The following is a 56,112-nucleotide window of genomic DNA, read 5'->3' as shown; positions in this document are numbered from 1 at the left end:
TCATTCATGTGTGCCGGTGCATGTCCCGCCGGTCGCCCGCGGTGACGCGGCGCGGGACAGACGCGCACCCAGGACGCCGAGGTGTTCCACGAGCTCGGGCGGACCGTGCGCCACGAACGCGCAGTCCACCAGGGCGAGCCGCAGCGCCACCCACTCCAGCGAGCTCTGGGACGTCGTACGCAGCCGGCAGCGTTGTTCGCCCCTCGGCTCCGGCGCGCCGAACTCCGCGGGCAGCCGGGCCGTCACGGCAGCGGCCGACGCCTCGAACGTCACATCGATGTGCAGCTCCGGCTGCGTACGCGCCATCGAACGCGCGAGGAACTCCGCCGCGTCGCCGTTCCCGGCGGGGAGCTCGCGCGGGGTGAACCGGGACCCGGTGGCCAAGGGGTCACTCACCCGGTCCACCCGGAAGGTGCGCCAGTCCTCGCGGTCCAGGTCGTACGCGACGAGGTACCAGCGGCTGCCCGTGCTCACCAGGCGGTACGGCTCGGCCTGCCGCTTCGACGCGGCGCCGTCCCTCGCCCGGTAGCCGAAGCGGAGCCGTTCGCGCGCGGTGACGGCAGAGGCGATCGCCGTGAGCGTCCGCGGATCGATGGTCGCGCCGTCGCCGCGGGTGAGGAGGACGGTGGCGTTCTGAAGGGAGGAGACCCGGTGCCGCAGCCGTGAGGGCAGCACCTGCTCCAGCTTGGCCAGGGCCCGCACGGACGCCTCGTCGACGCCTTCGATGGCGTGCCCGGCGCCGGCCCGCAGCCCCACCGCGATGGCCACCGCCTCCTCGTCGTCCAGCAGGAGCGGCGGCATGGCGGTCCCCGCGACCAGGCGGTAGCCGCCGACCGAGCCGCGTGACGCCTCGACCGGATAGCCGAGGTCGCGCAGCCGGTCGATGTCGCGCCGGATGGTGCGCGGGGTGACGCCGAGCCGCGTGGCCAGCTCGCTGCCCGGCCACTCACGAGGAGTCTGGAGGAGCGACAGCAGATTCAGCAGTCGTGCCGGGGTGTCGGTCATGGGGTACAGGATGCCCATCCATTAGGTCACTAACTGACCTGTTCGGCCTCTAGCTTCTGGCCATGCAATCTTCCGAATCCCTGCCGACCACGGCAGCCGTCGGCACGGCGCCGACCGGGCCGACCGCACCGCAGGACCTGACAGACCAGGCGGGTACCGCGGACCGACGCCGCTGGTTCGCGCTCGCGATCGTGATGACCGCGGCCTTCATGGACCTGGTCGACGTCACGATCGTCAACATCGCCATTCCGAGCATCACCCGGGACACGGGAGCCTCGTTCACGGCGATCCAGTGGATCACCGCCGGATACGCGCTGGCCTTCGCGGCCGGTCTGATCACCGGCGGCCGGCTCGGCGACATCTACGGCCGCAAGCGGCTCTTCCTCATAGGCATCGCCGGTTTCACGATCGCCTCCGCGCTCTGCGGGTTCGCCGTGAACCCCGAGATGCTGGTCGCCTCGCGCATCCTGCAAGGCGGCATGGCCGCACTGATGGTGCCGCAGGTGCTGTCGATCGTGCACGCCACCTTCCCGGCGCACGAGCGCGGCAAGGTCTTCGGGCTCTTCGGCGCGATCGTCGGGCTCGGCGCGGTGTCCGGGCCCCTGCTGGGCGCACTGCTCACCGAGTGGAACTTCTTCGGTCTCGAATGGCGGCCGATCTTCCTGATCAACCTGCCGGTCGGCATCGCAGGACTGCTGCTGGGGCGCGTGTTCATCACCGAGTCCAAGGCGCCCAAGGCACTCCGGCTCGACCTGGCCGGCGTGGCCCTCGTGACGCTCGGTCTCCTCATGCTTCTCTACCCGCTGACCCGGGGACGCGAGCTGGGCTGGCCGCTGTGGGGCCATGTGTCGATGGCCGCCAGCCTGCTGGTGTTCGCGGCTCTCGTGCTGTTCGAGCGCCGCAAGGGGGACAGGGACGACTCGCCCCTCATCGAACTGTCGCTGTTCCGGGTGAAGAGCTTCGCGGCGGGCACCGCGGTTCAGCTCACCTTCGGTGTCGCCCTGGGCATCTTCTTCCTGGTCTGGACGCTCTACCTGCAGATGGGCCTGGGCTGGAGCGCCCTGCGGGCCGGTTCGACCGGGATCCCGTTCTCGATCGCCGTCTCGTGCGCCGCCGGGGTCTCCGTGCAGAAGCTGGTGCCCCGCTTCGGCCGCAAGGTCCTGCAGGCCGGCGCGCTGCTGATGATCACCGGGCTGCTGCTCTACATCTGGGAGGCCGGGCGCTACGGACTGGACATCAGCCCGTGGCAGATGGTGCTCCCGCTGGTGGTCATGGGCGTGGGCATGGGGCTGATCGTGGCTCCGCTGACGGACGCGGTGCTCTCCGGGGTGCCGAAGGAGCACTCCGGGTCGGCGTCGGGGCTGATCAACACCGTGCAGCAGATGGGCACGGCGCTGGGTCTCGGCCTCGTCTCGGTCGTCTTCTTCGGCACGATCAGCGACCGGCTGCCGCCGGAAGCGATGGGCGCGGCGTTCGTGGACGCGTTCCAGCAGTCGCTGTGGTGGGTGGCCGGGGTACTCGCGGTGATCTTCCTCGTGATGTTCGCCCTGCCCGCCAGGCCCCGGTTGCACCTGGAGGGCGGCGGGGACGGGACGCCGGCCGCCCGGTCGCAGGGCGACGGCTTGCCGAAGGAGCCCGCACTGACGAGGTGAGGGGGCTGCGAGCCGAACGCCTGGGGCCGGTCGGTCAGCAGATCCGGGTGCGGTTCTCCATGGCCAGGCGTGCGGTCTGCTCGTCGTCGTAGACCTCGCACATGTGGCGGCCGTCGGGTGTGGCGGTGTGCTCCACCTCCCAGAGGCTCGTCTCGCTGCCGTCCAGGAGGAGGAAGGCGTGCTCGTAGAGCGTGAACCCGGCGTCGCGTCCGTCGACGCGGCACTGGCGGCCGAAGACCTGGGTGATGTGGTGGGCGAACGCCGCCCGGAGCAGCCCCGCAGCCCCGGCGCCAGGCCGGTCGCCGTTCTCCGCGCGGCGCAGGACGCGGCGGGCGTGGTCCGCCGAATTGTCCGGGGCGTACACGCGGGGCAGAGGGGTCGGAGGGACGCTCATGAGCAAGGTGAACGCCTCCAGGTCCTCCCTCTGGCTGTCGTCACCGAAGGCGGGGGTGTCCCAGAAGCCGCCGACGAGGCGCGCGGCGGCGATCTGTGCGTCGCCCTCGTCGTCGTACAGCTCGTGCCTGAGGGGCGCCGGGACGTCCCTGCCGCCTCCGTGCACCAGCTCCCACAGGGTGAGCGTGGTGCCGTCGGAGAGCAGATAGCTGTGCCGGTAGGTCTCGCGGTGCAGGACGGCACTGTGATGGGACGAGTGCAGGGCACTGCTGTGCGCCAGCGCCGTCCCGAGCCGGTCCACCGTGACATCGCACAGGTCGAAGGAGTTGAGGGCGCATCGCAGGAGTCGCTCGAGGTGCTGCTCGGTTGTCTCGTACGGATCGCTCAAGGTGCTGTCTCCAGGCCGTTGCCGCGTGTTACCTGATGCGTGCATAACGTAGTCCCTGGGTCTGACATCGTGACCGGGGTTCGCAAAAAACGTACCGCGCACGCAGAAAGTTCCCTCATTGTTCGAGACGGCGCGCCCAGTCGAGGGTGTGAAGTCCCGGAGCGAGCCGCCCCGGGTGTGCCCCTCAGGCCCCTCAGGGCCCCTCGGGGCGCCAGGTCTCAGGACGTGCCGTCCTGAGTGCGCCGTCTTGGGCGCACCGTCTCAGGAAGTGCCGTCTCAGGACGTGCCGTAGAGCTCGCCGTACGAGGGGAACGTGCCTCCCGGGCCGTCGACTCCTTCCGCCGCTCCGACGGCCTTCACGATGGCGCGGGTCAGCGCGTCGGCCCCCGCCGCCAGGATCTCGTTGAGCGTGGCGGTGGGCTCCGGAGGCAAGGACACCCGGTCGGTGGACAGTGCGAAGACGGTGTCCCCGTCGGTGAGCAGGTGGACCGGCCGGATGGCACGCGCCATCCCGTCGTGGGCCGTGCCCGCGAGCTTCTGTGCCTGGGGCCGGGTGAGCGCGGCATCCGTGGCGACGACGGCCAGCGTGGTGTTGAAGACGCCGCTCCCCTGTGCGTCGCCCTCCGGCCGTGCGCCGCCGCCGATGTCGGCCAGCCGTCGGCGCGCGGCCGCGTGCACCGGGGGAGCGGGGTGCGCGGGCGGCTCTCCCGCGCCGTACTCCCCGTACAGCACCCCGGTCCGCGGATCGACGACGGAACCCGCCGCGTTGACGACGGCGAGCGCGGCGACCGTGACCCCGGAGGGCAGGCGTACGCTCGCCGTGCCGACGCCGCCCTTGAGCTGTCCGGCCACCGCCCCCGTGCCGGCGCCCACCGTGCCCTCGGCGACCCGCGCGCCCGGTCCGGCGGCGGCGGCCGCCTCCACGGCGGCACGACCGGTCGACGCGTCGGGGCGGGCCCGCCAGTCACCGCCCCGGCCGAGGTCGAAGAGACAGGCCGCCGGCACCACCGGCACCACGTGTGAGGGATCGGGGCCGACCCGGACCCCACGCCCCTGCTCCTCCAGCCAGGCCATCACGCCTGACGCGGCGTCGAGGCCGTACGCGCTGCCGCCGGTGAGGACGACCGCGTCGATCCGCTGCACCAGATTGCGCGGATCGAGCGCGTCCGTCTCCCTGGTGCCGGGTCCGCCTCCGCGCACATCGACGGCCGCCACGGCTCCGCCCTCGGGGGACAGGACGACAGTGGTCCCGCTCAGAGCGTCCGGGCCCGGCACCCGGGCGTGCCCGACGCGGATCCCGGCCACATCCGTCAGCGCGTCCATCGGGCCGGGATGCGCGGCCACCGGGCCAGGTGCGGGCAGTTCCTCGGTCATGTCGAGCTCAGCTCCTCACGGGCGGGACGGCGCTGGTGCCGTGCAACGGTGAACGTACAGGTGACTGCCGGGAGCGTGGATACGCGCCGCAGCCCTCCGGTCCCAGCCCCGTGTGCGCGGGCCACTTGGGCGACACAGTCACACCATCAGTGGATATAACGGGACTTGGGGACTGCCCCGGCCCTACGGTGGCCGGGTGACCGAGCCACCAGAACCCGCCGCAGCCGAGCAGTCCGAGTCCGGGACCCCCACCGGCACGTCAGGCGGGGCGGCCGGGCGGCCGACCGGCCCAGGGTCCTCCGTCGCCGCGCGGGCAGCCCGGAACCTCCCACGATCCGTCTCCGGCCGCGCGACCCTGGCCGGCGCCGTGGTCTCCGGGCTGCTGATCCTCGCGATCGTCCTCGGCAGCCGCCTGCTGCACGACTTCGACTCGGCGCTGCTCCCGTACGCCGTCGCCACCGTCTTCCTCGCCTTCGGTGTCGCCTACCGCTACACGGCCTGGGTCTCGGCCCCCGGCGCCCGACGGCTCTTCAGGAACGGCTGGCGCAGCCTCTTCTCGTCCGAGAACTTCCGCAAGGCGCCCACCGCCCTGCCGAAGATGATCGCGACCTATCTCGGCTTCCAGAAGTTCCTCGGGGCCCGCTCCCACGCACGCTGGGCCGCCCACCAGCTGATCTTCTGGGGCTGCATCCTCGCAGCGCTGATCACCTTCCCGCTGACCTGGGGCTGGTTCACCTTCACCTCGGGCAGCGGCTCGGGACCCGGCTACGAGATGCGCATGTGGGGCATCAAGATCATCGGATTCGACTCGCTGAACTTCCTCGGCTGGCTGATGTTCCACGGCCTGGACATCGCCGCGGTGCTGGTCATCCCCGGCGCCGGATACTTCCTCTGGCGCCGCATGAAGGACCGCGGGGCCATCACCGGACAGCGGTTCGCCTACGACATGGTGCCGCTGCTCGCCCTGATCATCATCTCGGTGACCGGCCTGCTGCTCACCTTCTCCTCGATCTTCCTGCACGGCGGAGGATACGAGTTCCTGGCGATCCTCCACATGGTGTCGGTGGTCTTCACCCTCATCTACATCCCGTTCGGGAAGTTCTTCCACATCGTGCAGCGCCCGGCAGCCGTCGGCATGCAGCTCTTCAAGTACACCGGGCGCCAGGACGACAAGGTCTTCGCGTGCCGCCGCTGCGGGGAAGCCATCGACACCGGCCCGTACGTCGAGAATCTGCGCGGCACCATGCGTGACCTCGAACTCGGCTTCGACGCATGGGCCGAATACTGCCCCCGCTGCAAGCGGGTGCTGCGCGGTAGCGCCTATCTCACCCAGGTCAAGAAGGGCTTCAAGTGACCGCGTACCCACCCGCAGCCGACGGCCGCACGGTCCTCCCCATCGACCCCTCGCTCGCCCCACCGGGGACTCGGGGATTCCGGGACGCGGGCGGGATCCCGGCCGACCAGTGGCACGCCGACCAGAACGGCGAGACGCTCGTCCCCACTCATTGCTGCTTCTGCGGCGTCCAGTGCGGGATGTATCTCCGCGTGGACCGCGGGGGCAAGGTCTTCGGCGTGGAACCCCGCAACCACGACATCAACCGCATGCGGCTCTGCCCCAAGGGCATCAACGCCTACCAGCAGGTCAACCACCCGGACCGGCTCACGGCCCCCCTCATGCGCCGTTCCCGCGACGAGGACCTGCGGGAGGTCTCCTGGGACGAGGCGCTCGACTTCACGGTCTCCGAGATCAAGCGCATCCAGCAGGACCACGGACGGGACGCCTTCGGCGTACTCGGCGGGGCCAGCCTCTTCTCCGAGAAGACCTACCTGGTCGGCAAGTTCGCCCGGGTGGCGCTGAAGACCAAGCATGTCGACTACAACGGCCGGCTCTGTATGGTCAGCGCCGCCGGTGCCAACAAGCTCGCCTTCAACATCGACCGGGCCGGCAACCCCTTCTCCGACATCCTGCTCACCGACTGTCTCCTGCTCGCCGGGGCCAACGTGGGCGAGTGCTTCCCCGTGCTGACCCAGTACGTCTGGGGAGCCCGGGACCGCGGCGCCACCCTGATCGTGATCGACCCGCGCGAGACGGCGGTCGCGCGCACCGCGGACATTCATGTCGCGCTCAAGTCCGGCACCGACTCGGCCTTCTTCAACGCCGTGCTGAACGTCGTCATCGAGGAGGGTCTCACCGACGAGGCCTACCTCGCGGCTCACGCCACCGGCTGGGAGGAGGTCAAGGCCGACGTCGCCCAGTACCCCCCGTCCCGCGCCGCCGAGATCTGCGGGATCCCCGCCGAGCAGGTCGTCCAGGTCGCCCGCGCCTTCGCCCGCGCACCCAAGGCCATGGCCTTCCACGCCCGGGGCATCGAACACCACACGCAGGGCGTCGAGAACTGCCTCAGTGTGATCAACCTCTGCACCGCCACCGGCCACATCGGCAAGCCCGGCGCCGGCTACGGCACCCTCACCGGCCAGGGAAACGGACAAGGAGGCCGCGAGCACGGCCAGAAGGCCGACCTCCTCCCCGGCGGCCGCTCGATCCTCAACGAGGAGCACCGCCGGCAGATCTGTGAGATCTGGGGCATCGAGGAGTCCGAACTCCCGACCGCCGGTACGTCGATGATGGAAATGGTCTGGCAGATGCAGCGCCAGGAGATCCGCGGCCTGATCGGCATCTGCAACAACCCCTTCGTCTCGCTCCCCAACTACGCCGTGGTCAAGGAGGGGTACGACACCACCGAATTCCACGCCCAGTTCGACTTCTTCCTCTCCGAGACCGCCGCCAACGCGCACGTCGTCTTCCCTGTCACCATCTGGGCCGAGGACGAAGGCGTGATGGCCAATGCCGAGGCACGCGTCGTCAAGCACAACAAGGCCCAGGAACCACCCTCCGGGGTACGGACCGACACCTGGGTGATGTGCGAGATCGCCCGCCGGCTCGGACAGGGGGACAAATTCACCTACGGCGGCTCGCGTGACGTCTTCGACGAACTGCGCAGGGCATCCGCCGGCACCGTCATCGACTATTCCGGCATCACCTACGAACGGCTCGAGGAGACCGGCGGGATCGCCTGGCCCTGCCCGTCCACCGACCACCCCGGCACCCCCCGGCTGTTCGAGGACGGCACGACCTACCACGCCGACGGCAAGATCCATATGCAGGTCGTCGAATGGCACCCCCCGGCCGACCCGTACGACGACGAGCACCCGATGACGCTGACCACCGGACGCACCGTCGCCCACTTCCTCTCCGGAAACCAGACCCGCCGGCTGGGCGCCCTCGTCGAGCAGACTCCCCGGCCCTGGGCCGAGCTCCATCCGTCCCACGGATTCCGCAACGGCGAACCCGTCCGCGTCGTCACCCGGCGCGGCAGCGAGGTCTTCCCCGCCCTGGTCACCGAGGCGATCCGGCCCGACACGGTGTTCATCCCCTACCACTGGCCCGTCCCGACCGCGGCCAACGCACTCACCATCGACGCCCTCGACCCCCGCTCCAAGATCCCCGAGTACAAGGTCTGCGCCTGCCGTGTCGAGCACGCCGAAGCGATCGACGAGGTCCCCGCGCCACCCGTCGCCCCCGGCCACGTCGCCTACCCGGAGACCCAGGTCTCCCGCACCGACCCGTTGCCGCCCACAGCCCCGCAGGGCCGTGGAACCTCGGAAAGGAGCTGATGTCCGGATGATGGGCAGAACGATGTTCATCGACCCGGGGCGCTGCATCGGCTGTCAGGCCTGTGTCTCCGCCTGCCGGGAGTGCGACTCGCACCGCGGCAAGTCGATGATCCACCTCGACTACACCGACGAGGGCTCCTCCGTCGCCTCCCTTCCCACGGTCTGCATGCACTGCGAGGACCCGGTGGCCCCCTGCGCCGAGGTCTGCCCGGCCGACGCGATCCTGGTCACCGCCGACGGAGTCGTGCAGCAGGCCGACACCACCCGCTGCATCGGCTGTGCCAACTGCGTGAACGCCTGCCCCTTCGGTGTCCCGAAGATCGACCTCCAGGCGAAGCTGCAGATGAAGTGCAACCTCTGTTACGACCGCACCGCCTACGGGCTCGCCCCCATGTGCGCCACGGTCTGTCCGACCGGCGCCCTCTTCTACGGCACGGTCGAGGAGCTCCAGGCGGAACGCCCTGGTGTGCAGGTCGCCGACACCTTCGTCTTCGGTGAGAGCGAGGTCCGTACCGGCGTGGCCATGGTCGTGCCCGCGGAGCGGGTCCAGTGGCCGGTGCCCGGTGGTCTGCCCGTCGTCGAGATCAACGGGAAGGACGTCCGCCGATGAGCGTCACCGAACAGCAGCAGCCGGGTCCCGACCACAGCCCCGGGAGCGACTCTCGGGAAGCATTGCACGACAGGATCGCCGCCGACTCGCTGACCACTCGGCGTGACTACCTCCGGATCGTCGCCACCGTCTCCGGCGGCCTCGCTGTCGGCGGTCTGGCCGTGGCCGGCGGCATCCTCCACCGGCACGGTGAGACGGAGGACGGGAAGGCGCCCGCCCCGAAGCGCATCGCCGCGCAACTGCTCCCCGGCCAGTCCCTCGCCTTCCGCTACCCGGGCGACGAGGACCGGGCCGTCGCCGTGCGGATGGACGACGGCACCCTCGTCGGCTACTCCGCCGTCTGTACCCACCTGGCGTGCGCCGTGCTCTGGCGCAAGGACCGGGGGACGGAGGGCGAGCTCTACTGCCCCTGTCACGAGGGCGTCTTCGACGCCCGCACCGGTGAGGTCACGGCTGGTCCGCCGCCCCGCGGCCTCCCCAAGGTGGCGCTGACCGAGCTGGAGGACGGCAGTATCTGGGCCGTCGGCACCACCCGCTCGGGGGAGAGCGTCGAGGAGGGGCTGTGCCGCCAGCTCAGCGACGACCGTCCGGATCTCGCCGAACGGATCGGCTGCCCCGGTACCGGGGGCGGCGCGGAGGCGCCGCCCGCGCCCGCCCCGTCCGATGCCACGGGCACGGGGGTGCGGTCATGACCGAGCCCCTGGACCCGATCGAACCGCCGCGTCCCCCCAGACCCGCCGGTACGCGATATCCCGACTACCACCCCGGCAGCGCGCGCGCCGAGCTGAACCGACCCGTCCATGAGCGCTACCCCCAGATCCGGCCCACCAGCGGCTACGCCGATCCCCGCGTGCGCCACACCGGTCCGGGGCCCGGGGCCGGCTCGGAGCAGGAACCGGAGCGCTCCGCGAAGCTGACGGCCCGGCTGGTACTGGCGATGAGCGTCGTCATCGGTCAGCTGTGGGCCCTGACGGAGGTCGTCAACGTGTGGATGGAGGGCAACACCGGAACGGCCTGGTGGGGTGCCGGCTTCCTGTGCCTGTCGTTCCTCGTCGTGCTGGGGCTGTGGCTGCTCGACCCGAAGGATCGCTGAGCCCGGCCGTACCCTGGACGTATGAGTACCGCCCCCACCCCCGGACCGCGAGAATCGAAGCCGCAGTCGTCGCAGCCTGCGCAGGAGCCCAGGCCCAAGCCACCGGCTCTGGTCTTCGACGATCCGCTGGACCGGCAGTCCTCGGACGACACGGATCAGGGGTGGGGTGAGCGGGCTCCTGCCGGCGGTGGCGCGGCCGACCTGGCGCGCTTCCTCGACGAGAAGCCGCCCCACCACGTCTGACACCGGAAGCCGGCGGGAGTTCCGGCTGGGACGCGGCACCGATGACGACGGCCACCGCGAGTGTGCGTACGTCGGGTGAGTTGACGCGACGCCCGTCCTATTCGGCATGGGACACCGCCACCGCGAGCTGACCCGACGCACCGGCGCCCGCCAGCGCCGTCGCGGTGTCCCGCTCCACGGACAGGACCACCAGGGCGCCGCCTCCCGGGCCCGTGCCCACGTCTGCCCCCAGGGACGCGGTCCGCCCCACGCCCGTGCCGCGCGGAACCTTCGCCACCCGTACGTCGCGTGCCACCACCCTGGCCTCGGCGTCCCCGTCGACAGCGGCGATCACATCGACGCGGTCGCCGGGACGCAGCAGCCCGACCGCCTCCGCGTCGGCGATCCGCACCGGAGCGGACACCAGCCGCACGGCCCGCCGCTCAGGCCCCGGTGGCGCGCCCCCGGGAAGGGCGGCCGCCCCTCTTTCTCCACCCAGCCCCGACACCGCGAGCACGGCGGAGGTCAGCGCGAACCCCGCGGCGAGCGCCCGGCGCTGTCCGCGCAGCACACGCCGGAGTCGTTGACCACCGCCGCCCCGCACACGCAGCGGCCCGAAGGACGGGACCCCACAGGGTGCGGGAGGCGCGGGACGTGTATCGGGCACGGAGTAAGCCATGGCTGACACCACCTGTCGTGAAGGGGGAGTCCTGCGGATTTCCGCCGGACTCCCCTCACGATCCACCCACCGCACAGATCCCGCTCGGCCCTGTGGACAACCCGCACGATGTGGAAAACCCGGCCACCCGTACGGGGCCGGAGACGTACGAGGTCGGAGACGAACAGGGCCGCAGACGAACAGGCCGCAGACGTACGAGGCCGCTGGCGTAGGAGGCGTGAGACGTACGCGCCGAGGCCTACGGCAGCTTGATCCCCGTGTCGATCCCGTCCAACGCGTGCGCACAGACGCAGTGGCGCTCGTCGTTCGCGGGCAGGCCGGCCACCGCGTCGAAGAGCACCGACCGCAGCCGGTCCACGTTGGCGGCGAACACCTCCAGCACCTCCGTGTGGTTGACGCCCTCGCCCGCCTCGGCGCCCGCGTCGAGGTCCGTCACCAGCGTCAGCGTCGTGTAGCAGAGGTTCAGTTCACGGGCGAGCACCGCTTCCGGGTGTCCCGTCATCCCGACGACCGACCAGCCCATCGCCGCGTGCCAGCGCGACTCCGCGCGGGTCGAGAAGCGCGGGCCCTCGACCACGACGAGGGTTCCACCGTCCACGGGCTCCCAGCCGCGTCCGCGCGCGGCCGTCAGGGCGGCCTTGCGTCCTTCGGGGCAGTACGGGTCGGCGAAGCCGAGGTGCACGACGTTCGGTTCGGTCCCGTCGGCCCGGGGCTCACCGTCGTAAAAGGTCTGTGTCCGAGCCTTGGTGCGGTCGACCATCTGGTCCGGGACGAGCAGGGTCCCCGGCCCGTACTCCGGGCGAAGGCCGCCGACCGCGCAGGGGCCGAGCACCTGGCGTACGCCGACGGAACGCAGGGCCCAGAGGTTGGCACGGTAGTTGATCCGGTGGGGCGGGAGATGGTGGCCACGGCCGTGGCGGGGGAGGAAGGCCACCCGGCGGCCCGCGAGCTCACCCAGGAAGAGGGAGTCGCTCGGCGGCCCGTAGGGGGTGTCCACCTGGATCTCGGTCACGTCCTCCAGGAAGGAGTAGAAGCCCGATCCGCCGATGACACCGATTTCCGCTGTACCCGTTTCTGCGTTCACCATGCGGTCACACTAACCGGGCACGCACGACAGGGACCCCGCCGAGTCGATCAGCGGGGTCCCTGTGAAACGTGTGGTGTATGCGGGCGCTCTCAGGCGGCAGACGTGCCGCTCGACGACGTGGAAGAGCTCGAGGACGAAGACGCGGCGGCCGAAGCGGCGGGCTTCGACTCCGACTTCGACTCCGACTTCGATCCCGACGAGGACGACCCGGCGGACGAGTCGGACGCCTTGGAGGACGACGACGTGGCCGGCGTGCTGCTCGACGAGGAGCCGCGGCTGTCGTTCCGGTAGAAACCGGATCCCTTGAAGACGATGCCGACGGCCGAGAACACCTTCTTGAGGCGTCCTTCGCAGTTCGGGCACACGGTCAGGGCGTCATCGGTGAACTTCTGCACCGCTTCGAGGCCCTCGCCGCATTCGGTGCACTGGTACTGGTAAGTCGGCACTTGCTCCTCCTGGCACTCTCACTCAATGAGTGCTAACGACGCTCCATACTGACGTATTCCGCGCGATCAGTCCACCGTGACCGGCTCGCGGTGACCGATCCCACGTGCCACGGTCCGCCCCGCGGGCAGTGGCGTCAGCCGTGAACGCAGTGCCAGCAGGGTCGCCAGCGCCAGCACGGTACCGGCCATCGGGACCATGAAACCGGTGCTCGCGCCATGGGCGTCCGCGAGCTGTCCGGCGACCGTGACGGCGGCCGCCTGGCCGAGCGCCACGGCGCCCGTCAGCCAGGTGAAGGCCTCGGTCCTGGCGGAGGTGGGCACCAGTGCGTCGACCAGGGTGTAGCCGCTGATCAGCGCGGGAGCGATGCACAGCCCGACCAGCAGTCCGAGCCCCGCCAGCAGTGGCACGGAGTGCACCGCCCAGAGCCCGGAGGCGGTGAGTGCCAGGGCCACGTAACCGACGATCAGCCGGCGGCGCGGGCTGCTCTTCCAGGCGATGGCCCCGCAGGCGATTCCGGCCAGCATGTTGCCCGCCGCGAAGACTCCGTACAGCAGGCCGTTCACGCCGGGTCGGCCGATCTCCTCGGAGAACGCCGTCAGGGAGACCTGCATGCCGCCGAAGACGGTGCCGATGCCCAGGAAGGTGATCGCCAGGACGCGGACGCCCGGCACGGAGAGCGCCGAGCGGTGCGGCTCGGCGGCGGTCGCGGCGTTCCGTGTGGCGGGCTGGGTGGAGCGCTGGGCGGCGAACAGGAGGCCGCCGACGAGCGTCAGCACGGCCTCCGCGATCAGTCCGGCGGCCGGGTGTACGCCGGTGCACAGCGCAGTGGCGAGCACGGGGCCGACGACGAAGGTGAATTCGTCCGTCACGGACTCGAAGGCGGCGGCCGTGGTCATCAGCGGGGAGGCCGGCCGACCCGGCGCGGCACCGAGCCGGGCGGCCCAGCGCGCCCGCACCATGGGCCCGACCTGCGGGATGGAGGCTCCGGTGGGCACCGCGGCCAGGGCCAGCGCCCACAGGGGGACGTCCGCGAGGGCCAGCGCCGTGAGGGCACCGACCGAGGCGGCGTGGATCAGGACGCCGGGCAGCAGTACGGCACGCTGGCCGAACCGGTCGGCGAGCCTGCCGCTCTGGGGTGCGAACAGGGCCATCGAGACGCCGGAGACGGCGGCCACGGCGCCCGCGCTGCCGTACGAACCGGTGGTGTGCTGCACCAGCAGCACGATGCCGATGGTCAGCATCGCGAAGGGCTGCCGGGCGGCGAAGCCCGGCAGGAGGAAGGTCCACGCACCAGGGGTGCGCAGCAACTGCCCGTAACCGGGGCGGTCGGAGACCGTGGACGCCACGGTCCATGCCTTTCTGCCGCCTGGTGGCCGTGCTCCTGAGCCGGTCCGCACCGGGGTGCGGGGGCATGCGGGAGCTGCCGAGAGCTGTCCTCTTCGCGCGGAACTGCGGTAGATGCCGGGCGCTCGCTCCAGAGGCGAAAGACGCCACGACTGAGGCGAAAGGACGCCACGACCGCCATACGGTCGCGCCAGCTCTGCGTCAGGCAGAGTTGGTCGATCAGGTTCACATCGAGTGGATCAAGAGATCCAGTCCTTCATCTTACAGGCTCGGGCCCCGGCAGGCCTGCGAATGTGTGCGGTCGCTCACGCGACGCCTCCGGTCAATGGTGGGCCTGCCTGCCGCCCGCTCTGTCCCGGGGGCGGTCCTCGGAGTCCTTGCCCAGCCTCTTCGCCAGTCTCGCGACCGGGGGCAGACCCGCCTTGCCGCCGGTCCGGCGGTCCGCGCCGCCGGTGCCCAGCCAGCCGGCCAGCTTGCCGCCCTCGCCAACCGCCCGCAGCCGTGCCTCCGTGGCATCGCGCACCGGATCGGTAGCGACGACGAGCAGTTCGTCCCCGCGGCGCAGGACGGTCGCGGGCGCGGGGACGAAGCTCTTGCCGTCCCGCACGACGAGAGTGACCGCGGCCCCTGCGGGCAGCCGGAGTTCCGCCACCTCCACGCCGTGCATCTTGGAACTGCCGGGTACCGCGACGGACAGGAGATGGCCGCGCAGCCGCTCCAGAGGGGCCGACTCGATGCCGAGGTCCGACGTCTCCGAGGGGGCGTCGGAGATCTTCAGGGCCTTCGCGAGCCAGGGCAGTGTCGGTCCCTGGATCAGCGTGTAGACGATGACGAGTACGAACACGATGTTGAAGACCCGGGTGCTGCCCTCGATGCCGGACACCATGGGGATAGTCGCCAGGATGATGGGCACGGCACCGCGCAGCCCGGCCCAGGACATCAGGGCCATCTCGCGCTTGGGCAGACGGAACGGCGCGAGGCTGAGGAAGACCGACAACGGCCGGGCGACGGCGGTGAGGACCAGCCCCACGATCACGGCGGGCCAGAAGTCGTCGATCAGGTCGTGCGGGGTGACCAGCAGTCCGAGCAGGACGAACATGCCGATCTGCGCGAGCCAGCCGAGCCCGTCGGCGAAGCCCCGGGTGGCGGGCCAGTGGGGAAGCTTGGAGTTGCCGAGGACCATCGCCGCCAGGTAGACGGCCAGGAATCCGCTGCCGTGGGCCATGGCGCCCGCCGCGTACGCGGACACCGCGATGGCCATGACGGCGATCGGGTAGAGCCCGGAGGCGGGCAGTGCCACATGGCGGATACCGAGGGAGCCGAGCCAGCCCACGGCGAGACCGATCGCCGCGCCGATGGCCAGCTCCAGGGCTATCTCACCGACGAGTACGTACCAGTGCTCCACGGGGCCGGCGGTGGAGAACGCCACCACCAGGATGACCACGGGGGCGTCGTTGAAGCCGGATTCGGCCTCCAGGACACCGGTGATCCGGGAGGGGAGGGGTACTTTGCGCAGCACGGAGAAGACGGCCGCGGCGTCGGTGGAGGACACGACGGCGCCGATGATCAGGGCCTGCCGCCAGTCCAGACCGACGAGGTAGTGCGCCGCGCTCGCGGTGACGCCCACACTGATGGCCACGCCGACTGTGGACAGGACGGCTGCCGCCGGCAGGGCGGGTTTCACTTCTTTCCACTTCGTGCCCAGGCCGCCTTCGGCGAGGATGACGACCAGGGCGGCGTAGCCGATCACCTGGGTCAACTCGGCGTTGTCGAACTTGACGTCGAAGATGCCGTCCTGCCCCATGGCGATTCCGATGCCGAGGTACAGGAGCAGGCTGGGGAGCCCGCTGCGGGACGAGATGCGGACGGCCGCCACGGCGACCAGCAGCACGACCGAGCAGACAAGCAGAAGTTCGTTGAGCGCGTGGACAGTCAGGGTCCGTTCCTTCCCTGCGTACGCCTCCCGGATCGGCCTCCGGCGGCCAGTACTTCGTTACCTTACCTAATCTTTAACGTTTTCTTGACGCCTTCGAGTGTCCGTGCGAACCGGTGCGCAAATGGATGCATCCCCATACCGCGTCCGAGTGGCTTCGGCGGGGCGCCTATGGTTGCTCCTGCACTCCCAGGACCACCCTGCCCCTCGAAGGACAGCGATGCCCGCCAACACAACCGCCCCTTCCGGGTCTTCCGCTGCGAAGAAGACCAGCAGGAAGAAGGGGCGACGCGCCCGCCTGTTCGTGATCGTCCTGGTGCTGGCGCTTGTCGCGGGTGTCGGATACGGCGCGTACTGGTCCGTTTCCACGGTCCGGGCCTCGTACCCGCAGACCACCGGTTCGATCGAACTCAAGGGTCTGTCCGGTGACGTCGACGTCAAACGCGACGACTACGGGATCCCGCAGATCTACGCCGACACCGACAGCGACCTCTTCCGCGCCCAGGGCTTCGTCCAGGCCCAGGACCGATTCTGGGAGATGGACGTCCGCCGTCACATGACGTCCGGACGGCTCTCCGAGATGTTCGGCGCCGGCCAGGTCGAGACCGACTCCTTCCTGCGCACGCTGGGCTGGCGCAAGGTCGCGCAGGAGGAGTACGACAAGGTCCTGGACGAGGACACCAAGAAGAACCTCCAGGCCTACGCGGAGGGGGTGAACGCGTATCTGGACGGCAAGGACGGCGCGGACATCTCCGTCGAGTACGCCGCGCTCGGTCTCACCAACGACTACAAGCCCACCGAGTGGACCCCGGTCGATTCGGTCGCCTGGCTGAAGGCGATGGCCTGGGACCTGCGCGGCAACATGCAGGACGAGATCGACCGCTCGCTGATGACCAGCAGGCTCAGCGACGAGCAGATCGAGGACCTCTACCCGGACTACCCGTACGAGAAGAACACGCCGATCGTCGAGCGGGGCGGCGTCTCCCCGGCCACCGGGAAGTACGACCCGGAGGCTGAGCCGTCCGGCGGCATCGGCTCCGAGACCGTCGAAGGCGCGACCGAGGGCCTGAACACCCAGCTCTCCGCGCTCAGCGACACCCTGGACGAGATCCCGGCGCTCCTCGGCCCCAACGGCAACGGCATCGGATCGAACTCCTGGGTCGTCTCCGGCGAGCACACGACGACCGGTAACGCCCTGCTGGCCAACGACCCGCACCTGGCGCCGCAGCTGCCTTCGCTCTGGTACCAGATGGGGCTGCACTGCCGTCAGCTCTCCGAGTCGTGCCGGTACGACACGGCCGGTTACACGTTCTCCGGGATGCCCGGTGTGATCATCGGTCACAACCAGGACATCGCGTGGGGCTTCACGAACCTCGGAGCCGACGTCACCGACCTCTTCCTGGAGAAGGTCTCCGCCGACGGTTACCAGTACGACGGCAAGACCCAGCCCTTCGTCACCCGTGAGGAGACCATCAAGGTCGCGGGCGGCAGGAGCAGGAAGATCACCGTCCGTGAGACCAACCACGGCCCACTGGTCTCCGACCGCAACGGCGAGCTGGAGAAGGTCGGCAAGAAGGCTCCCGTCGGCAACACCGCGCCCGACCGCGGCGACGGATACGGCGTCTCCCTGAAGTGGACGGCGCTCGAAGCCGGCAAGTCCATGGACGCGGTGTTCGAGCTCAACCGGGCCAAGGACTTCACGAGCTTCCGCAAGGCAGCCGAGCACTTCGAGGTGCCGTCGCAGAACCTCGTCTACGCCGACACCGAGGGCCACATCGGCTACCAGGCCCCCGGCAAGATCCCGGTCCGCCTCAAGGGCGACGGCACGATGCCCAGCCCCGGCTGGTCCGCCGACTACGGCTGGGAGGAGGAGTACATCCCCTTCGACGAGCTGCCGTACGAGTACGACCCCGACCGCGGCTACATCGTCACCGCCAACCAGGCCGTCATCGGCGACGAGTACGAACACATGCTCACGAAGGACTGGGGCTACGGCGCCCGCAGCCAGCGGATCAACGACCTGCTCAAGAAGAAGATCGACGGCGGCGAGAAGATCTCGACCGACGACATGCAGACGATGCAGATGGACAACCAGAGCGCGATCGCCGCGAAGCTGGTGCCCGAACTGAAGAAGATCGGCATCTCCGACAAGGACGTCCGCGAGGCCCAGAAGCTGCTGGAGGGCTGGGACTACACCCAGGAGCCCGATTCGGCCGCCGCCGCGTACTTCAACGGCGTCTGGCGCAACATCCTCAAGCTGGCCTTCGGCAACAAGCTCCCCAAGGAGATGCGGGCCAAGGGCGACTGCATCTACGTGAAGCCGGTCGCCGGCTCGGGCCCGGTGGACGAGCAGGACAAGCTCGTACGGGAGTGCGGGCAGCGCGCCCCGGACGCGGCACAGCCGGACGGCGGCGACCGCTGGTACGAGGTGGTCGAGAACATCCTGGACGACCGGGACAACGAGTGGTGGAAGGTCCCGGCCCAGGGGCGCGAAGAGGCCATCGACAGCCGTGACGAGCTCTTCGCGCGTGCCATGGAGGACGCGCGCTGGGAGCTGACCGCCGAGCTGGGCAAGGACATGAGCACCTGGAGCTGGGGCCGGCTGCACCAGCTGACCCTGCGCAACCAGACGCTCGGCACCGAGGGCCCCGACCTTCTGCAGCGGGCCCTCAACCGGGGGCCCTGGGACCTCGGCGGTGGCGAGGCGGCGGTCAACGCCTCCGGCTGGAACGCGGCGGGCGGCTACGAGGTCATCTGGGTGCCGTCGATGCGGATGGTCGTCAACGTGGAGGACTGGGACAAGTCCCGGTGGATCAACCTCACCGGCGCCTCCGGGCACGCGTTCAGCGCGCACTACACCGACCAGACGGACAAGTGGGTCGAGGGTGAACTGCTCGACTGGTCCTTCGAGGAGAACGCCGTGGAGCAGTCCACGGTCGACACCCTGACACTCAAGAAACCCTAGGGCTCCGCTTCGGGAAACGCCGTGCTCCGGCCGGCGTGACCACGGCATCAACGGGGTGGTCGTGCGGTTCCTCAGGGACCCGCGCGACCACCTCGTCGTCGTACAGCAGGACGATGAGGGCGGGGCACGCCCCGGCCGAGGCGAGGCGCGCCAGCACCCGGTCGTAGCTCCCCCCGCCGCGTCCCAGACGCATCCCGCGCCCGTCCACGGCGAGCCCGGGCAGCAGCACCGCGTCGGTCTCCAGGACCGCCTCCGGCCCGAGGCGTGTCCCGTCCGGCTCCAACAGCCCCCGGCCGGCGGGCACGAGGTGCTCCGCTCCCTCGAACACGGCCCAGTCCAGGTCGTTGTCCGCCATGAGTACCGGCAACAACACGCGTACGCCCCGCGCCCGAAGGGCGTCCAGGAGCGCGTGGGTTCCCGGTTCGCGCCCCACGGACACGTAGGCCGCCACGGTCCGGGCGTCGGTCAGCTCGGGAAGATCCGAGGCGGCCGAGGAGAGAACCGCGGCGGCCTTTCCGACGTCTTCCGAGGTGAGGAGCCGTCGCGCGGCGAGCAGTTCCCGTCGCAGCGCCGCCTTTCGGGACATGTCATCGTTCAACGGGTGCTCGCATAGCTCGTTTATGTGGATGTATGAGAACGAAGTTAACCGGACGCTCATCTTCCGCCCATAGGCACCGGTTACAGTTCTGCGCATGACTCAGTCGCGCCCCAGGATCAGCAAAGCTGTCATTCCAGCTGCAGGTCTCGGCACCCGGTTCCTGCCGGCCACCAAGGCCACTCCCAAAGAGATGCTGCCTGTCGTCGACAAGCCCGCCATCCAGTATGTCGTCGAGGAAGCGGTCACCGCAGGCCTCTCCGACGTACTGATGATCACCGGTCGTAACAAGCGTCCCCTGGAGGACCACTTCGACCGGAACTACGAGCTGGAGTCCGCGCTGACCCGTAAGGGAGACGCCGAACGGCTCTCCAAGGTCCAGGAGTCCAGCGACCTGGCCACCATGCACTACGTACGCCAGGGCGACCCGCGCGGCCTCGGACACGCCGTGCTCTGTGCCGCTCCGCACGTCGGTGACCAGCCGTTCGCCGTCCTGCTCGGTGACGACCTCATCGACCCGCGTGACCCGCTCCTCGCCAGGATGGTCGAGATCCAGGAGCGCGAGGGCGGCAGCGTCGTGGCCCTGATGGAGGTCGACCCCGCACAGATCCACATGTACGGATGCGCGGCCACCGAGGCCACCACCGACAGCGACGTCGTCCGGGTCACCGGACTCGTGGAGAAGCCCGAGAGGGCCGAGGCGCCCAGCAATCTCGCCGTCATCGGCCGCTATGTCCTGGACCCTGCGGTCTTCGGCATACTGCGCAGGACCGAGCCCGGCCGCGGCGGCGAGATCCAGCTCACCGACGCCCTCCAGCTGCTGGCCGAGGACGAGAAGATCGGCGGCCCGGTGCACGGCGTCGTCTTCAAGGGCCGCCGCTATGACACCGGTGACCGCGGCGACTACCTGCGTGCCATTGTCAGACTCGCGTGCGAACGTGAGGACCTGGGCCCGGACTTCCGGTCCTGGCTGCGCAGTTACGTCAACGAGGAGTTGTAACAGCTTGAGCAGCACGATCTGGTCGGTGGACGAGCACCTGGACGACATCCTCGCCGCGGTGAAGCCGCTCGAACCCATCGAGCTGCAACTGCTCGACGCCCTGGGCTGTGTACTGGTCGAGGACGTCGTGGTGGACGTCGCCCTGCCGCCCTTCGACAACAGCTCGATGGACGGGTACGCCGTCCGGATCTCCGATGTCGAGGGCGCCGGCGAGGAGTTCCCCGCTGTTCTCACCGTCATCGGTGACGTCGCCGCGGGCGACGGAGGCCTGGCGGACGGCCGGTCGGTCGGGCCGGGCGAGGCCGCGCGCATCATGACCGGTGCTCCGCTGCCCGCCGGCGCCGAGGCGGTCGTCCCGGTCGAGTGGACCGACGGCGGCGCGGGCGGAGGCCCCGTCGACGGCATGCGGGCGCACAGCGACGCACCGGAAGGGGCGAGCGGCGAGGTCCGTATCTACCGCCCCGTCGAACCGCGCGCCCATGTCCGGGCCAAGGGCAGCGATGTGCGGCCCGGTGACATGGCACTGCGCGCGGGTGTGATCGTGGGACCGCCGCAGATCGGTCTGCTCGCGGCGATCGGCCGTGCGACGGTGCGGGTGCGGCCACGTCCGCGCGTCGTCGTGCTGTCGACCGGCAGCGAGTTGGCGCAGCCGGGCGAGGAGCTGACCGCCGGCCGGATCTACGACTCCAACAGCTTCGCGCTGACGGCCGCCGCCCGGGACGCGGGGGCCATCGCCTACCGCGTCGCCGCGGTCGCCGATGACGCGGAAACGCTGCGGACCACGATCGAGGACCAGCTGATCCGCGCCGACATCGTCGTCACCACGGGCGGTGTGAGCGTCGGTGCGTACGACGTGGTCAAGGAGGCCCTGTCCTCCGTTTCCTCGCCGGGGGACGAGGACGAGGACAAGGCCGGCGGCAGCGTCGATTTCCGGAAGCTCGCCATGCAGCCGGGCAAGCCGCAGGGTTTCGGTTCGATCGGCCCGGACCACACGCCGTTGCTGGCGCTGCCCGGAAATCCGGTCTCCTCGTACGTCTCCTTCGAGCTCTTCGTGCGCCCGGCGATCCTGACGCTGATGGGCCTTCAGGACGTCCACCGTCCGAAGGTGCGGGCGACGCTCAGCACGGACGAGGCGCTCGCCTCGCCGTCCGGAAAACGCCAGTTCCTGCGCGGGACGTACGACGCCGAGGCGGGCACCGTGACACCCGTCGGCGGGCCCGGGTCGCATCTGATCGCCGCCCTCGCCCAGGCGGACGCGCTGATCGTGCTGCCCGAGGACGTCACCTCCGCCGAGCCCGGCGCGGAGGCCGAGGTGATCCTCCTCCGCTGACTTCGGCGCTGTGGCGGTACGGTATCTGGCGCTGTGCCTTACCGGGGGAAGCCCCCGGGCCGTCCCGTCCCGCGCCTCGGCGCGGGACGGGCGGGCAACCGGCGCCCTACCGCGAGGCGGAGTGAGTTGAGTACGCAGAACAGGCTGACGCACATCGACGAGGCGGGTGCCGCCCGCATGGTCGACGTGTCCGAGAAGGACGTCACGGCACGTGTCGCCCGGGCGAGCGGCCGGGTCCTCGTTTCACCGCGTGTCGTCGAACTCCTCAGGGGCGAGGGTGTCCCCAAGGGCGACGCCCTGGCCACCGCGCGCATCGCCGGGATCATGGGGGCCAAGCGCACCCCGGATCTGATCCCGCTCTGCCACCCGCTCGCCGTCTCCGGCGTGAAGGTCGACCTGAGCGTCGCCGACGACGCGGTGGAGATCACGGCGACTGTGAAGACCACCGACCGTACGGGGGTCGAGATGGAGGCGCTGACCGCCGTGTCGGTCGCCGCGCTCACGGTGATCGACATGATCAAGGCGGTCGACAAGAGCGCCGTGATCACGGATGTCCGCGTCGAGGCGAAATCCGGGGGCAAGTCCGGCGACTACCGGCGCCCCGCGCCGGACGGGGCGGACGCATGACCGCCCCCGGCAGTCCGGCTGCCACCGGCGGTTACCGCGCCCTCGTCGTGACCGCCTCCAACCGGGCCTCCGCCGGCGTGTACGCCGACAAGGGCGGCCCGCTCATCGCCGGGGCCCTCACCGGTCTGGGGTTCGCCGTCGACGGCCCCCAGGTCGTACCCGACGGAGATCCGGTGGAAGCGGCCCTCCGGGCAGGAGTGGTCGCGGGTTACGACGTGATCGTCACCACCGGCGGTACGGGCATCTCGCCCACCGACCGCACTCCGGAGGCGACCCGCCGCGTCCTGGACCGCGAGATCCCGGGGATCGCCGAGGCGATCCGCGCCGAGGGCAGGGACAAGGTCCCCACCGCCGCGCTCTCCCGAGGCCTCGCGGGCATCGCGGACCGCACCCTTGTCCTCAACCTGCCCGGTTCGACCGGCGGCGTACGCGATGGACTCGCGGTCCTCAGCAGGCTTCTGGTGCACGCCGTCGACCAACTGCGCGGCGGAGACCACCCCCGACCCGGGAGCCCGAGCTGAACGTCCGGACCTGGCCGGTGATCCTGTCCGACGGTGCCGTCACCCTCCGCCCGATAAAGCTGCGCGACCAGAGCGCGTGGCGCGAGGTCAACCGGCGCAACCGTGACTGGCTGCGTCCCTGGGAGGCGACCGTCCCACCGCCGGCCCCCGGCGGCCCGGTGGCCCAGCGTCCTACCTACCGTCAGATGGTCCGCCACCTGCGGGCCGAGGCGAACGCCGGACGGATGCTGCCCTTCGCCATCGAGTACGAGGGGCGTCTCGTCGGTCAGCTGACGGTGGCGGGCATCACCTGGGGCTCGATGTGCTCGGGCCATGTCGGTTACTGGGTCGACCGGAGCGTGGCGGGCCGTGGCGTCATGCCGACGGCGGTGGCGCTCGCCGTGGACCACTGTTTCCGTACGGTCGGGCTGCACCGGATCGAGGTGTGCATTCGGCCCGAGAACGGCCCTAGCCGGAGGGTCGTGGAGAAACTCGGATTCCGTGCGGAAGGACTTCGTCCACGTTATCTCCACATCGACGGTGCGTGGAGGGATCACCTGATCTTCGCCCTCACGGCGGAGGAGGTGCCCGACGGGCTGCTGCGACGTTGGCGCAGGATGCGGCCGGGAACGCCGGGGGCACCGCACGCCCCTGGAGAAATGAAATAAGTGTTCGAATTTAATCCCTCTCCGCGTGTAATCAGCCTCACTTTCAGTGCCTGTCGACCCGAACAATCGCAAAAAAAGATCGTCGTATCAGCCTGAACGTGCGACACACCGGGCCAATTGGCGGATGCTGCCGTGCAAACCCCTCTACGGTGTGAGCGTGAGCAGTAGCGGCCTCATCTACGCAGTCATCGTCGGTGCCTGGGCCGCCTACTTGGTGCCGATGTGGCTCCGCAGGCAGGACGAGCTCAATGAGGCGCGTCCGACTGAACGCTTCAGCACCGCCATCCGGCTTCTGTCCGGACGGGCGGCCATGGAGCGCCGTTATGCCAAGGAGTTGCGGGAGCGGGATGCCGAGCAGGCGCCTGGCGACGTGGACCCGGATGCCGTCACGGACCGATTGGAGTCCGTCGACGTCCGGGCCTTTTCCGCGCCTCCGGCGCATACGGAAGCGCGGTTGACCGACCCCGCGACAGCCCGTCCGGACCAGCAGCGTCCGCAGGGCCGGGTCTCCCGCCCACCGGCGCCCGCCCGGCGTTCGCGCCCTTCCGGCGCGGAGTCCGAGCGTGAGCGCCGACAGCGCTCGCAGGTCCTGGCGCGTCGCCGGCGTACCACCACGGTCCTCTTCATGGCGTTCACGCTCGGCGCGATCGTCGCGGCGGTGGGCGGACTGCGGTTCCTCTGGGCGCCGGCCGTCCCGGCCCTGCTGCTGAGCACGTACATCGTGCACCTGCGCACCCAGGAGCGCCGACGGTTCGTCTTCACCATGGACCGGCGCCGGGCAGAGGTGGCCGCGCAGCGACTGCGCGAGAACCGGCCCCGCAGGCACCAGCCCGCGTCCTCGGCCCCGGCCGAGCCCGACGAGGAACCCGGAGGGGTGCCCGCGCCCGCACCCACGGTCTCGCCCCAGGAGGCGGGCCGGCGCGCTCTCGTCGAGCAGACGGACCACGCGGAGTGGGTCGACCAGCAGCGGGAACGCGGACCGGCCCAGGGCGACAGCTGGGAGCCGGTTCCGGTACCCCTGCCGACCTATGTCACCGCCCCGGTCGCCCCGCGGGCGACGGGCGGGGTGGAGGTCGGCGACCCGGAGACCTGGAGTGCGGCCCGCTCCAGCCCGGCCGAACCCAGCCGTACGGGCAGCCACGAGACCCAGGAATCCGCCGCACCCGCCGCCGACGAGGCCCCGCGCCGCCGCGGTAACGCGCCCCGGCGTACCCGTGACCGAGGCCGGACCCCGCTCTTCGACCAGTACGACGAAGAGGACCGGCCGCGCGCCGCCAACGAGTGAGACCGGTGGGAGACCCCGACTCGGTGACCTGCCGGGATACGGATTTCCGAGCACCCCGGTGAGGGTGCTAGAGTTTCACTCGTTGCAAGGGCCTGTGGCGCAGTCTGGTAGCGCACCTCGTTCGCATCGAGGGGGTCTGGGGTTCAAATCCCCACAGGTCCACCGCACGCAGGGCCGTCTGCGAGTCACCTCGTAAACGGTTCACGAAATCCCGTCCGATCACTTCGATCGGTCGGGATTTCGTCGTTTCCGGGCACGGCGAGAGGTCGGGGTGCGCGCACCGAGATGGTCCGGTGGCCGCCGTACGGCCGCCCTCCGGTGTGTGGGCATGGGTGTGCGCGCCGACCTGTTGGGCGGTCAAGGCGTGCGTGGACGGTCTGGGGTTGTCCGTGCGGGTCGACGGCGGCTGTGCGGAGGTCGGCGCCGTCCGGGGCTCCCGGCCGGTGGTGATTGTGGGAGTGCCACTCGAACTCGCCACGCAGGTATGGGACTTGCGAACGTCCTGGCCCGAGCCCGTGACACCGACCGCACAGCGATCCCCTGGAACCGATCCGCCCCGATCAGGCGTCGCTAAGGATTCGGCACACGAGTCGACTCTCGTCACACAGCCGCCGCAGCAATCACAGAGATGAATCGGGGAATCTGTGCGCATCACCGCAACAGTGCGAAGGGTCAGGAGAAACCTGGCGGCCTTCGCCGTCACCGCTGCTCTCGTCGGCGCCGGGACCGTCGCCGGAGCCTCCAGCGCTTCGGCCGCCACCACCTGGCAGGCGATGGACAAGGTTTGCAAGTCGTACACCGAAAGCGACGGCGTCACTCCGACGGGGCAGATCTGCGCCGAGGTGCAGAAGCGCGTCACCGACACCGGCTCGGTCACCGGCTGGCGGGGAAGGGTGATCCTCTCTCCCGTCAACGGCTACGGGATGAAGCCGACCACCTATCACTGGTACACCGGCTCACCCCTCGCCCAGGTCTGCACGGGCGGCTGCACCATGAAGACCGCCGCGTGGACATCCGCCTGGTCCCCGGTCCAGACCCTCACCTCCGGTCCGTACAAGGTGCAGGGCGAGTTCAGCAACGGCTATGTCTGGGACCTCCACGCCTCGTGGGGCAAGTGGCAGACGGCGGCCGAGAAGTGCAGCACGTACGCGGCCGGCAAGGTGTGCGTGCGGTACCAGGTACGCCACTACCGCGACATCCCCCAGGAGCGCAGCAGCCTCTCCTACAAGCCGGCAGACGGTGGTTACATCGTCCCGCAGTCGATCAAGGTCGGATCCGTCATCGACGGCGTCAGCACGTCCAAGACCCTGAACCTCTGCGACCCGTCGTGCACCAAGCGGACGAGTAGCTACTCCGCCACGGTGGCGCGGACCACACCCAACCCCGCCTCCACCAACGAGTACTACGCCACCGGCACCTTCAAACGGCCCGACGGCTCGACGTCGACCCTGAAGGCAGCGATCACCGGCTGACCCCGGCACATCCGCACACAGAGGATCCCGGTCGGACGTTCACCGTCCGACCGGGATCTCGTCGTCGAGGTGTGCCGGCTCGATTCAGCAGCCGACCACGCACGAGGCTCGACCGGGAACCCCGGCCGAGCGCCTGCCCGAACTGCTCGCGGCCTGACCAGCCGACCACGTGTCGCAACGACCACTCGGATGCGACGGGTGCCGGGTGCCGCCTGGGTGGCTCAGCCCTCGGTCCAGCCGTGGCTCTTCGCGAGCTGGGCCAGACCACCGCGGACCTGCAGGATCTGTTCACCGGTGAGCGAGGGCGCCGCCTTCAGCAGGGCCTCGGTGACCTCCTGGGTGAACTCCTCCGCGCTGAGCACGTCGCAGAGCGAATCGTCGTACGGAACCGCCGGCTTGCCGGTCTCTCCGGGGGCGAGTCGGACCCCGGCGGCCTTCGGCCCCCGGTCACCCTCCTCGATCTCGAATGTCAGCATCACACCGGGACTTACCAGGGCTTCGGGCACCTGCATGTCGTTCACGTGCAGGAACACATCGTCCCCGCCGCCTTCGGGCGCGATGAAGCCGTAACCCCGTGCACTGTCGAAACGCACCACACGACCAGTCGTCATGTCAACCCCCACCACATCAAACACCAGTTACCCTCCGGCCCCTTGCCGAGGGATCGAGTCGAGCGTAGCGGTGAGGACGCCGCGAGGGGACCCCACCCTTCGGAGTTGTGGAGCTGGACTGTCAGGCTAGGGGCAGTCTGTGTCACCACCGTAGGGTCGGAGCATGCCGACCGAAGACAGCGCGCCCCCCAATGCCAGGCACTGGCAGGACTGCACGGACGTGTACGACTTGCTGGAACAGATCCGGCTCCGGCCCAGCACATGGGTCCCCGGCGGTTCGCTCCTGCACCTGCAGTCCCTGCTCACCGGCTACCGTGCAGCCCTTGGTGTGCACGGCGTCGAGGAACCCTTCGCCTTCTGGCCCGAGGACGATTTCAACCGTTGGCTCCACGAGCGACGCGGCATCACCGGCTCCCACACCTGGGCGGCCGAGATCGAACGCAACACCCCCGTAGGCTCGACTCCGGTCGAGGAGTTCTTCCGCCTCCTGGACGCGTACCGGAGTGAACGCGCCCAGGACTCGGCACCTGGCGCGACCTCGACCCGCTTTCCCGGCATCGAGTACATGCAGAGCACCTTCGTCACCCTCTTCTGGCGCCGACAGCTCCTCAGGGAAGCCGAACTGCGGCTCGAGGGGCGCGGCTTCCGCGTCGTCCACCTCGCTGCGGGCGAGTGGGCCTCCGAGCAGGACATGCACAGGGACGTCGCCGCCGCGCTGCGGTTTCCCGACTACTACGGCCACAACCTCGACGCGCTCGACGACTGTCTCGGGGATGTGGCCTGCCACGGCCCATACGACGACTCACCAGAAGGTACTGGGCTCGTCCTGTCCATCACCGACTACGACCGCTTCACGGCAGCCTGCCCGGGAGCGGCCCAGGTCGTTCTGGACATCGTCGCCAACCAGGCCCGACACGCGGTGGTGCTTCATCGCCGCTTCTTCTGCCTGCTCCACAGCAACGACCCGGACATCCGGTTCGAACCGGTCGGCGCCATGCCCGTCATGTGGAACAGCGACGAATGGCTCGACGCCAAACGCCGCTGAGAGCGTGGCGTCGGCCTCCGTCGCCGCGTCATCATCCGCGCCACGACCACATCCACGTCCACATCCATGTCCATGTCCATGTCCATGTCCATGTCCATGTCCACGGGCCGGACCTACTTCGTGAGGGGCTCCACCCCGAGGAGGGACGCGGTCCTGGTGTACACGGTCCGGGCGAGGGCGTCGTTCATGGCCAGGCGCGAAGGGGCGACCGACTGGGACTTGCTGAAGAATCCCCCGCTGGGGCGTGGTGCGGGCGAGGCATCGGCGAGCCGGACCGGGGTCTGCACACCTTCGTCCGGCGTGATGGCGAACGGACGGAACAGCGGGGCGGTCAGCCGCATCGGACCGCCGGCGTTGCGGTTCATTCCGGTGCCTCTGACCATGCCGGGATCGGCGTTGTACAGGCTCATGCCTTCAGGCAGACGGCGTGCGAGTTCCCGCGCGGCCAGGAGGCTGACGAGTTTGCTCGTCGCGTAGACGTTGGGCTGGTTGTAGAAGCGCTTGCTCCAGGATGTTCCCGCGACGTCCGGATCGGTGGCATCGAGCTTGCCACGCTTCTCCACGAACGAGGACATGTTGATGATCCGCGCTTCGGGTGCGAGTGCTCCCTCGGCCAGAAGGGCGTGGGTGAGCAGGAACGGGGCGTGGTGATTGAGCGCGTAGGTGCGTTCCACCCCGTCCGGCGTCTGCTCGTACCGGGGGAACGCCGCTCCCGCGTTGTTGATGAGGACGTCCACCGGGACTCTGTCGGCGGCCAGCTCCGCCGCCAGTGCCTGAACCTGTGACCACTGTTCCAGGTCGGCGGTGTAGATCCTCGGTGGTGCCGCGTCACTCCCTGCAGGAATCAGGCCGCGCAGGCTGTCGGCGGCGGCCCGGGTGCGTGTCGCGTTTCGGCCGACAAGGATGATGCTCTGACCTGCCTTGACCAGATGACGCGCCGTCACCAGGCCCAGGCCTGAGGATCCGCCCGTGATGACCGTGGTCCCGCTTCTCATCGCTGCTCCTCCTCGGCGGGGTTCTTGACGTCGGCGGACTCACCTGGTGGGCGGGGACCATCGATCACTTCGCGGAGAAGCGTGTGCAGGCGCAGCCTGCTTTCGCGGTCGAGGAGCGCGAAGGGTGAGTGTTCGGTGGTGTGCTGGATGACGCGATCGCGCAGCGCGCATCCCTCGGGGGTGAGCTGGATGACTTTGGCGCGACGGTCCAGGGGGTGGGGCACACGGCGGACCAGGCCACGCTTCTCCAGTCGGTCGATCATCGACGTGGCGGTCGAGGCGTCGCACTGCAAGAGGTCGGCCAGACGGCGCGCGGTCATCTCCCGCCCGCGACTCAGCCTCCACAGCGCATCGGCCTGAGTGTCGGTCAGCCCCACATCCCGGGCCAGCTCCTTGAGCTCGGCATGCACCTGGGTGCGGATCGCGAACACATAGTCGTAGAGCTCTTCGGTCAGCTGCCGGTCATCCATGACCAGACAGTACATGGATAATCCGATCATTGGAAAATCCATGCATCTCGGGGGTGGGATCCTTCAGCGCAGGAGCGCCCCGCTCGCCGGTCAGGCTCGCAGATACGTGAGGACGGCCAGCACTCGGCGGTGGGTCTCGTCCGACGGAGGCAGGTCCAGCTTGGTGAGGATGCTGCCGATGTGCTTACTGACGGCGGCGTCGGATACCACCAGGGCTCGAGCGATCGCTCCGTTGGTCTTGCCCTCAGCTATCAGCGCCAGGACCTCGCGTTCGCGCGGGGTGAGGCGTTGCAGCGGGTCGCGGCGGCGGCGCAGCAACTGGCGCACCACCTCGGGGTCGACGACCGTGCCCCCGTCCGCGACCTCGCGCAGGGCGTCGACGAACTCCTCGATCTGGCCGACACGGTCCTTCAGCAGATAGCCGACCGCCGAACCGTCGCCTGAATCCAGGAGATCGGCGGCGTACGTACGTTGTACGTACTGGCTGAGGACCAGGACCGGCAGTGTGGGCCGTTGCTCGCGCAGGCGCACCGCGGCGTGCAGGCCCTCGTCCTGGAAGCCGGGCGGCATGCGCACGTCCGTCACCACGATGTCGGGGGCGTACTCCTCCACTGCGGCGAGCAGGGCCTCCGCGTCCCCGACAGCTGCCACCACCTCGTGGCCACAGCGGCTGAGCAGGCCGATGAGCCCTTCCCTCAGCAACACGCTGTCCTCGGCCAGCACTACACGGAGTGATCGGCCTCCTTGATCGACTCGCAAGGAACCTCCACACGCAGCAGGGTGGGTCCACCCGGTGGACTGGAAAGGGAAAGTCTGCCATCCAGGACCGACACCCGGTCCGCGAGGCCGGTGAGTCCGCTCCCCGCCGAGGTGTTCGCGCCACCCAGGCCGTCGTCGCACACCTCCAGGAACAGACGCCCGTCGTGGTGGCCGCCGCTCACCCGCACGCGGTCGGCCCCGCTGTGCTTGGCGACGTTGGTGAGGGCCTCGCAGACCACGAAGTACGCCGCGGACTCGACTGCCTGGGGCAGCCTGCCCGGAAGGTCGAGGTCGAGGTCGACCGGGATCGCGGAATGATCCGCGGCGTCGGCGACCGCGGCCTGCAGAGCTGGTGGCCGTGCTCAATCTGATGGGCATCTGGAGCGCACTGGGGCTGCTCTCGGTGTGGGCGGGCATCGAGATCCCGTGGGTGGCACTCGGTGCGACCGTGGCTGCCTGTGCGGTGCTCGCCGTGATCTCGGCGGTCGTTCCGGCCGGCCTCTCCCTGCGCCGCAGGGCAGTGGAGTCGGCGGGCGTCCAGGAGTGACCCAGGGGCCGGAGGCGGGCCGGAGGGCGGGCCGACCCTGGGGAGGGGCGGCCCTCTGTCGGGCCGGCACCCGGTAGCCTGGTCCGTCCTCGCTCAACCGCCCTCCCGAATAAGGGTGTTGGGGGGATGCTGGGAGGACGCGAGGCCGTTCATGGATTGGTTCGGAGGACGCACTGTGACTGCCCGCACGCCGAGCTCCCGCATCGACACCAGCAAGCCGCACCCGGCACGGGTCTACGACTGGTTGCTCGGCGGGAAGGACAACTATCCGGTCGATCAGGCGGTCGCGGAGAAGCTGCCTGCCGAGGCGCGGGCCAACGCGGCGCGGAACCGGGCGTTCATGCACCGGGCCTCCGCCTGGCTGGCCGGGGAGGGGGTCGATCAGTTCCTGGACCTCGGCACCGGCATCCCCACCTCGCCCAACCTTCATCAGGTCGTCCAGGCCGTCACACCGAGAGCCAGAGTCGTCTACGCCGACAACGACCCCATCGTGCTGCGGCATGCGGAAGCGCTGCTGGTGAGCCGGCCCGAGGGTGTGACGGACTTCCTCCACGCGGACGTGCGGGCTCCGGGGGAGATACTCGAACAGGCCGCGCGGACACTGGACTTCGACAGGCCCGTCGCGCTGTCGCTCATCGCCCTGATGCACTTCCTGCCCGACGAGCAGGACCCGTACGGCATCGTCCGCACCCTGGTGGAGGCGCTTCCTTCGGGGAGTTATCTGGTGTTGTCGCACGGAACCGCGGATCAGCATCCGGAGCTCAAGCAGGCGACGGAGTCCGCGTACGACAAGGGCGCCATCGCGCTGCGCATGCGTACGCGGGAGGAGGTCGAGCCCTTCTTCGAGGGCCTGCGACTCGTCGAGCCGGGGCTGGTCACGGCGCCCGAGTGGTACCAGGTGGAGCCCGCGCCGGTGTATGAGCGGAGCGGGTTCTACGTCGGGGTGGCCCGGGTTCCGTAGCCGGGGCGGGCTCGCCTAAGAGGGCTCGGTCAGCGGCTTGGCCATGCAGATGCTGCTGTCGTACGTGCGGTAGTGGCCGAACTTCGTGCAGACGGTGTAACCACTCGATGTGTACAGCGCGATCGCCTCGGGCTGCTGGTCGCCGGTCTCCAGGACCATGCGGGTGCGTCCGGCCGCACGGGCGTCGGCCTCCAGGGCGGCGAGGATGCGGCGTGCCAGGCCCTTGCCGCGGCCTTCGGGTATCACGAACATCCGCTTGATCTCGGCGTCGCCGTCGGAGTAGCCCTCGTCGTTCCGCTCCTGGCTGCGCCAGCCGCCGGTCGCCAGGGGTCGGCCCTCGTCGTCGTAGGCGAGCAAGTACAGTCCGCGCGGTGGGTCGAACATCGTCGCGTCGAGCGGTGTGATGTCGCCCTCGTCGCCGTAGCGCTCGGCATATTCGAGCTGCACCTGGTCGTTGAGCTTCACGGCGTCAGGGTGGTCGAAAGGGCGGATGTGGATATTCATGCGAGACATGGTACAGGTATGCATCGCCGCTTTGTAGGTACTGTACCGGGATGCTGACTGTTACCACCGTGAACGTGAACGGGATCCGTGCCGCGGCGAAGAAGGGCTTCGTCGAGTGGCTGGGGCGGACCGAGGCTGATGTGATCTGCCTCCAGGAGGTCCGTGCCGAAGCGCAGCAGCTCCCCGAAGAGGTGCGTGAGCCCGAGGGTTGGCATGTCGTGTACGCCCCGGCCGCTGCCAAGGGGCGCGCGGGAGTCGCCGTCTATACGCGGCATGCGCAGGAGCGCGTCCAGATCGGGTTCGGTGGGTTCGGGGTCCCGGGGAGTGATGAATTCGACACCTCCGGCCGCTACGTCGAGGTCGACCTCCCGGGTGTGACGGTCGCCAGCCTGTATCTGCCCTCCGGTGAGGTCGGCACGGAGAGGCAGGAGGAGAAGGAGCGCTTCATGGCGGCCTTCCTCCCCTATCTCCAGGGGCTGAAGGAGCGGGCGGCGGCGGAGGGGCGCGAGGTGGTCGTGTGCGGCGACTGGAACATCGCCCACCGGGAGGCCGACCTCAAGAACTGGAAGTCCAACAGGAAGAACTCCGGCTTCCTCCCCGAGGAGAGGGAGTGGCTGACCCGGGTGTTCGACGAAGCGGCGTACGTCGATGTGGTCCGCACGCAGCACCCGGACGAAGAGGGCCCGTATTCCTGGTGGTCCTACCGTGGTCGGGCCTTCGACAACGACGCGGGCTGGCGCATCGACTACCAGATCGCGACCCCGGGTCTCGCCGCCCGCGCGGTGAAGGCCTGGGTGGAGCGCGCCGCCACGCACGGCGAGCGGTGGAGCGACCACGCGCCGGTGACGGTCACCTACGAGCGCTGACGGTCGCCTGTGCACGCTGACCGTCGCCTACGAGTGCTGACGGTCGCCTACGAACGCTGATCGTCCTCGCGCAGCCGTCGGTCCAAGGCCATGGAGAGCTCGGCATCCACGACCGCGTGGGCCAGCGCGCGCAGGTGCTCGGGCTCCGTCCGTGCCGTGTGGGCGCGCAGGACGCGTACGAAGAGGTCGGCGAGCGCGTCCGCGTGCTCGCGGACCTGGCGGCCCGAGGAGAGCACGGCGTCGAGCGGAACCCCGGCCCGCACCAGTTCGGACGATGCCTCCAGCAGGCGGCGGCTGATGTGGACGATCTCGTCGCCGTCGATGCCGACGTAACCCAACTCCATGGCGGCGGCGAGGTTCTCCGCCGTCGCCTGGTCCCGGAAGTAGTCGGCGAGCTGCTCCGGTGTGAGCCGGACCGGGGTCTCCTCGGTCGGTTCGCCCAGGCCGAGCACCTCGGCGACATCGCGGCCGCTGTCGAAGGTGCTGGCGAGATCGGCGATGCCGTTGAGGGTGTGGCCCCGTTCCAGCAGGCCCGTGATGGTGCGCAGCCGGGCCAGGTGGTGGTCGTCGTACCAGGCGATGCGGCCCTCGCGGCGGGGTGGCTGGATCAGCCCCCGCTCCCGGTAGAAGCGCAGGGTGCGCACGGTGATGCCGGCCTCCCGGGCCAGCTCCTCCATGCGGTATTCACGGTGCTCGCGTCCTTCAGCCACACTCGCACCCTATGTTGTACCGCCGGTAACTTTCCCTGCTCCGCCCCCTACCCATCGGTACGGAGCTGCTCTACTCTCCCAACAGTGCCAGTGATTGCTGGCAGAGTTGTGGCACGTACCGCGGGGAGGCGGCAGCATGGCCCAGCACGAGCACGTACGAGTGGCGGTGATCGGATCCGGATTCGGGGGCCTCGGAGCCGCGGTCCGGCTCCGCCGCGAAGGCATGACCGACTTCCTGGTCCTCGAACGGGCCGGCTCGGTCGGCGGCACCTGGCGGGACAACAGTTACCCGGGCTGCGCCTGCGATGTACCGTCCCACCTGTACTCGTTCTCGTTCGCACCCAACCCCGACTGGCCGCGCACCTTCTCGGGACAGCAGCACATCCGCGCCTACCTGGAGCACGTCGCCGACACCTTCGGTCTGCGCCCGCACATCAGGCTGAACCACGAAGTCACGGTCATGCGCTGGGACAACGACGAGTTGCACTGGGTGATCGAGACGGCGAACGGCTCCACGATCACCGCCGACGCGGTCGTGTCCGCCACAGGCCCGCTCTCCGACCCGAAGCTGCCGGACATCCCGGGGCTCGCCGAGTTCCCCGGCAAGGTCTTCCACTCCGCCCAGTGGGACCACGACTACGACCTCAGCGGCAAGCGCGTCGCCGTTATCGGCACCGGGGCATCCGCGATACAGATCGTCCCGGAGATCCAGCCGCAGGCCGGCCGGCTCACTCTCTTCCAGCGGACTCCGCCGTGGGTGATGCCGCGCATGGACCGGGCCATCAGCGGGGCCGAGAAGTGGCTGCACCGGAAACTGCCCTTCACGGCCACAGCGCGTCGCGGACTCCTGTGGACCATCCGGGAGTTGCAGGTGGGGGCGTTCACCAAACACCCCGACCAACTGGGGCTCGTGGAGTCCATAGCCAAGGCGAACATGGCGCGTGCGGTCAAGGACCCCGCGTTGCGGGCCAAGCTGACCCCCTCGTACCGCATCGGCTGCAAGCGCATCCTGCTCTCCAACGCCTACTACCCGGCGCTCGCCCGGCCGAATGTGGACGTGGTCGACTCCGGCCTGTCCGAGGTGCGGGGTTCCACGCTGGTCGGGTCGGACGGTTCGGAGACCGAGGCCGACGTGATCATCCTCGGCACCGGCTTCCACGTGACGGACATGCCGATCGCCGACCGGGTCGTCGGCGCGGACGGCATCACCCTCGCCGAATCCTGGAAGGACGAGATGCAGGCGCTGCGGGGTGCGACGGCGGCCGGTTTCCCCAACTGGATGACGATCATCGGCCCCAACACCGGGCTAGGCAATTCCTCCATGATCCTGATGATCGAGTCCCAGCTGAACTACATGGCCGACTTCATGCGCCAGCTGGACGTCCTGGGCGGGCGCGTCGCCCTCGACGCGCGGCCGGCCGCCGTCGGCACCTGGAACCGGCGGGTCCAGGAACGGATGAAGCGGACCGTGTGGAACACCGGGGGCTGCACCAGCTGGTACCTCGATGCCAACGGACGCAACACCACGGTCTGGCCGGGCACGACGGCCGAATTCCGGCGGGCCACCCGCTCGGTCGACCTGGGTGAGTACGACGTCATCCGTCCCCCCGCCGCCCGCTCCACGGAGCAGGCCGTGACCGAGGAGGCCGCGCGATGAGCCGACCGACGCAGGCGGGCCGCACCGCGCCGGTGCCCGCGCGGGAGCTGAGCGTCGTCTCCGCCGACGGCTCACGCCTCCACGCCGAACTGCACGGCCCCGAGGACGCCCCCGCGGTGGTCCTGGCGCACGGCTGGACCTGTAACACCCGCTTCTGGGACGCCCAGGTGCGTGACCTCGCGGCCGACCACCGGGTCGTCGTCTACGACCAGCGGGGCCACGGCCGTTCACCGGAGGCCGGGCCTGACGGATACAGCACCCGTGCTCTCGCCGACGACCTGGAGGCGGTGCTGAAGGCCACGCTCGCACCAGGACAGAAGGCCGTGCTGGGCGGGCACTCCATGGGCGGGATGACGCTGATGGCGGCGGCGGGCCGCGATGCCCTGCGCGAGCACGGGGCGGCCGTGCTGCTGTGCAGCACCGGAAGTTCGCGGCTGACGGCCGAATCGCTGGTGCTGCCACTGCGGGCCGGTGCCCTCCGCACCCGGATGACGGCGGCGGTCCTCGGTGCGCGTGCGCCGCTCGGGCCGGTCACGGCGGTCTCCAAGAAGATCCTCCGGTACGCGACGATGGGCCGCGGTTCCGCCCCGGACAAGATCGACATCTGTGCCAGGATCGTGCACGCGTGTCCTCGCGGGGCGCGCGTCGCCTGGGGGCACGTACTCGCGGAGCTCGACCTGGAGGCGCGTCTGCGGGAGCTGCGGCTGCCGACCGCGGTGATCGCGGGTACGGAGGACCGGCTGACGCCGCCCGTGCACGCGCGATCCATCGAGGCGGCCCTGCCGCAGAGCCTCGGGCTCACCGAGCTGGCGGGTATGGGTCACATGACACCGGTCGAGGCGCCCGAGGTGGTCACGGCGAAGCTCCGTGAACTGGTGGCCTCGTACGTCACTGTGGAAGGTGCGGGCAGCACGGCGGCCGCCGTGCGTGAGGAGGAGGTCGCATGAGCGGCAGGCGGAGTCTCGAAGGACAGGTCGTCGTCGTCACGGGCGCGGCGCGTGGGGTGGGCGAGCTGCTGGCCCGCAAGCTGTCGGCGCGCGGTGCCACGCTGGCGCTGGTCGGACTGGAGCCGGACGAGCTGAAGAAGGTCTCCGAGCGGCTGCACTCGGAGAGTGACCACTGGCACGCGGACGTCACCGACCACGCGGCGATGAGCCGGGTCGCCGAAGAGGTCAAGGAACGTTTCGGGAAGATCGACGTCGTCGTCGCCAACGCCGGTGTCGCCACCGGTGGTCCGCTCGTGGACTCCGATCCGGAGGCGTGGCGGCGGGTCATCGAGGTGAACCTGATAGGTGGCGCGGTGACCGCGCGGGCGTTCCTGCCGGTGCTCATGGAGAGCCGTGGCTACTTCCTGCAGATCGCCTCACTGGCGGCGATCACGCCGGCGCCGATGATGAGCGCCTACTGCGCGTCCAAGTCGGGTGTGGAGGCGTTCGCGCACTGCCTGCGCGGCGAGGTCGGCCACCGGGGCGTGAAGGTCGGGGTCGGCTATCTGTCCTGGACCGACACGGACATGGTGCGCGGCGCCGACGAGGACGACGTCATGCGGGAGTTGCGGCAGCGCCTGCCGTGGCCGACGAACCGGACGTACCCGCTGGGCCCTGCGGTCGACCGGATCGTCGCAGGGATCGAGCGGCGCTCCTCGCACGTGTACGCCCAGTGGTGGCTGCGCGGGATGCAGTCGATCCGGGGGTACCTGCCGATGGTGATCGGGGCGGTCGGGCAGCGCGAGATGAAGCGCTTCGGATCTCGGCTGGACGGTGTGAGCAAGGGGCTCGTGGGGGCCGGTGGGCGGGCGGACAAGGCAGCACGAGCTCCGCGCGGATGATCGAAATGCGATGGATGTCCGGGTGTGTAAGTCTGAGCGAGGTCCCACCGGGGCCACCCCCACGCACCCACATTGGAGTGAACAGCATGGGCATCGCAGACCAGTTCAAGGACAAGGCGCAGGAGCTCGCCGACCAGGCCAAGCAGCAGAAGGCGGGCGGCAAGCAGGACGAGGCGCGCGAGCGTTCCTCCGACCGTCCGGACCGCGACTCGGACCAGGCGTCGGACCGTCGGCCCGGCGCGCGGGACCGCGCGCAGGACGTGACGGACGAGGCGCGTGAGCGCTTCGAGCGCGGCTGAGCATCTGCGGTCCGTCGGGGCGTACCCGGGTTTCGGGTACGCCCCTTCTCGCGTGCGTGCCCCGGAACGACCCCGGCCGTGGCCCGGGGCGGCGCCCGGACCCCGGAGGGGCGGTGGTCACCTCGGCGGAAGCGGGGGCCTGCGGAGGTTCGGGGCCGTTCCGTAGGTGGGTGGTGTGGCCGCCGGGTGTGCGGCCAGGAGGTCCAGGGCCACCCTGACCGCGTCGTCCAGCACCGCGTGACGGCCCTCCGCCCAGTCCAGCGGGGTGCGCAGCGCCTCCAGGTCGGGCTCGACGCCGTAGTTCTCGACGGACCAGCCGTACGTGTCGAACCAGGCCGCGTTCATCGGCACCGTGATCACCGTGCCGTCACCGAGCCGGTGCCGGCCGGTCATGCCGACCACGCCGCCCCAGGTGCGCTGGCCCACCACAGGTCCCAGCTTCAGCAGCCGGAACGCGGCTGTGATCATGTCCCCGTCGGAGGAGGTCGCCTCGTCGGCGAGCGCGACGACGGGCCCCCGGGGCGCGTTGGACGCGTACGAGACCGCCTGGGCGTTGCGGGTCAGGTCCCAGCCGAGGATCGTGCGGGTGAGCTTCTCGACGACCAGCTCGCTGATGTGACCGCCCGCGTTGCCCCGTACGTCCACGATCAGGGCGGGGCGCGACACTTCCAACCGCAGATCGCGGTTGAACTGGGCCCAGCCGGAGCCTCCCATGTCGGGGATGTGCAGATACCCGCACTTGCCGTGACTCAACTCCCGTACGACTTCGCGGCGTTTGGCCACCCAGTCCTGGTAGCGCAGTGGTCGTTCGTCGATCAGGGGCACGATCGCGATGCGGCGGGACCGGCCCCCGCACTCGCCCACGGCCGGGCGGAACGTCAGCTCCACCGTGGTGCCGCCCGCCGCCGTCAGCAGCGGGTACGGCCCCGCCACCGGGTCGACGGGCCGGCCGTCGACATGGGTGAGGACGGCTCCCTCCCGGATCCCCGTACCGGCGAGCGGTGAGCGGGCCTTGGAGTCGGAGGAGTCGCCCGGCAGGATGCGCCGCACCATCCAGTCGCCGTCCCGGCACACGAGGTTGGCGCCCAGCAGCCCGATGGCCCGCTGGTAGTGCGGGGGGCCTTCGTTGCGGCGGGCGGGTGCGACGTACGCGTGGGAGGTGCCCAGCTCGCCGAGCACCTCGCGCAGCAGATCGGCGAACTCGTCGGGCGACGAGACCCGTTCGACCAGCGGGCGGTACTGCTCCAGCACGCCGTCCCAGTCGATGCCGCACATGTCCGGTTCCCAGAAGTAGGACCGGATGATGCGCCCCGCCTCCCCGTAGGCCTGGCGCCATTCGGCCGCCGGGTCGACGTCGTGGAGGATGCGGCGCAGGTCGAGGAAGACCGTCGTGTCGTTGTCACCGGGCTCGTTGGAGGGGACGGCGCGCAGTTCACCGTCGTCCATGACGACCAGCCGGGTGGCGTCCCCGCTCACCGCGAACCAGTCGAGATGGCCGACCAGTTCGGTCCTGCGGGCCTTGGCGATGTTGAAGTGCTCCAGGGTGGGCCGGCCCGACATGTCCGCCGGGTTGGCGAACGTCTCGCCCAGCGCGCCGGAGATCGGCCAGCGAAGCCAGACGAGGCCGCCGCCGCTGACCGGCTGGAGAGCCGAGTACTTCGACGCGGAGACGGGGAACGGGGTCACCCTGCTCTCCAGTCCCTCGAACTCCACCATGACCGTCGGTCCCTCGACCGTGCCCTCGGGAACGTCCACCGGGTCCAGACCGCCCGCCGCGGGCCTGCCGTCCGGGAGCAGGGCGAAGGGGGAGGGGGTGGCCGAGGTGAGGGGGACCAGGTACGGGCGGCAGCCCAAGGGGAAGGAGAGGTCGCCGGTGTGGACGTCGTACACGGGGTCGAACCCACGCCAGGAGAGGAACGCGAGATAGCGGCCGTCGCCCGTGAAGACGGGGTTCTCGTCCTCGAACCGGCCGTTGGTGACATCGACTATCACCGGGGCGTCGGGGCCGGTGATCCGGGCCAGTTTGATCTGCCGCAGCGACCGGCCGATGCCGGGGTGGGACCAGGTCAGCCAGTGGCCGTCCGGGGAGAACGCCAGATCGCGGACCGGGCCGTTCACGGAGCGGATGAGTTCGGTGAGGCCGGCCCCGGCACCCCCGGCACCCCCGGCACCCCCTGCCTCCGTGGCGGTCGCACCGGCGTCGGTGACCACGGCCCCTGCGTCCGTGACCACGGCCCCGGCGTTCACGAGGCTGCCTTCGACCCGCCCGCTTTCCAGGTCCTCGATGATCTCGACGACGTCGACGGTTGTGGCCCCCGCGTCCCCCGCCGCGTCCTCCGCCGTGTCCAGGAGCAGCAGTCGGCCGTCGTTCGACGCGATGGCCAGCCGCTCGCCCTCCGGATCGGAGGTGATCTCGTGGACCCTGCCCAGCCGCCCTGCCGCCAGCCGGTGGGGCGGGCGATCGCCGCTGGCCCGGGGGAGGAAGGCGATCTCGATGGCGTCGTCCCCCTCGGCGTCCGTGACGTACGCGACCCGGCCGCTGCTGCCGAGCATCTCCGGCAGCCGTACCCGTACCCCCGGTGTGTCGGCGATCGTACGGGCGGGGCCGTCACGGTGGGTGAGCCAGTAGAGGCTGCCCCGCACCGAGACCGCGCTCGCGCGGCCCGTCTCGTCGACGGACAGCGCGTCGACATGGCTGGAGGCCGGTACCTGGTACGTACGGCGGCCGGTCCGAGGCCCCCCGAGCCGCACCTCCAGCTTCCGGGGGGCCGCGTCCGGCGCTTCCAGGTCCTCGACCAGCCACAGGTCGCCGCCGCACTGGTAGACCACTCTGGAGCCGTCGCTGGAGGCGTGCCGGGCGTAGAAGGCGTCGTGGTCCGTGTGGCGGCGGAGGTCGCTGCCGTCCATCAGGCAGGAGTACAGATTGCCGACGCCCTCGTGGTCGGAGAGGAAGGCGATCCGGCGCCCGACGAACATCGGTGCGTCCAGATGCCCGCCGATGTCCGGCAGCAGGCGCTCGCCGTGGAGCCACAGCCGGCCGGTGGCGCCGCCCCGGTACCGCTTCCAGGCGGCCGGCTCGTGCGGCGGCTTCCCGGTGAGCAGCAGGGTGCGGCGTTCGCCGTCGATGTCGGCGACGGCGATGTCCGAGACGGGTCCCCAGGGGAGCTTTCCGCCGGGGCTGCCGTCGGTGGGGACGCTGTACGCCCAGGAGAAGTAGGAGAACGGCTGGTTGTGCGAGGAGACGGCGAGGATCTGGGACGCGTCCCCGGGGTCGGGGCTCCAGCCGCAGACCCGGGCGTCGGTGGAGCCCCAGTAGGTGAGTCTGCGGGCGGGCCCGCCGTCGACCGGGGCGAGGTGGATCTCCGGATCGAGGGTGCGCCAGGTCGTGTAGGCGATGCGGCTGCCGTCGGGCGAGAAGCGCGGATGGCTGACCCTGGTCCGGTCGACGGTCAGCCGCCACGCCCGGCCTGGCCGCTGCCCCGCCGGGGCGAGAGGGGAGACCCAGAGGTCGTCCTCCGCCGCGAAGCAGAGCAAGTCCTTGTGGAGGTGCGGGAAACGGAGATACGCGACGTCGTCACTCACCCTCCAATGCTTTCCGCGCGGAGGGCCCGCGGCAACTTGTGGTGCAGGACACAAGCGAAACTGTTTCGTTTCGCTACGGAGGGGAGTGCCTTCAAAGTGTACGAAACAGTTTCGTTCCGTTAGTTGATCTTCGACTGACGTACGATCCAGCAGGCGCAAGGAAGAGGAGGTCGACCATGGCACGCAGCCGGCTCACGCCTGAACGCGAGAGCGAGCTGTACTCCGCTGTGATCGATCTGCTCGGCGAGGTCGGCTATGAAGCCCTGACCATGGACGCCGTTGCCGCCCGCACCCGTTCCAGCAAGGCCACCCTCTACCGCCAGTGGGGGAGCAAGGCCGAGCTGGTCGTCAAGGCGCTCCGGAACAACAAGCCGGTCCACCTTGCCGATGTCGACACCGGTTCGCTTCGCGGTGACTTCTTTGCCGTGATGGCGCAGACCGACGACTGCCAGATGGAGCGGAACTCCGCGCTGATGCGGGGTCTGAGCCATGCCGTCCACAACAACCCCGATCTCTTCCAGGCGCTGCGGGACCTGCTGATCGAGCCGGAGATGACCGGCCTCGGGACGCTCCTTCAGCGTGCTGTGGACAGGGGAGAAGTGCGTCCGGACAATCCGGCGCTCCTCTACGTGCCGCACATGATGATCGGCGCCGTCGCCGCCAGGGAACTGGTCGACGACCGCCCTGTCGACCAGGCGTTCCTCACCGACTACGCAGAAGCCGTGGTGTTCCCCGCCCTCGGCGTCTGACGTCCCCGCACCACCCTGCGTACGGCTTCCGTACGACCTGTCTCCCCGACGCTCCACCTGACACGCCGCTCTCGTCGTCGGGCTGGTTCCTCACGCCCTTTTTTTCCCAACGACCTGACCGGGAGTACACCCCCCGTGGCCACATTCCTGTACAAACTCGGACGGCTGACCTTCCGGCGCCGCCGTTACGTCGCCCTGATCTGGGTGGCGCTGCTGGCGCTGGCCGGCTTCGGCGCCGCCTCCGCGACCACCGCCACCTCCAGCTCGTTCTCGATCCCCGGAACGGAGGCCCAGCGGGCTTTCGACCTGCTGGACGAACGTTTCCCCGGAGGCAGCGCCGACGGCGCGACCGCCAGGGTCGTCTTCAAGGCACCCGAGGGCGAGAAGGTCACCTCGGCGGCCAACAAGGACGAGATCCAGGGGATCGTCGGCGAGCTGAAGTCCGGCTCGGACCAGATCGCCTCGGTCGCCGACCCGTACACGGCGAACGCCGTCAGCCGGGACGGTTCGACCGCGTACATCTCCGTCTCCTACGAGGTGAGCTCCATGGAGCTCACCGACGGGACGCGGGAGGCGCTCCAGGAGGCGGGTGAGGCCGCGCAGAGCAGCGGGATGACCGTGGAGATCGGTGGTGACGCGCTCCAGGTGATGCCGGAGACCGGAGTCACCGAGGTCATCGGGGTCGCCGTCGCCGCCGTGGTGCTGGTCATCACCTTCGGATCCCTGATCGCCGCGGGACTGCCGCTGCTCACCGCGCTCATCGGTGTGGGGATCGGTGTCTCGCTGATCACCGCCCTGGCGAACGTGCTCGACCTGGGATCCACCACTTCCATGCTCGCGATGATGATCGGCCTCGCGGTCGGCATCGACTACGCCCTCTTCATCGTCTCCCGCTACCGCGCCGAGCTGGCCGAGGGCCGGGAACACGAGGACGCCGCGGGACGGGCCGTCGGCACCGCGGGATCCGCAGTGGTCTTCGCCGGCCTGACCGTCGTCATCGCCCTGGTGGGCCTCGCCGTCGTCAACATCCCGATGCTGTCGAAGATGGGCTTCGCCGCCGCGGGCACGGTCGCGATCGCCGTCGTCATCGCGCTCACCCTCGTCCCGGCGATGCTGGGCTTCGCGGGCAAGCGGGTCATGGGGCGCAAGGCGCGCAAGGCCGCCGAGGCGGAGAACCAGCCCGAGGCGAAGCCGAACATGGGCACCCGCTGGGCGCGGTTCGTCCTGCGCAGGCCGGTGTGGGTGCTGCTGGCCGGGGTCATCGGCCTCGGCGCCATCGCCGTACCCGCCGCGTCGCTGGAGATGGGGCTGCCGGACGACGGTTCGCAGCCGAAGAGCACCACGCAGCGTCAGGCCTACGACCTGCTGTCCGACGGCTTCGGCCCTGGATTCAACGGTCCGCTGCTGGTCGTCGTGGACACGAAGGGCAGCACGGACGGCAGGACCGCGGTCGAGCGGGTCTCCCAGGAGATCGAGGGCATCGGCCACGTCGCCGCCGTCACCCCGGCCGCCTTCAACAAGGCCGGTGACGCCGCGACCATCACGGTCATCCCGCAGGACCGGCCGAGCTCCACGGACACGGAGAACGTCGTCCACTCCATCCGTGACGCGGGCGTGGACATCAAGGGCGACACCGGAGCGGAGGTGCTGGTCACCGGCGCCACAGCGATGAACATCGACTTCTCGGAGAAGATGAACGACGCGCTGCTGCCCTATCTGACGCTCGTCGTCGGACTGGCCTTCCTGCTCCTGATGGTGGTCTTCCGCTCGCTGCTGGTGCCGCTGAAGGCGGCCCTCGGCTTCCTGCTCTCGGTCGTCGCGGCCCTGGGTGCGGTCGTCGCGGTCTTCCAGTGGGGCTGGCTCGGCTCGCTCTTCGGGGTCGAGCAGACCGGACCGATCATGAGCATGATGCCGATCTTCATGGTCGGCGTGGTCTTCGGTCTGGCGATGGACTACGAGGTCTTCCTGGTCACCCGGATGCGTGAGGCCTACGTCCACGGCGAGACGCCCGGTCAGGCGATCGTCACCGGATTCCGCCACGGGGCAAGGGTGGTCACGGCCGCTGCGGTGATCATGATGGCGGTCTTCGCCGGCTTCATCGGCTCCAGTGAATCGATGATCAAGATGATCGGCTTCGCGCTGGCCATCGCCGTCTTCTTCGACGCCTTCGTGGTGCGGATGGCCATCGTCCCGGCGGTGCTCGCCCTGCTCGGCAGGCGTGCCTGGTGGCTGCCGCGATGGCTGGACCGGGTCCTGCCCGACGTGGACGTCGAGGGCGAGGGCCTGCGCAAGAACCTCGCCGACGGCCCGGCCGTCGGCGAGGAGCGGGAGACGGTCCGCGTGTGACACATCCCTGACCCCGGGGCCGCGCCTGAGCGGAGTGCGGCCCCGGAGCACCGGTTACCTGTGGGGGCGGGGGGCCGGGGCGACGGAGAGCCCTCGTGCACACGGCACGAGGGCTCTCTGCCGCGTCCGGGCTCTGCTCAGGCGTCGGCAGTGGCGGCAGGGGCGGCCGGCGGGCGCTCCGCCGTCCTCGCGCGGGTCCGCGACAGGAAGCGGATGAGGGGAGCGTTGTCGAACTGGAAGACGGCGACACCGTCCGTCGAGTGCAGTTCCAGGACCAGTTGGGCGCGGCCGCAGGGCCATATCCGTATGTCGCCACGGGTGACCGGGGAGCGCAGCCCGCGTTCCAGGAGGTCGAGGTCGAAGGCCCACTCGACGCCTCCGGGCAGCCGGACGCGGACGGTCCCCGGCTCCCCGGGTTCGCAGCGCAGTTCGACGGGGACCAGCCGGGGGTCGGGGCCGTCGGTGATGAGCCGGGCGCGGGCGTGCTCGTGGATCGCGAGGGACATGACCGGCTCCTCCTGTGTGCAGATCTCTTCCCCTAATGTCCCATATATTCACATACGGGCATTTCGGTGGTGGGTCTGGTTGTCATCATGGGCGGTCACCGGCTGGAGCGGCCACTCGGCGTCGCCCCGCGTACCGCGTCGGTTCCGCGTCGGTTCCGTGTCCGTTCCGGGGCCGTGAACAGAAGGTGACCCGGCACCCGTTCCACCTACGCCGCGATGCACCATGGGGGGATGAGCGGGAGCGCGGGAGCAGGCGTGGATGTACGGGGCACGGTGACACCGGGATTCGAGGCGGTACGGGACGCTTTCGTCCGTAACTTCGAACAGCGCGGGGAGCGGGGAGCGGCTGTGGCCCTCTACCGTCACGGCCGGAAGGTCGTGGACCTGTGGGCCGGTACGCGTGACGTGGACGGGGCCGAACCCTGGGCCGTGGACACCGTGCAGGTCGTACGCTCGGCCGGAAAGGGCGTCGCCGCCGCCGTGCCGCTGCTGCTGCACCAGCGAGGTCAGGTGGACCTGGACGCCCCCGTCGGCACGTACTGGCCGGAGTTCAAGGCGAACGGCAAGGAACGCGTCCTCGTACGCCATCTCCTCGCGCACCGCGCCGGGCTGGCCGCCCTCGATGCCACGCTGACACCCGAGGAGGCCGCCGACGGGGTCTCGGGCCCAGGAGCCGTCGCCGCCCAACGGCCTCAGTGGGACCCCGGAACCGATCACGGCTACCACGCCCAGACCTACAGCTGGCTCGTCGGCGAACTGGTGCGCAGGGTCACCGGAAGGACCATCGGCCGCTGGATCGCCGAGGAGATCGCGCGGCCGCTCGGCCTCGACTTCTGGTTCGGGCTCCCCGGCGACGAGGCACACCGGATCGGGCGGATCGGCCCCGTCGAACCCCCGTCGGCCGAAGGCGGCGGCGCTCTCCGGGTGCGCCCCAAGCGCTCCGTCATCGAGGCATACGCCGATCCGGCCTCCCTCACCCGCCGCGCCTTCGGAGCGATCGCACCCTTCCCCGACGAGAACGCCCCGGCCTACCACGCGGCGGAACTCCCCGCCTCCAACGGCGTCGCCACCGCGCGCGGGCTCGCCCGCTGCTACGCCGCGATGATCGGCGAGGTCGACGGCCACCGCCTGTTCGCGCCCGCCACCCTCACCCTGGCCCGCACCGAGGAGTCCGCGGGACCGGACCGGGTGCTGGTCGTCAACACCCGTTTCGGCCTCGGCTACATGCTGCACGGCCCGGCCGCGCCGCTCCTCGGCCCCGGGTCGTTCGGGCACCCCGGCCGCGGGGGCTCGCTGGGCTTCGCCGACCCCGAATCGGGCATCGCGCTCGGCTATGTGACGAACGGTCTGCAGAAGGGAGTCACCGCCGATCCCCGTGCCCAGGCCCTGGTCCGGGCAGTACGGTCGGCGCTATGACTCCTCCTCGCTTCCACGGGTACGCCGCGCTCCTCACCGGCGCGGGACAGGGCATCGGGGCGGCCACCGCCCGCCGGCTCGCCTCCGAGGGCGCGGCCGTCCTGGTCACCGACCTGGACGCGGCCCGCGCCGAGCGAACGGCGGCCGGGATACGCGAGACCGGCGGCACCGCCGAGGCCCTGGCCTGCGACGTGGGCGACCGGGCGGCGGTCGACGCGGCGGTGGCCCACGCGGTCGCCGCCTTCGGCCGGCTCGACGTCCTGGTCAACAACGCCTACGCCAACCACGAGGACGCCCCTCTCTTCGAGGACGAGGACGAGGACTCCTGGGCCCACACCCTCGACATCACCCTCACGGGCTCCTACCGCTGCTCCCGTGCCGCGCTGCCGCACCTGGTGGCATCGGGCCGGGGCGCGATCGTCACCATCGGCTCGGTCAACGGCGAACAGGACTTCGGTGGCCACGCCTACAGCGCCGCCAAGGCGGGCCTGGCCTCCCTCACCCGTACGCTGGCCGGCCACGCGGGCCCGCGCGGTGTCCGCGTCAACCTCGTCGCCCCGGGCACCATCCGTACGGACGCCTGGGCGGGCCGCGACGAGGACCTGAAGCGGGTGAGTGCCCTCTATCCGCTCGGCCGGATCGGCGAACCGGACGACATCGCGTCCGCCGTCGCCTTCCTTGCGTCCTCGGACGCGGCCTGGGTCACCGGCACCACCCTGCGGGTGGACGGAGGCCTCCTCGGCGTCAACACGGGCTTCCGCAGGGCGATGTCGGGGGACGCGGGCCCCGGCCCCGAAAACCGGTAGCCACCGCTGCGGACGCTGTCTACCCTGGCCGGATGATCGACCGCGGGCTCCTGGACCGGACCGGTCGGAGCGTCACCCTGCGCGAGGTGGACGACGCCAACTGGCGTGCCGTCGCCGACATCGCCCCTTCGGACGGCCAGCGGGCCTACGTTCCCGCGCTGGCCGCCCGCTATCTGCTGCTGTCCCTGCGGGAGGACACCTGGCACTCGCTCGCGGTGTACGGGGACGACACCGTGACCGGGCACGTGATGTGGGCCCGGGACGATGACGGCTCGCACTGGATCGGCGGGATGCTCGTCGACGGTCACGAACAGGGCCGCGGCGTCGGCCGCGCCGCAGTGCACACGCTCACCGGGTGGCTGGCGGAGCAGGAGGACTGCACGGTGCTCCGGCTCTCCTGCGATCCCGGCAACACGGCGGCAGTGCAGCTCTACACCTCGCTCGGCTTCCGGCCCACGGGTGAGCGTGAGGGCGACGAGATCGTCATGGAGCTGACGGCCTCGGCCGTACGGTGACAGCCTGCCGCGGTCCTGTGGCAGGGGGACGCGCGCCCTTCCGCAGCGCGCCGGAGGGACCCGGCGGTGGCCCGGCTCCCTCAACTCGTCTGCGCCATCAGGCCGATACGGCCCTGTCGGCCCGGCTGTCGCGATCCGCGGAACCCCGAACCAGGGTGGTCACGCGGTCCGCTCGCGCACGTCCACCACGGTCCCGCCGGCGTGTGCGATCAGGCTTTCGGGATCGAGCGGGAAGACCGTGTGCGGGGTGCCCGCGGCTGCCCAGACCACCGCGTGGCCGAGCAGCCCCCGGTCTGCCAGCACCTGGGTCCGCGTGCGGTGCCCGAAGGGCGGAACACCGCCGATCGCGTATCCGGTGGTCTCCCGGACCAGGTCGGCCCCGGCCCGCTTGACCTTCTCGGACCCGAGCTCGGCCCGCACGCGGTCCACGTCCACCCGGGACGAACCGTCCATGAGGACCAGGACCGGAACGCCGTCCGCCTCGAAGATCAGTGACTTCACGATCTGGCTGAGTTCGCACCCGACTGCCGCCGCCGCCTCGACGGCGGTCCGGGTTGCGTCGGGGAAGCGGCGTACCTCGACGTCGAGCCCCAGCTCCCGGAGCGCCTCGGCGAACCGGGGATGGGCGTCGGACGATGTCGTGGCTGCGGTGGTGTCGGACGTGCTCATACCTCGCACACTACTGAACCGCCGCGGGGGCGACGGAGGCGTTCTGCCGAACCCGCGGCGGAATGAGCTCCTTCGGTCGACCGGGGCTTCCGCCTGCCCCTGCCCTTCGGCGTGGTGGGGCCCCGGGGACGCGCAGCCGGCGCCCCGGGGTGCGGATGGCATCAGGAACCCGCGCGCAGCACCGCCGCCACGACCGGGCCGGCCGCGTCGCCGCCGTGGCCGCCGGACTGCACGACCGCAGCTGCCGCGAGGTCGTCGCTGAAGCCGGTGAACCAGCTGTTGGAGGTGGCCTGTCCGTCGACCTCGGCGGAGCCGGTCTTGGCGCCCTTGTCGCCGCCGACCGAGGCCATGGCGGCCTGGCCGGTGCCCCAGGAGGCGGTGGCCCGCATCATGTCGTTCAGCTGCCCGGTGACGTTCTGCGACAGCGAACGCGACGCGGTGGCGAGCTTCCGGCCGTCCAGGGACTGCGGGACGATGACCGGCTGACGGAACGTTCCGGTGCGGGCGGTCGCCGTGATGGACGCGACGGTGAGCGCGTTCATCTGGACGGTGCCCTGTCCTATGTACTGCTCGGCCGCCGCCCCGCCGGTCTCCTCCGGCACGCTGCCGTCGTAGGAGACCACGCCGCTCTGCCAGTCCAGACCTATGCCGAAGACGTCCCTGGCCTCCTTGGCGAGGGCGGCGTCGTCCTTGGTGTCGTCGATCAGCTTGATGAAGGCGGTGTTGCAGGAGCGGGCGAAGCTCGTGGTGAAGGGCTCGGTGGACGGGAGCTCGAAGTGGTCGAGATTGTGGAACGTCCGGCTCTGCCAGGTCGCCTCCTTCGGGCACTCGACCGGGCTGCCCGCCGATACGAGTCCCTTCTCCATCAGCATCGCGGCCGTCACGATCTTCATCGTGGAGCCGGGCGCCTGCTTGCCCTGCATCGCCGCGTTGAATCCGGTCGCCGGGTTGTTGGCGACGGCGCGGATCGAGCCCGTGGACGGCTTCACGGCGACCACCGAGGCCCCGGTGAACTGCTTCACCGCCTTCTCCGCCGCCGCCTGGGCGCCCGCGTCGAGCGTGGTCTGCAGCTTGCCGGGCTTCCCCTTGGCGAGCGTCAGCAGCGTGGTGGCCGGCAGTTGTTCGTCGGCCGGTTCGATCCAGGTCTCGATCCCCGGTGAACCGCCCGCCTTGTCGCCGTACTTCTCACGCAGGCTGTCCAGGATCGGCCCGAGCGACGGGTACGTCTCCTTGTCGAGCACCTTGCCGTTGTGGTCGACGGCCTCGATCGCCGCGGTGGAGGACTCGCCGGTCCTCAGTGTCGCGCCCTCGGTGAGCTGCGGGTGGATGACCGTGGGCTGCCAGTCGACGAGGGCCTTGCCGGTCGTCAGGCCGCGCACCACGGTCAGTTCGGAGGAGTACGACCAGGGCTTGGTCTTCCCCTCGTAGGACACCGTCGCCTTCACCATGTACGGCACCTTCGCGCCGACGGCGGCACCCGGTGTGATGACCGCCTTCGTGACGTGGACCTCGTCCGCGTAACCGGCCAGAAGGGGCTCGGCAGCGGTTTCGTTGTTCGTGAGCAGGGCGGCGGCCGTCGCGTCGCCGGACGCCCATGCTTCGAGGAAGCCCTTGGAGGTCTCCTCGATCTCCTCCTTGTCCGGAGGGCCGGTCTTCACCTCCGAGGACTCCGAGACGGTCCCCGTGGCCCCGGTCCCGTCCCCGTCCAGCAGCACCTCGTAGGCGCCGTAACCGAGTCCTCCCGCGACCAGTACGAACACTCCGCCGACGACGGCGACCTTCGCTCCACTGCGCATCTGTGCAGTCCCCCTCCCCAGGAGTCCTCTTGAACGTGTTCAAGAGGGTCTTCTTCCGGCACTTTACGGGACACGAGTGAAGTCCGAGGCGGTTGTTACCGGACCGCGACGCATGAGGGAGAGCGCTTTCCGGGCTCACGCCCCGGTGTCGTGGTCGCAACTCGGCCCCGTGCCGCCGAAGTCGGGATGCGTCGCGTCTGTCATGACCATTGCCGACGGTGACGTGCCTCGCTATGTTAATGAGAAATCACATCACTCAACGCGAGTCAGAACATGATGGTTGCGCAACACGCGCGTCAGAAAAGGTGCATAGCGCCGTCTGGTTCAGCCGGGAAGTGGGTAAGTAAATGGGTAATCTCAATAGGCGAAGTGTCCTGTCCCTCGGGGCCGCACTCGGCCTCGTGGGCGTGGCCGACCCCGCCAAGGCGTGGGCATGGGCGTCGGCGGACTCGGTGGCAGGCACCGGCACGGGTGCCGATCCGGAGTACATCTGGGACGACGCGACGGACCCCCTGATGGTGTCCCTGCTCGAGAACGGCCAGGTGCCGTCGGTCAACGCCGCGATGGCGAAGTGGGTGAACAACAGCGACCCGCTGCCCAGCGGCCTGCCGCCCGAACTCACCGCACATCTGCGGACGGTCAACAAGCTGCCCTCCTGGGCCGACCCCGCCAAGCTGGCCCGCGCCGCCGACTTCAACCGGCGCAAGGACACCTACCTGTTCATGCTGTACGGCCTCGGCAGCGGGATCATGAGCACCGTCATCCCCCGGGAGGCCAGGAGCGTCTACTGGTCGTTCGGCGGCGCCGACATGAAGGACCGCGCGGCCAAGACGTTCACCTTCGGGTACGACCTGTCCCAGCTCGACGCCTTCAAGCCCTCGGGCCAGTTCGTCGTCACCGCCAACAAGACCAGGCTCGTGCACGGCGCGGTGCGTCACCTGCTGCCGCAGTCCCCGCACTGGAAGTCGGGCGCCGACCAGACCATCCCGATCAGCGTCGCCGACATCCTGGTCACCTTCCACAGCCTGGGCACCTACGTGCACAAGAAGATGGTCGACTGGAAGATCCCGATGTCGGCCGCGGACGAGGTGGCCTTCCTGCATTCCTGGCAGGTCGCCATCTACCTGCTCGGCGTGCCGGAGGAGTACATCCCGAAGAGCTGGGCCGCCGCGGAGGCCCAGTCCGCGCAGGTGCTCACCCCGATCCTCGCCCCGACGCCCGAGGGGCTCGACCTGGCCGAGGTGCTGCTCGGACTGACCGCGGAGATCGATCTCGGTGTCACGCGCGGGTTCCTCAACGAGTTCGTGCGCTACGCCCTGAGCAACGAGGTCGGCGACTGGCTGAAACTGCCTCGCGACTACGCGGCCGCCGCCCTGGTCCGCACCGCGTGGCCGGCCTTCATCCTGTTCCGCGAAGGCCTGTCGCCCGTCATGCCCGGCACCTTCTACATGTTCGACCAGTTCATCCGGGCCGTGGCCATGCTGTTCCTCAACAAGGGTTCCTCCGGGACCACCACCCCGATCACGATCCCGACCGGGAACAGGCCCGGCTGAGCCGCCGCCCCGATCCCACGGGGCCCGCCCCTCGGCCGTCCCGCCGAGGGGCGAGGCCCGATGGACAACGGGCCTCAGAGGCCCAGGGCGCCCACGACCAGGGCGGTCACGGCGTCACGGTGGTCACGGCTGTCCCGCCACCGGAGCCCCCGCCCGGCCTCGACCGCCACGCCGAACCCCGCGTGCACCAGCACCCGGGCCTGCCGCGGGTCCAGCTCCGGACGGACCAGCAGCAGCTGCTGCTCCCAGACGGCGATGTGTTCACGCTGGGCGAGGACCAGGGACCGCCGCAGGTCAGCCGGCAGACCGGCGAGTTCGGCCTCGGCGACGCTGTTGAGCGCGGTGTACTCGAAGCTGTAGGCCACGTACGTCGCCGCGAGTGCCACGACGGCGTCGTGCGGGCCCGCCACCTCGTGAAGACTGTGCTCCACCCCCTGCGCCAGGAGCCTCGCCGCCTGGAGACACGCCGCCGCCAGGATGTCGACCTTGCCCGGGTAGTGGCGGTAGAGCGCCGACGGGGCCAGCCCCACCGCCTTCGCGATCTGCCCGTTCGTCACGCTGGCGAACCCGTCCCGCGCGAACAGCGGGACGGCGGCCGCGAGGATCTCCGCGCGACGGGTGCGCGGCACCGGCTGGGTGGGCAGCTCGACGGGGTGCGCGCCCCGTCGCCGGTGCGCCCCCGGGTCGGTCGCGGCGACGCGGAGCGCCGACGACGACAGCAGGTCCTCGGCCCGGCGTTGGGCGATCGAGGTGTGGTGCATCGTGATGGACCCGATCGCGCCGAGAGCGGCCCTGGCCCGCAGGCGCTCGTCGGGCAGTGCGTACGCGCGCTGCACCGCCTCGTCGACCCGGCCGATGATGTGACCGAACTTCGCCGTGTGATGCCGGAGGTCCTCGCGGTTGAGGTAGCGCGCCTCCCAGCGGTACACACCGCTCGACGCGCGGTGTGTGACGGCCACCCGGGTCACCGCGGTGAGCACGTCCGCCAGAGGCGCCCCGGGCGGCACCTGGTCGAGCGCGGCGACGAGCCGGTCCGTCATGACGACGGCACACTCGGCGAACAGCGCGTACTTGTTCGGGAAGTGCCGGTACAGGGCCGCCGCGGTGATGCCCACCTGGGCGGCGATCCTCTCCATGGACGCCGCGTGGTACCCGTGCTCGCTGAAGACCCGGCCGGCCGCTTCGACGATGAGCTGCTTGCGGTTACGGGGCCGGGTGCCCGCGATCGGATCGGTCACGGCCGAACGGGCAGACGTGGGGACGGGGCCATACGGATGAGTCAATCACACCCGCACACCAGGGCCCTTGGCCTCCTCGGCGCCGTACCTGCCAGGGCCCTGGCGTGAATCTCTGTACACGCCCTCTGCACGGACAACCTCGCTCAAGGCGGAGGCGGGACGCGTGTTCGGGCGGCCTGTGTGTCCCTCAGTAACACTGGCCGAGAAGGCACTGAAGTGGCATCCATCTGGTCATTTCAGTGCGCACGTCCGGTCACAGGCCCAGGACCGTCGCCACCAGTCCGCTGCGGCTGCGGACACCGGTCTTCGCGAACACACTCTTCAGATGGTCCTGCACGGTCGCCGCGGTGATGTGCAGTTCCACGGCGATGGTCCGCGACGGCAGACCGGCGACGACTCGCGCCAGCACGTCCCGCTCGCGCGGTGTGAGCCCGTACGCGAGCAGCAGTATCTCGGCCACGTCGGCGGCCGGCGCCGGATGTACCGTCACGGCGACGGCCGCCGGGTGCGGGCCACCACTCAGCGGCGAGGCCTGGACGGAGAGCCACCGGCCCGAGCGGCCGCGGATGCGTCCGTACGCCGGCAGCTCAGCGCCTCTTCCCCGTGCGGCCACCTCCAGGATCGCGGATGGCAGTTCCGCCTGCGACGGGCCCAGCTCGTCCCGCCAGAGTTTCGCGGCCGGGTTCTCCGAAAACAGCCGCAAGTCCTGGTCGAGCAGGAGCACTCCGGCCTCGGACGGGCCCGCAGCGGTGACGTCGGGTGCCCGGTGGGCGGCCCGGCGCAGGGCCGCACCGACCGGGGCGGACAGCCGCCGCAGGACGCCGACGTCGGCCGGGGTGAAGTCGGGCCGCCGGCCGCCGCGGAAGAGGGCGACGACGCCCCAGCAGCGGCCGTCCACCACGAAGCCCGCCCGCAGCTCGTGCCGTGCGTCGATCATCGGCAGCACGGTCCGGTAGCGGTGGCTGGATTCCGGATCACCGCCGGTGGCCGCACCGAGCGTGCCCGCGGACACCTCGGAGCGGGCCAGCGCCGCGAACTTCAGGACGTCGTCCACCAGGTACTCGTTGTGCGCGGCGGCCGCGGCCGCCTCCGGTACGAGCCCGGCGCTGACCTGGTCGGCGGTCAGCAGCGTCATCGGGTCGATCGTGCTGAAGCAGTAGGAGTCGGCCGGGATGAGGCGTGTCAGCCGGTCGGCGATCCGGCGGCGCAGTATTCGGGAGTCGAGGTCCAGACGGCAGATCGCCTCGATGTCGCGCACGGTCTCGCGCCGGACCATCGGGGAACTCACCCTTGCCACGGTATCCCAGAAATGTGGGAGGGCCGCCCGACCTCCAGGCGCCTACCGTGGGTCCGAGAAACCCCAGGTCACCGGAGGTACACCGACATGTCCCCGTCCATGCTCAACGTCGGACTGGATCCAGCGCTGGTGGACGACGCGCCCTCGTCACGGGCGGCGTTCCCTGAAATCGACGCCGAGGCGGTCCGGGCCGGAATGGCCGCGGGCCGGGCTCGGCTCGAGGAGCTCGGCCTCGGTGTCGATGTCTGCCTGCTCGACTACGGCCGCACGGCCGAGGCGGTCTTTCGCGCCGCGTTGACCGCCAAGGACTACGACATCGTGCTGATCGGCGCCGGCGTCCGGCTGGACCCGGAGCTGACCCCGCTGTTGGAGGTGCTGGTCAACACCACCCACGAGCTGGCACCCGGCGCGAAGCTCTGCTTCAACGTCAGCCCGACGACGGCTGTCGAAGCCGTCCAGCGGTGGTGGCCCGAACACAAGCCGCTGGTCTAAGGGCTGTTCCGCAATTCCCGGCGGGCGCACGACGACAGCTACGGCACCTCGCCGCGTTGTCGGAACATCCCCATACATTCAGTATGCGGACGTCCCTCCGCCTTGCGATGCACCGCATCTGACGCCGCGCGCTGATCCACCGGGAATTGCGGCGGGACAGCCCTCAGGCGCTCCACAGCCCTCAAGAGACGATTCGATGAACGGGAGGCGGTCTTCCGCCATGTCTGCAAGAGCACTCGAGGACAAGGTCGCACTGGTCACCGGCGGCAGCCGGGGCATCGGCCGGGCGATCGCGGAGCGGCTCGCCCGGGACGGCGCCGCCGTCGGCGTCACCTACGCCCGCGACGAGACGGCGGCGAGCGAGACCGTCGAGAACATCCGCAAGAACGGAGGACGGGCCTTCGCACTCCAGGCGGGGCTGGGCGAACGCGGCGACGCGGCCCACCTCTGGGCCGCCTTCGACGCCGCGGGCACGGAGCACGCGCCCTACGGGAAGCTCGACATCATCGTCAACAACGTCGGCATCGGGGATTTCGCATCCCTGGAGTCGTTGACCGAGGACGCCTTCGACAAGGTCTTCGCCGTGAACGTGCGTGCACCGTTCTTCGTCACGCAGCAGGGACTGCCGCGCCTGCGCGACGGGGGCCGGATCATCAACATCTCCAGCTCCGTGGCCCGCCTGGCCACGCCGGGAATGATCGCCTACGGCGCCACCAAGGGAGCCCTGGACAACTTCAGTCTCGCCCTCGCCAAGGAGCTGGGCCCCCGGGGCATCACGGTCAACTCGGTGGCCCCCGGAACCGTCCTCACCGATGCCAGCGCGGCCACCCTGCTGGGCGATCCGCATGCCGAGGCGCAAGCGGCGTCTCTTGCCGCCCTCGGCCGGATCGGGCGGCCGGAAGACATGGCCGACATCGTGGCCTTCCTCGCCTCCGACGACGCGCGCTGGGTAACCGGCCAGGTCATCGACGCAACGGGAGGCATGGCCCTCTGACGTGCTGCGGAGAGGAACACCGTCGAGCGGCTGATCAACAAGATGAAGGTCCAGGGGCCGTCCAGGCGCCGTCGAAGGGGGACTGGCGACGACCGACAACGACCAGGAGGGCCCAGCGAACTGCCGGGCCCTCCTGCTCCGTTTCCCCCGCTACACCCAGGTGTCCAGCCACATCCGGTCGCGCCAGGCGTCGTCCGGGATCGGCGTCGCCGTGTAGATCGGCCAGAAGTAGATGAAGTTCCAGACGATCAGCAGCACCAGGACACCCGCTGCGATGGCGCCCAGCGTGCGCCTGCGTTCGCCCGCGGGGTCGTCGGAGCCCAGGCCCAGGTGGTGTCTGGTGCCCGTGCCGGCCGCCGGGCCCAGCAGGGCGCCGATCATCATCGTGACCGCCAGGCAGAGGAAGGGCACGAACACGACCGCGTAGAAGAGGAAGATCGTCCGCTCCTGGTAGAAGAACCAGGGCACCCAGCCCGCGGCCACCCCGCACGCGATCGCGCCCGCCCGCCAGTCGCGGCGGAAGGCCCAGCGCCACAGGACGTACAGCAGCGCCACGC

Annotated in this window: 53 protein-coding genes, 1 tRNA gene and 1 pseudogene (1 of these 55 cut by a window edge); 32 read left to right on the top strand and 23 right to left on the bottom strand. The window is 70.2% G+C overall.

Annotated elements, in window-relative coordinates; translation table 11 throughout:
* A complete protein-coding gene (locus tag ABT001_RS01025; RefSeq protein WP_351270381.1) occupies positions 1-1,005 on the bottom strand; it encodes a helix-turn-helix transcriptional regulator in 1,005 nt (334 codons plus the stop codon).
* A 62-nt stretch (positions 1,006-1,067) separates the two neighbouring features.
* On the opposite strand from ABT001_RS01025, the gene ABT001_RS01020 reads away from it, so the two are divergent.
* Positions 1,068-2,657 carry an MFS transporter gene (locus ABT001_RS01020; RefSeq protein ID WP_351270378.1) on the top strand — a complete coding sequence of 530 codons (1,590 nt, stop codon included), beginning with the start codon at positions 1,068-1,070 and terminating at the stop codon, positions 2,655-2,657.
* 34 nt (positions 2,658-2,691) lie between these two features.
* Here the strand turns inward: ABT001_RS01020 and ABT001_RS01015 are convergent, their stop codons facing one another.
* Together ABT001_RS01015 and ABT001_RS01010 are read right to left on the bottom strand one after the other, a co-directional pair.
* The gene (locus ABT001_RS01015) at positions 2,692-3,438 is read right to left on the bottom strand and encodes a DUF6227 family protein (RefSeq protein WP_351270376.1); all 747 of its coding nucleotides are present in this window, start codon (positions 3,436-3,438) and stop codon (positions 2,692-2,694) included.
* Positions 3,439-3,714: 276 nt separating this feature from the next.
* Positions 3,715-4,812, bottom strand: a complete 1,098-nt coding sequence (locus ABT001_RS01010) for a P1 family peptidase (RefSeq protein WP_351270373.1) — start codon at positions 4,810-4,812, stop codon at positions 3,715-3,717.
* A gap of 196 nt (positions 4,813-5,008) precedes the next feature.
* On the opposite strand from ABT001_RS01010, the gene ABT001_RS01005 reads away from it, so the two are divergent.
* The 6 genes from ABT001_RS01005 to ABT001_RS00980 are packed head-to-tail and all read left to right on the top strand — an operon-like array spanning position 5,009 to position 10,433.
* Positions 5,009-6,166, top strand: a complete 1,158-nt coding sequence (locus tag ABT001_RS01005) for an MFS transporter (protein ID WP_351270370.1) — start codon at positions 5,009-5,011, stop codon at positions 6,164-6,166.
* Entirely contained in the window at positions 6,163-8,487 is a 2,325-nt protein-coding gene (locus ABT001_RS01000) for a molybdopterin oxidoreductase family protein (RefSeq protein WP_351270367.1), read from the top strand. The genes ABT001_RS01005 and ABT001_RS01000 overlap by 4 nt, the downstream gene beginning before the upstream one ends.
* 7 nt (positions 8,488-8,494) lie before the next feature.
* Entirely contained in the window at positions 8,495-9,097 is a 603-nt protein-coding gene (locus ABT001_RS00995; RefSeq protein WP_329229861.1) for a 4Fe-4S dicluster domain-containing protein, read from the top strand.
* A complete protein-coding gene (locus ABT001_RS00990) occupies positions 9,094-9,789 on the top strand; it encodes a QcrA and Rieske domain-containing protein (RefSeq protein WP_351270364.1) in 696 nt (231 codons plus the stop codon). Before ABT001_RS00995 ends, ABT001_RS00990 begins: the two co-directional genes overlap by 4 nt.
* Positions 9,786-10,190, top strand: a complete 405-nt coding sequence (locus tag ABT001_RS00985) for a hypothetical protein (RefSeq protein ID WP_351270361.1) — start codon at positions 9,786-9,788, stop codon at positions 10,188-10,190. Before ABT001_RS00990 ends, ABT001_RS00985 begins: the two co-directional genes overlap by 4 nt.
* Positions 10,191-10,211: 21 nt before the next feature.
* Entirely contained in the window at positions 10,212-10,433 is a 222-nt protein-coding gene (locus tag ABT001_RS00980) for a hypothetical protein (protein ID WP_351270359.1), read from the top strand.
* A 97-nt stretch (positions 10,434-10,530) separates the two neighbouring features.
* Here ABT001_RS00980 and ABT001_RS00975 read toward each other — a convergent pair whose 3' ends face one another.
* The 5 genes from ABT001_RS00975 to ABT001_RS00955 all read right to left on the bottom strand — a co-directional run bounded on the left by ABT001_RS00975 (position 10,531) and on the right by ABT001_RS00955 (position 15,845).
* On the bottom strand, positions 10,531-11,091 hold the full coding sequence (locus tag ABT001_RS00975) for an RcpC/CpaB family pilus assembly protein (RefSeq protein ID WP_351270356.1): 561 nt from the start codon (positions 11,089-11,091) through the stop codon (positions 10,531-10,533).
* Between the two features lie 238 nt (positions 11,092-11,329).
* The gene (locus ABT001_RS00970; RefSeq protein WP_351270354.1) at positions 11,330-12,178 is read right to left on the bottom strand and encodes an S-methyl-5'-thioadenosine phosphorylase; all 849 of its coding nucleotides are present in this window, start codon (positions 12,176-12,178) and stop codon (positions 11,330-11,332) included.
* An 89-nt stretch (positions 12,179-12,267) separates the two neighbouring features.
* Entirely contained in the window at positions 12,268-12,624 is a 357-nt protein-coding gene (locus tag ABT001_RS00965) for an FmdB family zinc ribbon protein (protein WP_351270351.1), read from the bottom strand.
* Between the two features lie 66 nt (positions 12,625-12,690).
* The gene (locus ABT001_RS00960; protein ID WP_351270348.1) at positions 12,691-13,971 is read right to left on the bottom strand and encodes an MFS transporter; all 1,281 of its coding nucleotides are present in this window, start codon (positions 13,969-13,971) and stop codon (positions 12,691-12,693) included.
* A gap of 320 nt (positions 13,972-14,291) precedes the next feature.
* Positions 14,292-15,845 carry a potassium/proton antiporter gene (locus tag ABT001_RS00955; RefSeq protein WP_351270730.1) on the bottom strand — a complete coding sequence of 518 codons (1,554 nt, stop codon included), beginning with the start codon at positions 15,843-15,845 and terminating at the stop codon, positions 14,292-14,294.
* A 277-nt stretch (positions 15,846-16,122) separates the two neighbouring features.
* Between ABT001_RS00955 and ABT001_RS00950 the strand changes: the two genes are divergently transcribed.
* Positions 16,123-18,867: a penicillin acylase family protein gene (locus ABT001_RS00950; RefSeq protein WP_351270345.1), complete on the top strand. Its 2,745-nt coding sequence runs from the start codon at positions 16,123-16,125 to the stop codon at positions 18,865-18,867.
* On the opposite strand, the gene ABT001_RS00945 is transcribed toward ABT001_RS00950, so the two are convergent.
* On the bottom strand, positions 18,854-19,453 hold the full coding sequence (locus ABT001_RS00945; protein ID WP_351270342.1) for a 5-formyltetrahydrofolate cyclo-ligase: 600 nt from the start codon (positions 19,451-19,453) through the stop codon (positions 18,854-18,856). The two genes, ABT001_RS00950 and ABT001_RS00945, sit on opposite strands and share 14 nt — an antisense overlap.
* A gap of 106 nt (positions 19,454-19,559) precedes the next feature.
* Here ABT001_RS00945 and galU point away from each other — a divergent pair, with 106 nt between their 5' ends.
* The 8 genes from galU to ABT001_RS00905 all read left to right on the top strand — a co-directional run bounded on the left by galU (position 19,560) and on the right by ABT001_RS00905 (position 26,344).
* Positions 19,560-20,462, top strand: coding sequence for a UTP--glucose-1-phosphate uridylyltransferase GalU (galU, locus tag ABT001_RS00940; RefSeq protein WP_351270340.1), 903 nt, complete (start codon positions 19,560-19,562; stop codon positions 20,460-20,462).
* Positions 20,463-20,466: 4 nt separating this feature from the next.
* The gene (gene glp, locus ABT001_RS00935; protein WP_351270337.1) at positions 20,467-21,792 is read left to right on the top strand and encodes a molybdotransferase-like divisome protein Glp; all 1,326 of its coding nucleotides are present in this window, start codon (positions 20,467-20,469) and stop codon (positions 21,790-21,792) included.
* A gap of 126 nt (positions 21,793-21,918) precedes the next feature.
* A complete protein-coding gene (gene moaC, locus ABT001_RS00930) occupies positions 21,919-22,419 on the top strand; it encodes a cyclic pyranopterin monophosphate synthase MoaC (protein ID WP_351270335.1) in 501 nt (166 codons plus the stop codon).
* Complete coding sequence (locus ABT001_RS00925; RefSeq protein WP_351270332.1) at positions 22,416-22,940, top strand: MogA/MoaB family molybdenum cofactor biosynthesis protein; 525 nt, start codon at positions 22,416-22,418, stop codon at positions 22,938-22,940. Before moaC ends, ABT001_RS00925 begins: the two co-directional genes overlap by 4 nt.
* 17 nt (positions 22,941-22,957) lie before the next feature.
* Positions 22,958-23,587, top strand: coding sequence for a GNAT family N-acetyltransferase (locus ABT001_RS00920; protein ID WP_351270329.1), 630 nt, complete (start codon positions 22,958-22,960; stop codon positions 23,585-23,587).
* 157 nt (positions 23,588-23,744) lie between these two features.
* A complete protein-coding gene (gene sepX, locus ABT001_RS00915) occupies positions 23,745-24,872 on the top strand; it encodes a divisome protein SepX/GlpR (protein WP_502967393.1) in 1,128 nt (375 codons plus the stop codon).
* An 88-nt stretch (positions 24,873-24,960) separates the two neighbouring features.
* Positions 24,961-25,034 (top strand) — tRNA-Ala (locus tag ABT001_RS00910).
* Positions 25,035-25,534: 500 nt separating this feature from the next.
* Entirely contained in the window at positions 25,535-26,344 is an 810-nt protein-coding gene (locus ABT001_RS00905; RefSeq protein ID WP_351270324.1) for a hypothetical protein, read from the top strand.
* 221 nt (positions 26,345-26,565) lie between these two features.
* Here the strand turns inward: ABT001_RS00905 and ABT001_RS00900 are convergent, their stop codons facing one another.
* Positions 26,566-26,955 carry a cold-shock protein gene (locus tag ABT001_RS00900; RefSeq protein ID WP_351270321.1) on the bottom strand — a complete coding sequence of 130 codons (390 nt, stop codon included), beginning with the start codon at positions 26,953-26,955 and terminating at the stop codon, positions 26,566-26,568.
* Between the two features lie 163 nt (positions 26,956-27,118).
* Between ABT001_RS00900 and ABT001_RS00895 the strand changes: the two genes are divergently transcribed.
* Positions 27,119-28,000 carry a barstar family protein gene (locus tag ABT001_RS00895; protein ID WP_351270318.1) on the top strand — a complete coding sequence of 294 codons (882 nt, stop codon included), beginning with the start codon at positions 27,119-27,121 and terminating at the stop codon, positions 27,998-28,000.
* Between the two features lie 113 nt (positions 28,001-28,113).
* Here the strand turns inward: ABT001_RS00895 and ABT001_RS00890 are convergent, their stop codons facing one another.
* From ABT001_RS00890 to ABT001_RS00875, 4 genes and pseudogenes are all read right to left on the bottom strand, one after another.
* Entirely contained in the window at positions 28,114-28,995 is an 882-nt protein-coding gene (locus ABT001_RS00890) for an SDR family NAD(P)-dependent oxidoreductase (protein WP_351270315.1), read from the bottom strand.
* Entirely contained in the window at positions 28,992-29,465 is a 474-nt protein-coding gene (locus ABT001_RS00885) for a MarR family winged helix-turn-helix transcriptional regulator (RefSeq protein WP_351270312.1), read from the bottom strand. The genes ABT001_RS00890 and ABT001_RS00885 overlap by 4 nt, the downstream gene beginning before the upstream one ends.
* Positions 29,466-29,555: 90 nt before the next feature.
* Complete coding sequence (locus ABT001_RS00880; RefSeq protein WP_351270309.1) at positions 29,556-30,188, bottom strand: response regulator transcription factor; 633 nt, start codon at positions 30,186-30,188, stop codon at positions 29,556-29,558.
* Positions 30,188-30,571 (bottom strand): annotated as a pseudogene (locus ABT001_RS00875) (sensor histidine kinase); the annotation flags it as partial. The pseudogene ABT001_RS00875 and the gene ABT001_RS00880, both read right to left, overlap by 1 nt.
* 5 nt (positions 30,572-30,576) lie before the next feature.
* Between ABT001_RS00875 and ABT001_RS00870 the strand changes: the two are divergent.
* Together ABT001_RS00870 and ABT001_RS00865 are read left to right on the top strand one after the other, a co-directional pair.
* Positions 30,577-30,771, top strand: coding sequence for a hypothetical protein (locus ABT001_RS00870; RefSeq protein ID WP_351270306.1), 195 nt, complete (start codon positions 30,577-30,579; stop codon positions 30,769-30,771).
* 175 nt (positions 30,772-30,946) lie between these two features.
* The gene (locus ABT001_RS00865) at positions 30,947-31,732 is read left to right on the top strand and encodes an SAM-dependent methyltransferase (RefSeq protein ID WP_351270303.1); all 786 of its coding nucleotides are present in this window, start codon (positions 30,947-30,949) and stop codon (positions 31,730-31,732) included.
* A gap of 15 nt (positions 31,733-31,747) precedes the next feature.
* On the opposite strand, the gene ABT001_RS00860 is transcribed toward ABT001_RS00865, so the two are convergent.
* A complete protein-coding gene (locus ABT001_RS00860) occupies positions 31,748-32,236 on the bottom strand; it encodes a GNAT family N-acetyltransferase (RefSeq protein ID WP_351270301.1) in 489 nt (162 codons plus the stop codon).
* 50 nt (positions 32,237-32,286) lie between these two features.
* Here ABT001_RS00860 and ABT001_RS00855 point away from each other — a divergent pair, with 50 nt between their 5' ends.
* Positions 32,287-33,102 (top strand): exodeoxyribonuclease III, encoded by an 816-nt coding sequence (locus ABT001_RS00855; RefSeq protein ID WP_351270299.1) that lies wholly within the window; start codon positions 32,287-32,289, stop codon positions 33,100-33,102.
* Positions 33,103-33,149: 47 nt separating this feature from the next.
* Here the strand turns inward: ABT001_RS00855 and ABT001_RS00850 are convergent, their stop codons facing one another.
* On the bottom strand, positions 33,150-33,779 hold the full coding sequence (locus ABT001_RS00850) for a MerR family transcriptional regulator (protein ID WP_351270728.1): 630 nt from the start codon (positions 33,777-33,779) through the stop codon (positions 33,150-33,152).
* A 169-nt stretch (positions 33,780-33,948) separates the two neighbouring features.
* On the opposite strand from ABT001_RS00850, the gene ABT001_RS00845 reads away from it, so the two are divergent.
* The 4 genes from ABT001_RS00845 (at position 33,949) to ABT001_RS00830 (ending at position 37,596) form a co-directional block, all read left to right on the top strand.
* A complete protein-coding gene (locus ABT001_RS00845) occupies positions 33,949-35,469 on the top strand; it encodes a flavin-containing monooxygenase (protein WP_351270296.1) in 1,521 nt (506 codons plus the stop codon).
* On the top strand, positions 35,466-36,416 hold the full coding sequence (locus tag ABT001_RS00840; RefSeq protein WP_351270293.1) for an alpha/beta fold hydrolase: 951 nt from the start codon (positions 35,466-35,468) through the stop codon (positions 36,414-36,416). The genes ABT001_RS00845 and ABT001_RS00840 overlap by 4 nt, the downstream gene beginning before the upstream one ends.
* Positions 36,413-37,297: an SDR family oxidoreductase gene (locus tag ABT001_RS00835; protein ID WP_351270290.1), complete on the top strand. Its 885-nt coding sequence runs from the start codon at positions 36,413-36,415 to the stop codon at positions 37,295-37,297. Before ABT001_RS00840 ends, ABT001_RS00835 begins: the two co-directional genes overlap by 4 nt.
* A gap of 86 nt (positions 37,298-37,383) precedes the next feature.
* Positions 37,384-37,596 carry a hypothetical protein gene (locus tag ABT001_RS00830; RefSeq protein ID WP_351270287.1) on the top strand — a complete coding sequence of 71 codons (213 nt, stop codon included), beginning with the start codon at positions 37,384-37,386 and terminating at the stop codon, positions 37,594-37,596.
* A 117-nt stretch (positions 37,597-37,713) separates the two neighbouring features.
* On the opposite strand, the gene ABT001_RS00825 is transcribed toward ABT001_RS00830, so the two are convergent.
* The gene (locus tag ABT001_RS00825) at positions 37,714-41,178 is read right to left on the bottom strand and encodes a S41 family peptidase (protein ID WP_351270285.1); all 3,465 of its coding nucleotides are present in this window, start codon (positions 41,176-41,178) and stop codon (positions 37,714-37,716) included.
* 176 nt (positions 41,179-41,354) lie between these two features.
* Here ABT001_RS00825 and ABT001_RS00820 point away from each other — a divergent pair, with 176 nt between their 5' ends.
* Positions 41,355-41,927 carry a TetR/AcrR family transcriptional regulator gene (locus ABT001_RS00820; RefSeq protein WP_351270282.1) on the top strand — a complete coding sequence of 191 codons (573 nt, stop codon included), beginning with the start codon at positions 41,355-41,357 and terminating at the stop codon, positions 41,925-41,927.
* 135 nt (positions 41,928-42,062) lie between these two features.
* The gene (locus ABT001_RS00815) at positions 42,063-44,273 is read left to right on the top strand and encodes an MMPL family transporter (protein WP_351270278.1); all 2,211 of its coding nucleotides are present in this window, start codon (positions 42,063-42,065) and stop codon (positions 44,271-44,273) included.
* Positions 44,274-44,410: 137 nt separating this feature from the next.
* On the opposite strand, the gene ABT001_RS00810 is transcribed toward ABT001_RS00815, so the two are convergent.
* A complete protein-coding gene (locus ABT001_RS00810) occupies positions 44,411-44,779 on the bottom strand; it encodes an SsgA family sporulation/cell division regulator (protein WP_351270276.1) in 369 nt (122 codons plus the stop codon).
* A gap of 255 nt (positions 44,780-45,034) precedes the next feature.
* Here ABT001_RS00810 and ABT001_RS00805 point away from each other — a divergent pair, with 255 nt between their 5' ends.
* Genes ABT001_RS00805 through ABT001_RS00795 form a run of 3 tightly spaced genes read left to right on the top strand, consistent with a single transcriptional unit; the run spans position 45,035 to position 47,516 of the window.
* Positions 45,035-46,195: a serine hydrolase domain-containing protein gene (locus tag ABT001_RS00805; RefSeq protein WP_351270725.1), complete on the top strand. Its 1,161-nt coding sequence runs from the start codon at positions 45,035-45,037 to the stop codon at positions 46,193-46,195.
* Positions 46,192-47,001, top strand: coding sequence for an SDR family NAD(P)-dependent oxidoreductase (locus ABT001_RS00800; RefSeq protein ID WP_351270274.1), 810 nt, complete (start codon positions 46,192-46,194; stop codon positions 46,999-47,001). The genes ABT001_RS00805 and ABT001_RS00800 overlap by 4 nt, the downstream gene beginning before the upstream one ends.
* A gap of 32 nt (positions 47,002-47,033) precedes the next feature.
* Positions 47,034-47,516, top strand: coding sequence for a GNAT family N-acetyltransferase (locus tag ABT001_RS00795; protein WP_351270271.1), 483 nt, complete (start codon positions 47,034-47,036; stop codon positions 47,514-47,516).
* Between the two features lie 159 nt (positions 47,517-47,675).
* Here ABT001_RS00795 and ABT001_RS00790 read toward each other — a convergent pair whose 3' ends face one another.
* Positions 47,676-48,185, bottom strand: coding sequence for a YbaK/EbsC family protein (locus tag ABT001_RS00790; protein ID WP_351270269.1), 510 nt, complete (start codon positions 48,183-48,185; stop codon positions 47,676-47,678).
* A gap of 161 nt (positions 48,186-48,346) precedes the next feature.
* Positions 48,347-49,981, bottom strand: a complete 1,635-nt coding sequence (locus ABT001_RS00785; protein WP_351270267.1) for a penicillin-binding transpeptidase domain-containing protein — start codon at positions 49,979-49,981, stop codon at positions 48,347-48,349.
* Positions 49,982-50,328: 347 nt separating this feature from the next.
* Between ABT001_RS00785 and ABT001_RS00780 the strand changes: the two genes are divergently transcribed.
* Positions 50,329-51,534 (top strand): oxygenase MpaB family protein, encoded by a 1,206-nt coding sequence (locus tag ABT001_RS00780; protein ID WP_351270265.1) that lies wholly within the window; start codon positions 50,329-50,331, stop codon positions 51,532-51,534.
* A 74-nt stretch (positions 51,535-51,608) separates the two neighbouring features.
* On the opposite strand, the gene ABT001_RS00775 is transcribed toward ABT001_RS00780, so the two are convergent.
* Together ABT001_RS00775 and ABT001_RS00770 are read right to left on the bottom strand one after the other, a co-directional pair.
* Positions 51,609-52,817, bottom strand: coding sequence for a TetR/AcrR family transcriptional regulator (locus ABT001_RS00775; protein WP_502967392.1), 1,209 nt, complete (start codon positions 52,815-52,817; stop codon positions 51,609-51,611).
* Between the two features lie 208 nt (positions 52,818-53,025).
* A complete protein-coding gene (locus ABT001_RS00770) occupies positions 53,026-54,060 on the bottom strand; it encodes a helix-turn-helix transcriptional regulator (RefSeq protein ID WP_351270259.1) in 1,035 nt (344 codons plus the stop codon).
* Positions 54,061-54,156: 96 nt separating this feature from the next.
* Here ABT001_RS00770 and ABT001_RS00765 point away from each other — a divergent pair, with 96 nt between their 5' ends.
* Positions 54,157-54,561: a hypothetical protein gene (locus ABT001_RS00765; RefSeq protein WP_351270257.1), complete on the top strand. Its 405-nt coding sequence runs from the start codon at positions 54,157-54,159 to the stop codon at positions 54,559-54,561.
* 220 nt (positions 54,562-54,781) lie between these two features.
* Positions 54,782-55,555 carry a glucose 1-dehydrogenase gene (locus ABT001_RS00760; RefSeq protein ID WP_351270255.1) on the top strand — a complete coding sequence of 258 codons (774 nt, stop codon included), beginning with the start codon at positions 54,782-54,784 and terminating at the stop codon, positions 55,553-55,555.
* A 150-nt stretch (positions 55,556-55,705) separates the two neighbouring features.
* On the opposite strand, the gene ABT001_RS00755 is transcribed toward ABT001_RS00760, so the two are convergent.
* A protein-coding gene (locus ABT001_RS00755) for a dolichyl-phosphate-mannose--protein mannosyltransferase (protein WP_351270252.1) crosses the window boundary here: on the bottom strand, positions 55,706-56,112 show its end. It continues 1,360 nt past the right edge of the window; the window shows 407 of its 1,767 coding nt (coding positions 1,361-1,767); its start codon lies beyond the right edge, outside the window; its stop codon occupies positions 55,706-55,708.

It is taken from the genome of Streptomyces sp. NPDC002793, from assembly GCF_040295485.1.
Lineage (GTDB): Bacteria > Actinomycetota > Actinomycetes > Streptomycetales > Streptomycetaceae > Streptomyces.
The sequence above is the reverse complement of the archived record's forward strand: the minus strand, read 5'-3'. Positions and strand labels throughout refer to the sequence as shown.

What these genes read in the sequence shown, in the direction of transcription:
- ABT001_RS01010 (WP_351270373.1), bottom strand. Translation starts at nt 4,812, where the DNA reads ATGACCGAGGAACTGCCCGCACCTGGCCCGGTGGCCGCGCATCCCGGC.
- ABT001_RS00785 (WP_351270267.1), bottom strand. Translation starts at nt 49,981, where the DNA reads ATGCGCAGTGGAGCGAAGGTCGCCGTCGTCGGCGGAGTGTTCGTACTG.
- ABT001_RS00760 (WP_351270255.1), top strand. Translation starts at nt 54,782, where the DNA reads ATGTCTGCAAGAGCACTCGAGGACAAGGTCGCACTGGTCACCGGCGGC.
- ABT001_RS00885 (WP_351270312.1), bottom strand. Translation starts at nt 29,465, where the DNA reads ATGGATGACCGGCAGCTGACCGAAGAGCTCTACGACTATGTGTTCGCG.
- ABT001_RS01025 (WP_351270381.1), bottom strand. Translation starts at nt 1,005, where the DNA reads ATGACCGACACCCCGGCACGACTGCTGAATCTGCTGTCGCTCCTCCAG.
- ABT001_RS00895 (WP_351270318.1), top strand. Translation starts at nt 27,119, where the DNA reads ATGCCGACCGAAGACAGCGCGCCCCCCAATGCCAGGCACTGGCAGGAC.
- ABT001_RS00855 (WP_351270299.1), top strand. Translation starts at nt 32,287, where the DNA reads ATGCTGACTGTTACCACCGTGAACGTGAACGGGATCCGTGCCGCGGCG.
- ABT001_RS00860 (WP_351270301.1), bottom strand. Translation starts at nt 32,236, where the DNA reads ATGAATATCCACATCCGCCCTTTCGACCACCCTGACGCCGTGAAGCTC.
- ABT001_RS00995 (WP_329229861.1), top strand. Translation starts at nt 8,495, where the DNA reads ATGATGGGCAGAACGATGTTCATCGACCCGGGGCGCTGCATCGGCTGT.
- ABT001_RS00925 (WP_351270332.1), top strand. Translation starts at nt 22,416, where the DNA reads ATGACCGCCCCCGGCAGTCCGGCTGCCACCGGCGGTTACCGCGCCCTC.
- ABT001_RS01020 (WP_351270378.1), top strand. Translation starts at nt 1,068, where the DNA reads ATGCAATCTTCCGAATCCCTGCCGACCACGGCAGCCGTCGGCACGGCG.
- ABT001_RS00765 (WP_351270257.1), top strand. Translation starts at nt 54,157, where the DNA reads ATGTCCCCGTCCATGCTCAACGTCGGACTGGATCCAGCGCTGGTGGAC.
- ABT001_RS00810 (WP_351270276.1), bottom strand. Translation starts at nt 44,779, where the DNA reads ATGTCCCTCGCGATCCACGAGCACGCCCGCGCCCGGCTCATCACCGAC.
- galU (WP_351270340.1), top strand. Translation starts at nt 19,560, where the DNA reads ATGACTCAGTCGCGCCCCAGGATCAGCAAAGCTGTCATTCCAGCTGCA.
- ABT001_RS00980 (WP_351270359.1), top strand. Translation starts at nt 10,212, where the DNA reads ATGAGTACCGCCCCCACCCCCGGACCGCGAGAATCGAAGCCGCAGTCG.
- ABT001_RS00835 (WP_351270290.1), top strand. Translation starts at nt 36,413, where the DNA reads ATGAGCGGCAGGCGGAGTCTCGAAGGACAGGTCGTCGTCGTCACGGGC.
- ABT001_RS00900 (WP_351270321.1), bottom strand. Translation starts at nt 26,955, where the DNA reads ATGACGACTGGTCGTGTGGTGCGTTTCGACAGTGCACGGGGTTACGGC.
- ABT001_RS00970 (WP_351270354.1), bottom strand. Translation starts at nt 12,178, where the DNA reads ATGGTGAACGCAGAAACGGGTACAGCGGAAATCGGTGTCATCGGCGGA.
- ABT001_RS00985 (WP_351270361.1), top strand. Translation starts at nt 9,786, where the DNA reads ATGACCGAGCCCCTGGACCCGATCGAACCGCCGCGTCCCCCCAGACCC.
- ABT001_RS00790 (WP_351270269.1), bottom strand. Translation starts at nt 48,185, where the DNA reads ATGAGCACGTCCGACACCACCGCAGCCACGACATCGTCCGACGCCCAT.
- ABT001_RS00840 (WP_351270293.1), top strand. Translation starts at nt 35,466, where the DNA reads ATGAGCCGACCGACGCAGGCGGGCCGCACCGCGCCGGTGCCCGCGCGG.
- ABT001_RS00990 (WP_351270364.1), top strand. Translation starts at nt 9,094, where the DNA reads ATGAGCGTCACCGAACAGCAGCAGCCGGGTCCCGACCACAGCCCCGGG.
- ABT001_RS00830 (WP_351270287.1), top strand. Translation starts at nt 37,384, where the DNA reads ATGGGCATCGCAGACCAGTTCAAGGACAAGGCGCAGGAGCTCGCCGAC.
- ABT001_RS00800 (WP_351270274.1), top strand. Translation starts at nt 46,192, where the DNA reads ATGACTCCTCCTCGCTTCCACGGGTACGCCGCGCTCCTCACCGGCGCG.
- ABT001_RS00975 (WP_351270356.1), bottom strand. Translation starts at nt 11,091, where the DNA reads ATGGCTTACTCCGTGCCCGATACACGTCCCGCGCCTCCCGCACCCTGT.
- ABT001_RS00795 (WP_351270271.1), top strand. Translation starts at nt 47,034, where the DNA reads ATGATCGACCGCGGGCTCCTGGACCGGACCGGTCGGAGCGTCACCCTG.
- ABT001_RS00845 (WP_351270296.1), top strand. Translation starts at nt 33,949, where the DNA reads ATGGCCCAGCACGAGCACGTACGAGTGGCGGTGATCGGATCCGGATTC.
- ABT001_RS00850 (WP_351270728.1), bottom strand. Translation starts at nt 33,779, where the DNA reads ATGGAGGAGCTGGCCCGGGAGGCCGGCATCACCGTGCGCACCCTGCGC.
- ABT001_RS00780 (WP_351270265.1), top strand. Translation starts at nt 50,329, where the DNA reads ATGGGTAATCTCAATAGGCGAAGTGTCCTGTCCCTCGGGGCCGCACTC.
- ABT001_RS00890 (WP_351270315.1), bottom strand. Translation starts at nt 28,995, where the DNA reads ATGAGAAGCGGGACCACGGTCATCACGGGCGGATCCTCAGGCCTGGGC.
- ABT001_RS00945 (WP_351270342.1), bottom strand. Translation starts at nt 19,453, where the DNA reads ATGTCCCGAAAGGCGGCGCTGCGACGGGAACTGCTCGCCGCGCGACGG.
- ABT001_RS00950 (WP_351270345.1), top strand. Translation starts at nt 16,123, where the DNA reads ATGCCCGCCAACACAACCGCCCCTTCCGGGTCTTCCGCTGCGAAGAAG.
- ABT001_RS00820 (WP_351270282.1), top strand. Translation starts at nt 41,355, where the DNA reads ATGGCACGCAGCCGGCTCACGCCTGAACGCGAGAGCGAGCTGTACTCC.